Annotated in this window: 49 protein-coding genes and 5 tRNA genes (2 of these 54 cut by a window edge); 14 read left to right on the top strand and 40 right to left on the bottom strand. The window is 70.5% G+C overall.

Features of this window, described 5'->3' with window-relative positions:
* The 6 genes from ftsH to nsdA all read right to left on the bottom strand — a co-directional run.
* Window positions 1–1,302 carry the 5' portion of an ATP-dependent zinc metalloprotease FtsH gene (gene ftsH / locus ACQEV2_RS30450; RefSeq protein ID WP_433048419.1) on the bottom strand. Its footprint begins 636 nt before the window's first position, so the window shows 1,302 of its 1,938 coding nt (coding positions 1–1,302); it begins with the start codon at window positions 1,300–1,302; its stop codon lies off the left edge, out of view.
* A 110-nt stretch (window positions 1,303–1,412) separates the two neighbouring features.
* The gene (gene ffh, locus ACQEV2_RS30445) at window positions 1,413–2,966 is read right to left on the bottom strand and encodes a signal recognition particle protein (protein ID WP_433048416.1); all 1,554 of its coding nucleotides are present in this window, start codon (window positions 2,964–2,966) and stop codon (window positions 1,413–1,415) included.
* A gap of 84 nt (window positions 2,967–3,050) precedes the next feature.
* A complete protein-coding gene (locus ACQEV2_RS30440) occupies window positions 3,051–5,498 on the bottom strand; it encodes a [protein-PII] uridylyltransferase (protein WP_433048413.1) in 2,448 nt (815 codons plus the stop codon).
* A 23-nt stretch (window positions 5,499–5,521) separates the two neighbouring features.
* Window positions 5,522–5,860, bottom strand: a complete 339-nt coding sequence (locus ACQEV2_RS30435; protein ID WP_003997576.1) for a P-II family nitrogen regulator — start codon at window positions 5,858–5,860, stop codon at window positions 5,522–5,524.
* Window positions 5,857–7,200 carry an ammonium transporter gene (locus ACQEV2_RS30430; protein ID WP_433048410.1) on the bottom strand — a complete coding sequence of 448 codons (1,344 nt, stop codon included), beginning with the start codon at window positions 7,198–7,200 and terminating at the stop codon, window positions 5,857–5,859. Before ACQEV2_RS30430 ends, ACQEV2_RS30435 begins: the two co-directional genes overlap by 4 nt.
* A gap of 332 nt (window positions 7,201–7,532) precedes the next feature.
* Window positions 7,533–9,026 (bottom strand): transcriptional repressor NsdA, encoded by a 1,494-nt coding sequence (nsdA, locus tag ACQEV2_RS30425; RefSeq protein WP_433048407.1) that lies wholly within the window; start codon window positions 9,024–9,026, stop codon window positions 7,533–7,535.
* A gap of 456 nt (window positions 9,027–9,482) precedes the next feature.
* Between nsdA and ACQEV2_RS30420 the strand changes: the two genes are divergently transcribed.
* The gene (locus ACQEV2_RS30420) at window positions 9,483–10,139 is read left to right on the top strand and encodes a bifunctional DNA primase/polymerase (protein ID WP_433048404.1); all 657 of its coding nucleotides are present in this window, start codon (window positions 9,483–9,485) and stop codon (window positions 10,137–10,139) included.
* Between the two features lie 208 nt (window positions 10,140–10,347).
* Here ACQEV2_RS30420 and ftsY read toward each other — a convergent pair whose 3' ends face one another.
* Window positions 10,348–11,559 carry a signal recognition particle-docking protein FtsY gene (ftsY, locus tag ACQEV2_RS30415; RefSeq protein WP_433048401.1) on the bottom strand — a complete coding sequence of 404 codons (1,212 nt, stop codon included), beginning with the start codon at window positions 11,557–11,559 and terminating at the stop codon, window positions 10,348–10,350.
* Window positions 11,560–11,664: 105 nt separating this feature from the next.
* Here ftsY and ACQEV2_RS30410 point away from each other — a divergent pair, with 105 nt between their 5' ends.
* Window positions 11,665–12,636, top strand: a complete 972-nt coding sequence (locus tag ACQEV2_RS30410; protein ID WP_433048398.1) for an LLM class flavin-dependent oxidoreductase — start codon at window positions 11,665–11,667, stop codon at window positions 12,634–12,636.
* A 117-nt stretch (window positions 12,637–12,753) separates the two neighbouring features.
* Here the strand turns inward: ACQEV2_RS30410 and ACQEV2_RS30405 are convergent, their stop codons facing one another.
* The 4 genes from ACQEV2_RS30405 to ACQEV2_RS30390 form a co-directional block, all read right to left on the bottom strand.
* A complete protein-coding gene (locus ACQEV2_RS30405) occupies window positions 12,754–14,169 on the bottom strand; it encodes a sugar porter family MFS transporter (RefSeq protein ID WP_433048395.1) in 1,416 nt (471 codons plus the stop codon).
* A 214-nt stretch (window positions 14,170–14,383) separates the two neighbouring features.
* Entirely contained in the window at window positions 14,384–18,016 is a 3,633-nt protein-coding gene (smc, locus tag ACQEV2_RS30400; RefSeq protein ID WP_433048392.1) for a chromosome segregation protein SMC, read from the bottom strand.
* A 248-nt stretch (window positions 18,017–18,264) separates the two neighbouring features.
* Entirely contained in the window at window positions 18,265–18,468 is a 204-nt protein-coding gene (locus tag ACQEV2_RS30395; protein WP_031485142.1) for a hypothetical protein, read from the bottom strand.
* Between the two features lie 382 nt (window positions 18,469–18,850).
* Entirely contained in the window at window positions 18,851–19,132 is a 282-nt protein-coding gene (locus tag ACQEV2_RS30390; RefSeq protein WP_433048389.1) for an acylphosphatase, read from the bottom strand.
* A gap of 154 nt (window positions 19,133–19,286) precedes the next feature.
* Here ACQEV2_RS30390 and ACQEV2_RS30385 point away from each other — a divergent pair, with 154 nt between their 5' ends.
* Both ACQEV2_RS30385 and ACQEV2_RS30380 read left to right on the top strand, forming a co-directional pair.
* On the top strand, window positions 19,287–20,432 hold the full coding sequence (locus ACQEV2_RS30385) for a CAP domain-containing protein (RefSeq protein ID WP_433048386.1): 1,146 nt from the start codon (window positions 19,287–19,289) through the stop codon (window positions 20,430–20,432).
* A gap of 171 nt (window positions 20,433–20,603) precedes the next feature.
* Complete coding sequence (locus ACQEV2_RS30380; RefSeq protein ID WP_433048383.1) at window positions 20,604–21,005, top strand: winged helix-turn-helix transcriptional regulator; 402 nt, start codon at window positions 20,604–20,606, stop codon at window positions 21,003–21,005.
* On the opposite strand, the gene mutM is transcribed toward ACQEV2_RS30380, so the two are convergent.
* The 8 genes from mutM to recG form a co-directional block, all read right to left on the bottom strand.
* Window positions 20,978–21,838 carry a bifunctional DNA-formamidopyrimidine glycosylase/DNA-(apurinic or apyrimidinic site) lyase gene (gene mutM / locus ACQEV2_RS30375; protein WP_433048380.1) on the bottom strand — a complete coding sequence of 287 codons (861 nt, stop codon included), beginning with the start codon at window positions 21,836–21,838 and terminating at the stop codon, window positions 20,978–20,980. The genes ACQEV2_RS30380 and mutM overlap by 28 nt on opposite strands.
* A gap of 91 nt (window positions 21,839–21,929) precedes the next feature.
* Window positions 21,930–22,763, bottom strand: coding sequence for a ribonuclease III (rnc, locus tag ACQEV2_RS30370; protein ID WP_433048377.1), 834 nt, complete (start codon window positions 22,761–22,763; stop codon window positions 21,930–21,932).
* A 7-nt stretch (window positions 22,764–22,770) separates the two neighbouring features.
* Entirely contained in the window at window positions 22,771–22,944 is a 174-nt protein-coding gene (gene rpmF, locus ACQEV2_RS30365; RefSeq protein ID WP_003951102.1) for a 50S ribosomal protein L32, read from the bottom strand.
* A gap of 2 nt (window positions 22,945–22,946) precedes the next feature.
* Window positions 22,947–23,591 (bottom strand): YceD family protein, encoded by a 645-nt coding sequence (locus tag ACQEV2_RS30360; RefSeq protein ID WP_433048374.1) that lies wholly within the window; start codon window positions 23,589–23,591, stop codon window positions 22,947–22,949.
* Window positions 23,592–23,729: 138 nt separating this feature from the next.
* Complete coding sequence (locus ACQEV2_RS30355; RefSeq protein ID WP_433048371.1) at window positions 23,730–24,812, bottom strand: ATP synthase F0 subunit B; 1,083 nt, start codon at window positions 24,810–24,812, stop codon at window positions 23,730–23,732.
* A gap of 57 nt (window positions 24,813–24,869) precedes the next feature.
* On the bottom strand, window positions 24,870–25,349 hold the full coding sequence (gene coaD, locus ACQEV2_RS30350; RefSeq protein ID WP_433048368.1) for a pantetheine-phosphate adenylyltransferase: 480 nt from the start codon (window positions 25,347–25,349) through the stop codon (window positions 24,870–24,872).
* Between the two features lie 26 nt (window positions 25,350–25,375).
* Window positions 25,376–25,963, bottom strand: coding sequence for a 16S rRNA (guanine(966)-N(2))-methyltransferase RsmD (gene rsmD / locus ACQEV2_RS30345; protein ID WP_433048365.1), 588 nt, complete (start codon window positions 25,961–25,963; stop codon window positions 25,376–25,378).
* Window positions 25,964–26,069: 106 nt separating this feature from the next.
* Window positions 26,070–28,277 (bottom strand): ATP-dependent DNA helicase RecG, encoded by a 2,208-nt coding sequence (gene recG, locus ACQEV2_RS30340; protein ID WP_433048362.1) that lies wholly within the window; start codon window positions 28,275–28,277, stop codon window positions 26,070–26,072.
* Between the two features lie 191 nt (window positions 28,278–28,468).
* On the opposite strand from recG, the gene ACQEV2_RS30335 reads away from it, so the two are divergent.
* Together ACQEV2_RS30335 and ACQEV2_RS30330 are read left to right on the top strand one after the other, a co-directional pair.
* Window positions 28,469–30,307 (top strand): HSP90 family protein, encoded by a 1,839-nt coding sequence (locus ACQEV2_RS30335; RefSeq protein ID WP_433048359.1) that lies wholly within the window; start codon window positions 28,469–28,471, stop codon window positions 30,305–30,307.
* Window positions 30,304–33,438 carry a tetratricopeptide repeat protein gene (locus tag ACQEV2_RS30330; RefSeq protein ID WP_433048356.1) on the top strand — a complete coding sequence of 1,045 codons (3,135 nt, stop codon included), beginning with the start codon at window positions 30,304–30,306 and terminating at the stop codon, window positions 33,436–33,438. The genes ACQEV2_RS30335 and ACQEV2_RS30330 overlap by 4 nt, the downstream gene beginning before the upstream one ends.
* A 125-nt stretch (window positions 33,439–33,563) precedes the next feature.
* Here the strand turns inward: ACQEV2_RS30330 and ACQEV2_RS30325 are convergent, their stop codons facing one another.
* A complete protein-coding gene (locus ACQEV2_RS30325) occupies window positions 33,564–35,267 on the bottom strand; it encodes a DAK2 domain-containing protein (RefSeq protein ID WP_433048353.1) in 1,704 nt (567 codons plus the stop codon).
* A gap of 256 nt (window positions 35,268–35,523) precedes the next feature.
* Between ACQEV2_RS30325 and rpmB the strand changes: the two genes are divergently transcribed.
* On the top strand, window positions 35,524–35,709 hold the full coding sequence (gene rpmB, locus ACQEV2_RS30320) for a 50S ribosomal protein L28 (protein ID WP_003993230.1): 186 nt from the start codon (window positions 35,524–35,526) through the stop codon (window positions 35,707–35,709).
* 143 nt (window positions 35,710–35,852) lie between these two features.
* Here rpmB and thiD read toward each other — a convergent pair whose 3' ends face one another.
* Both thiD and ACQEV2_RS30310 read right to left on the bottom strand, forming a co-directional pair.
* On the bottom strand, window positions 35,853–36,656 hold the full coding sequence (gene thiD, locus ACQEV2_RS30315; RefSeq protein ID WP_433048350.1) for a bifunctional hydroxymethylpyrimidine kinase/phosphomethylpyrimidine kinase: 804 nt from the start codon (window positions 36,654–36,656) through the stop codon (window positions 35,853–35,855).
* Window positions 36,653–37,621 (bottom strand): thiamine-phosphate kinase, encoded by a 969-nt coding sequence (locus tag ACQEV2_RS30310; protein WP_093910064.1) that lies wholly within the window; start codon window positions 37,619–37,621, stop codon window positions 36,653–36,655. The genes thiD and ACQEV2_RS30310 overlap by 4 nt, the downstream gene beginning before the upstream one ends.
* 206 nt (window positions 37,622–37,827) lie before the next feature.
* Here ACQEV2_RS30310 and ACQEV2_RS30305 point away from each other — a divergent pair, with 206 nt between their 5' ends.
* Window positions 37,828–38,061 (top strand): Lrp/AsnC family transcriptional regulator, encoded by a 234-nt coding sequence (locus ACQEV2_RS30305; protein WP_003997603.1) that lies wholly within the window; start codon window positions 37,828–37,830, stop codon window positions 38,059–38,061.
* Between the two features lie 20 nt (window positions 38,062–38,081).
* A complete protein-coding gene (locus tag ACQEV2_RS30300) occupies window positions 38,082–38,591 on the top strand; it encodes a DUF3515 domain-containing protein (RefSeq protein ID WP_433048345.1) in 510 nt (169 codons plus the stop codon).
* A 26-nt stretch (window positions 38,592–38,617) separates the two neighbouring features.
* Here the strand turns inward: ACQEV2_RS30300 and ACQEV2_RS30295 are convergent, their stop codons facing one another.
* From ACQEV2_RS30295 to ACQEV2_RS30285, 3 genes are read right to left on the bottom strand one after another with little or no spacing between them, the layout of a single operon-like run.
* The gene (locus tag ACQEV2_RS30295) at window positions 38,618–39,775 is read right to left on the bottom strand and encodes a D-alanine--D-alanine ligase family protein (RefSeq protein WP_433048342.1); all 1,158 of its coding nucleotides are present in this window, start codon (window positions 39,773–39,775) and stop codon (window positions 38,618–38,620) included.
* Window positions 39,776–39,834: 59 nt separating this feature from the next.
* Window positions 39,835–40,845 (bottom strand): NAD(P)H-dependent glycerol-3-phosphate dehydrogenase, encoded by a 1,011-nt coding sequence (locus ACQEV2_RS30290; RefSeq protein WP_433048340.1) that lies wholly within the window; start codon window positions 40,843–40,845, stop codon window positions 39,835–39,837.
* On the bottom strand, window positions 40,842–41,630 hold the full coding sequence (locus tag ACQEV2_RS30285; RefSeq protein WP_433048337.1) for a lysophospholipid acyltransferase family protein: 789 nt from the start codon (window positions 41,628–41,630) through the stop codon (window positions 40,842–40,844). Before ACQEV2_RS30285 ends, ACQEV2_RS30290 begins: the two co-directional genes overlap by 4 nt.
* 169 nt (window positions 41,631–41,799) lie before the next feature.
* Between ACQEV2_RS30285 and cofC the strand changes: the two genes are divergently transcribed.
* Window positions 41,800–42,438: a 2-phospho-L-lactate guanylyltransferase gene (gene cofC, locus ACQEV2_RS30280; RefSeq protein ID WP_433048334.1), complete on the top strand. Its 639-nt coding sequence runs from the start codon at window positions 41,800–41,802 to the stop codon at window positions 42,436–42,438.
* A gap of 119 nt (window positions 42,439–42,557) precedes the next feature.
* Window positions 42,558–42,761, top strand: coding sequence for a hypothetical protein (locus ACQEV2_RS30275; RefSeq protein WP_433048331.1), 204 nt, complete (start codon window positions 42,558–42,560; stop codon window positions 42,759–42,761).
* Window positions 42,762–42,826: 65 nt separating this feature from the next.
* On the opposite strand, the gene ACQEV2_RS30270 is transcribed toward ACQEV2_RS30275, so the two are convergent.
* From ACQEV2_RS30270 to leuC, 4 genes are all read right to left on the bottom strand, one after another.
* On the bottom strand, window positions 42,827–43,471 hold the full coding sequence (locus ACQEV2_RS30270) for an HU family DNA-binding protein (protein ID WP_433048328.1): 645 nt from the start codon (window positions 43,469–43,471) through the stop codon (window positions 42,827–42,829).
* Between the two features lie 137 nt (window positions 43,472–43,608).
* On the bottom strand, window positions 43,609–43,839 hold the full coding sequence (locus ACQEV2_RS30265) for a hypothetical protein (protein ID WP_433048325.1): 231 nt from the start codon (window positions 43,837–43,839) through the stop codon (window positions 43,609–43,611).
* A gap of 265 nt (window positions 43,840–44,104) precedes the next feature.
* Window positions 44,105–44,698, bottom strand: coding sequence for a 3-isopropylmalate dehydratase small subunit (leuD, locus tag ACQEV2_RS30260; protein ID WP_433048323.1), 594 nt, complete (start codon window positions 44,696–44,698; stop codon window positions 44,105–44,107).
* A 6-nt stretch (window positions 44,699–44,704) separates the two neighbouring features.
* Entirely contained in the window at window positions 44,705–46,135 is a 1,431-nt protein-coding gene (gene leuC / locus ACQEV2_RS30255; RefSeq protein WP_433048320.1) for a 3-isopropylmalate dehydratase large subunit, read from the bottom strand.
* Between the two features lie 202 nt (window positions 46,136–46,337).
* Here leuC and ndgR point away from each other — a divergent pair, with 202 nt between their 5' ends.
* A complete protein-coding gene (ndgR, locus tag ACQEV2_RS30250) occupies window positions 46,338–47,054 on the top strand; it encodes an IclR family transcriptional regulator NdgR (protein WP_003997614.1) in 717 nt (238 codons plus the stop codon).
* A gap of 147 nt (window positions 47,055–47,201) precedes the next feature.
* On the opposite strand, the gene ACQEV2_RS30245 is transcribed toward ndgR, so the two are convergent.
* The 8 genes from ACQEV2_RS30245 to ACQEV2_RS30210 form a co-directional block, all read right to left on the bottom strand.
* Window positions 47,202–47,274: transfer RNA gene (locus ACQEV2_RS30245), tRNA-Glu, on the bottom strand.
* Between the two features lie 28 nt (window positions 47,275–47,302).
* A tRNA-Gln gene (locus tag ACQEV2_RS30240) sits at window positions 47,303–47,374 on the bottom strand.
* Window positions 47,375–47,394: 20 nt separating this feature from the next.
* Window positions 47,395–47,467, bottom strand: a tRNA-Glu gene (locus tag ACQEV2_RS30235).
* A 29-nt stretch (window positions 47,468–47,496) separates the two neighbouring features.
* Window positions 47,497–47,569, bottom strand: a tRNA-Glu gene (locus ACQEV2_RS30230).
* 21 nt (window positions 47,570–47,590) lie between these two features.
* Window positions 47,591–47,662 (bottom strand) — tRNA-Gln (locus ACQEV2_RS30225).
* Between the two features lie 93 nt (window positions 47,663–47,755).
* Window positions 47,756–48,499 (bottom strand): HAD family hydrolase, encoded by a 744-nt coding sequence (locus ACQEV2_RS30220; RefSeq protein ID WP_433048317.1) that lies wholly within the window; start codon window positions 48,497–48,499, stop codon window positions 47,756–47,758.
* Window positions 48,500–48,643: 144 nt separating this feature from the next.
* Complete coding sequence (locus tag ACQEV2_RS30215; RefSeq protein WP_433048314.1) at window positions 48,644–49,276, bottom strand: hypothetical protein; 633 nt, start codon at window positions 49,274–49,276, stop codon at window positions 48,644–48,646.
* Between the two features lie 112 nt (window positions 49,277–49,388).
* The gene (locus ACQEV2_RS30210) at window positions 49,389–50,459 is read right to left on the bottom strand and encodes a hypothetical protein (RefSeq protein WP_433048311.1); all 1,071 of its coding nucleotides are present in this window, start codon (window positions 50,457–50,459) and stop codon (window positions 49,389–49,391) included.
* A gap of 184 nt (window positions 50,460–50,643) precedes the next feature.
* On the opposite strand from ACQEV2_RS30210, the gene ACQEV2_RS30205 reads away from it, so the two are divergent.
* Window positions 50,644–50,928, top strand: coding sequence for a type II toxin-antitoxin system RelE family toxin (locus tag ACQEV2_RS30205; protein ID WP_433048308.1), 285 nt, complete (start codon window positions 50,644–50,646; stop codon window positions 50,926–50,928).
* Window positions 50,929–50,980: 52 nt separating this feature from the next.
* Here ACQEV2_RS30205 and gltX read toward each other — a convergent pair whose 3' ends face one another.
* From gltX to ACQEV2_RS30190, 3 genes are all read right to left on the bottom strand, one after another.
* Window positions 50,981–52,465 (bottom strand): glutamate--tRNA ligase, encoded by a 1,485-nt coding sequence (gene gltX / locus ACQEV2_RS30200; RefSeq protein WP_433048306.1) that lies wholly within the window; start codon window positions 52,463–52,465, stop codon window positions 50,981–50,983.
* The gene (locus ACQEV2_RS30195; protein ID WP_433048303.1) at window positions 52,449–53,234 is read right to left on the bottom strand and encodes a fumarylacetoacetate hydrolase family protein; all 786 of its coding nucleotides are present in this window, start codon (window positions 53,232–53,234) and stop codon (window positions 52,449–52,451) included. Before ACQEV2_RS30195 ends, gltX begins: the two co-directional genes overlap by 17 nt.
* Before the next feature lie 179 nt (window positions 53,235–53,413).
* Window positions 53,414–53,599, bottom strand: a complete 186-nt coding sequence (locus ACQEV2_RS30190; RefSeq protein ID WP_433048300.1) for a hypothetical protein — start codon at window positions 53,597–53,599, stop codon at window positions 53,414–53,416.
* Window positions 53,600–54,202: 603 nt separating this feature from the next.
* On the opposite strand from ACQEV2_RS30190, the gene ACQEV2_RS30185 reads away from it, so the two are divergent.
* On the top strand, window positions 54,203–56,866 hold the 5' portion of the coding sequence (locus ACQEV2_RS30185) for a nitrate- and nitrite sensing domain-containing protein (protein WP_433048297.1). The gene runs 1,035 nt beyond the window's last position; only the first 2,664 of its 3,699 coding nucleotides appear in the window; the start codon lies at window positions 54,203–54,205; its stop codon lies off the right edge, out of view.

The raw sequence follows: 56,866 nt of genomic DNA, 5'->3' as shown, positions 1-56,866 counted from the left end.
GTCCGAGTGCGTCACCTGCTCCTGCTTGCGCTTGACCGCGAGCAGAGCGGCCTCGTTGGCGAGGTTGGCCAGATCCGCACCCGTCATGCCCGGCGTCGTGCGCGCCAGCTGGGCGAGGTCCACGTCCGGGGCGAGCGGGATCCCGCGGGTGTGGATCCGAAGGATCGCCTCGCGTCCGCCGCGGTCCGGCGGGGCGACGTTGACCACCCGGTCGAAGCGGCCGGGCCGGGTCAGCGCCGGGTCCAGGATGTCGGCGCGGTTGGTCGCCGCGATGACGATCACGCCCTCCGAGCCGGAGAAGCCGTCCATCTCGGTGAGGATCTGGTTCAGCGTCTGCTCGCGCTCGTCGTGACCGCTCACCGAGGCGCCGCCGCCGCGCACCCGTCCGATGGTGTCGATCTCGTCGATGAAGATGATCGACGGCGCCACTTTGCGGGCCTCGGCGAACAGCTCACGCACGCGGGAGGCGCCGACACCGACGATCATCTCGATGAACTCGGAGGCGGAGGCGGAGAAGAACGGCACACCCGCTTCGCCCGCCACCGCACGCGCCAGCAGGGTCTTGCCGGTGCCGGGCGACCCCGCGAGCAGCACGCCACGCGGCATCTTCGCGCCCATCCTGCGGTAGGCGTCGGGGTGCTCCAGGAAGTCGACGACGTCGTCCAGTTCGCCCTTGACCTCGTCGATGCCGGCCACGTCGGCGAACGTCGTGCGCTCCTTGCCCGGCTGGAGCTCGACCGGCTTGGGCGGCGCCTTCCGGCCGAGCATGCCGCCCGCGCCGCCCAGGCCCGCGCCCATCCGCCGGGCGAAGAAGATCCAGACCGCGACCAGGAACGCGATCGGGATCAGGGAGAACAGGAGGTTGGACAGGACACCGCGCTCCCGTACGACCGGCTGCGCGGTTACCGTCACGTCGTTCCTGCTCAGTTCCTGCCAGAGGTCGTCGTCCGCGAAGGCGGGGCGCTGGGTCTTGAACCTGGTGTAGTCGCCGTCGCCCTCGGGGTTGTCCCGGGCGCTCTTGAGCTCGCCCTGGATCGCGTCGCCCTTGGAGTAGATCTTGTCGACATTGCCGGCGTCGACCTGCCGGCTGAACTCCGTGTAGGAGATCGTCGGCTCGTTGCCCCGGTCGAGGTACGTCAGTCCCACATAGGCGAGCAGGAACACGATCACCGCGGTGAGGAGCAGGCCCCACCATCGACCGCGGGACCGTCGATCACGCCGGCGCCCGGGCGGCTCCTCCGGCGTGCCCTCGGTGCGCCACGGCTGGTCAGGGGCCTTGCGTGGTGGCGCGGCATTGCTCATATCTGGACGTTACGGCAGATACCCGGCTACGGCACGCGCTGGGGGCGCCCCCCATCGAGAGGGGCGCCCCCAGTGACGTACGCGACGAGACGGCCGTAGGAAAGGAACCGTCAGCCCATGAACTTCTTGAACTCGTCCGGCAGCTCGAAGTCCTGCCCGGCCTGCTGGCCCGGCAGCCCGAGGGCGCCTCCGGCCTGAGCGGCGGCGGCGCGGCGGGCGGCCTCCTCCTGCTCCTGCTGCTTGCGCTTCATCGGGTTGCCGGAGCGCTGCTTGCCCTTGGCCTTCTTCGGCTGCTTCTTGGCGCGGCCGGGGCCGCCGCCCATGCCCGGGATCCCCGGCATGCCCGGCATGCCGCCGCCCTGGGCCATGCGGGACATCATCTTGCGGGCCTCGAAGAACCGCTCGACCAGGTTCTTGACCGCGCTGACCTCGACACCGGAACCGCGCGCGATACGGGCGCGCCGCGAGCCGTTGATGATCGTCGGGTCCTGGCGCTCGCCCGGCGTCATCGACTTGATGATCGCGGCCGTGCGGTCGACGTCACGCTCGTCGAGGTTGTTGATCTGGTCCTTGATCTGGCCCATGCCCGGGAGCATGCCGAGCAGCTTGGAGATGGAGCCCATCTTCCTGACCTGCTCCATCTGGGCCAGGAAGTCGTCGAGGGTGAAGTCTTGGCCCTTCTTGGAGGCCAGCTTCTCCGCCATCTTCTGGGCTTCGGCCTGGTCGAAGGTCTTCTCCGCCTGCTCGATCAGGGTGAGCAGGTCACCCAAGTCGAGGATGCGGGAGGCCATCCGGTCCGGGTGGAAGGCGTCGAAGTCGTCGAGCTTCTCGCCGTTCGACGCGAACATGATCGGCTTGCCGGTGATCTGCCGGATCGACAGGGCCGCACCACCGCGGGCGTCACCGTCGAGCTTGGAGAGCACCACGCCGTCGAAGCCGACGCCGTCGCGGAAGGCCTCGGCGGTGTTGACGGCGTCCTGACCGATCATCGCGTCGACGACGAACAGGATCTCGTCCGGGGAGACCGCGTCCCGGATGTCCGCGGCCTGCTGCATCATCTCCTGGTCGATGCCCAGGCGGCCGGCGGTGTCCACGATCACGATGTCGTGGACCTTGGCCTTCGCGTGCCCGATGGAGTCCTTGGCGACCTTGACCGGGTCACCGACGCCGTTGCCCGGCTCCGGCGCGTAGACCGCGACACCGGCCCGCTCGGCGACGACGCTGAGCTGGTTGACGGCGTTCGGGCGCTGGAGGTCGGCGGCGACGAGCAGCGGCGAGTGGCCCTGCTCCTTCAGCCAGCGGCCGAGCTTGCCCGCGAGGGTGGTCTTACCGGCACCCTGCAGACCCGCGAGCATGATCACGGTCGGCGGCTGCTTGGCGAAACGCAGGCGGCGGGTCTCGCCGCCGAGGATCGTGACGAGCTCGTCGTTGACGATCTTCAGGACCTGCTGGGCCGGGTTCAGCGCCCGGGACACCTCGGCGCCGAGGGCGCGCTCCTTGACGTTCTTGATGAACGTCCGGACGACGGGCAGCGCCACGTCCGCTTCGAGGAGGGCGATGCGGATCTCGCGCGCTGTGGCGTCGATGTCCGCCTCGGAGAGCCGTCCCTTGCCGCGCAGGTTCTTGAAAGTCGCTGAGAGGCGATCGGAAAGAGTATCGAACACGGCGCTCGCGGTCCTCGGGGTCGGTGGCTGCTGGCAATCGCCCTCCAGGGTATCCCGGCGGCGCAGGTTGCCGGGATCCCTGGTTCAGGCGCGCAATGTCTCTTCCAGCTTCCTGGCCACGGACGCCGCCTCCTCGCCGGGCAGCGGCGCTCCCTCGGGACCTGTGACATAGAACGCGTCGACGGCGTTGGCGCCCAGCGTGCTGACATGCGCACTGCGCATCCGCACGCCCGCGTCCTCCAGCGCCCGGCCGATCCGGAACAGCAGCCCCGGCGCATCCTGCGCGCGCACCTCGATCACCGTGGCCAGCCGTGAGGCGGCAGGGTGGACCGACACCCTCGGCGGCGGCGCCACGACGCCCCGGCGGCGCGGATACGCCGCGTCCCGCTCGGCCAGGCGCCCCGCGATGTCCAGGGAGCCGTCCAGGGCCCGTACGAGGTCGGCGCGCAGCCGGGTGGCCTGCGGCAGCGAGCCGTACTCCGCGGCGACCCGCCAGTTCAGCAGCAGGACGGAGCCGTCGACGCCGTCGGGCAGGTCCAGGGCGCTCAGTTCCGCGGTACGGACGGTCAGGCGGTGCATCGCCAGGACACCGGCCACCGCGGGCAGCACGCCCGGCTGGTCCGGTACGGCGATGAGGAGCTCCACGCCGAGCGGCTCGGGGTCGCCGGAGGGCTGCTCCTCCGTCGGCGGCTCGGTCTGCGCGCGCAGGGCCAGCACGGGGCTGCCCGTGGCGACCGCCTCGATGGCGAGCCGTTCCTGCTCGGCCGTGGGCGCGGCGGCCTCTGGCTCGTCCAGGTCGTCCCCGGCGAGCACGGCCGCGACCCGTTTCACCAGGTCGGCGACGAGCGAACCCCGCCACGACGACCAGGCCGCCGGACCGGTGGCCAGCGCGTCCGCCTCGGTCAGGGCGTGCAGCAGCTCCAGGGTGCCCTGCGAGCCGACCGCCTCGGCGACCGAGCGCACGGTGGCCGGGTCCTCCAGGTCACGCCGGGTGGCCGTCTCCACCAGCAGCAGGTGATGGCGTACGAGGGTGGAGAGCACCGTCACGTCGTCGCGGTCGAAGCCGATGCGCGCGGCCACGTCCTTGACGATGATCTCGCCGGCCACCGAGTGGTCGCCGGGCCAGCCCTTGCCGATGTCGTGCAGCAGCGCGGCGACCAGGAGCAGGTCGGGGCGGTGGACGCGGCGGGTGAACTCGGAGGCACGGACAGCCGTCTCGATGAGGTGCCGGTCGACGGTCCAGATGTGCACGGCGTTGCGCTGCGGACGGCAGCGCACCCGCTCCCAGTCGGGGAGGAAGCGGGTGATCAGCCCCTCGGCCTCCAGCGCCTCCCATACGTCGACCGTCGGCCGCCCGGAGCCCAGCAGGGTCACGAGCTGCTCGCGCGCCTCGGCGGGCCAGGGCGTGGGCAGAGGGCGCACGGTGGCCGCCATGCGCCGTACGGCGTGCAGGGAGAGCGGGAGTCCGGCCTGTGCGGCGGCGGCCGCGGCACGCAGAGGGAGCACGGGGTCGCGTTCGGGGCGCGCGGCGCGGGCGAGCACCACCTCGCCGTCCTGCTCCACCACGCCCTCGGCGAGAGGAGACCTTTCAGCTGTGGGCTTTCCGCCCCCCAGCATGGCGCGCAGCCGCGGCCGCACAGCGCGCGATCGCAGCACGCGCCCCACTTCACGCCACGTGACATCGCTGGCGTACGAGATGACGCGCGCCGCCTCGTACACCTGCCGCAGCAGTGTGTCGGCGTCGAGCAGCCCGAGGTCGGCCGCGACCTGGTCCTGCTCCTGCAGCGCCAGCCGGTCGGTGGCGCGCCCTGTGGTCAGGTGCAGCGCGTCGCGTACGTCGAGCAGCCGGCGCCGGGCGTCGGCGAGGCCCTCACGCGGGGCGTCGGCCAGCCAGGAGGCGGCGACGGCGCGCAGGATGGTGGCGTCCCGCAGACCGCCGCGCGCCTCCTTCAGATCGGGTTCCAGGAGGTACTGCAGCTCGCCCTGGCGCTCGGCGCGTTCGGCGGACAGCTCCTGGAGTTCGGGCAGGCGCTTGGGCGCCTGGTTGCGCCAGTCGGCCAGGACCGACGTCCGCAGTGCGGCCGTGAGGCCGAGGTCGCCCGCGATGTGCCGGGCGTCCAGCAGGCCGAGCTGGACCTTGAGGTCCTCGCCGGCCGTCTTGCGGGCCTCGGCGGGCGTGCGCACGGAGTGGTCGAGGGCGAGGCCGAGGTCCCACACGGGGTACCAGATGCGGTCGGCCAGGGCGGCCACCGCCTTGCTGTCGCCGCCGTCGTGCAGCAGGAGCAGGTCCAGATCGCTGCGCGGGGACAGCTCGCCACGGCCGTAGCCGCCGACGGCGACCAGGGAGACGCCGCGCATGCCCTCGGCACCGGCGGCGAACAGGCCGGTCAGCCAGTCGTCGGTCAGTTCCGCGAGGGCGGCACGGCGCGGCGGCCCGGACCGCGCCCCCTCGGTGAGGAGGCGCAGCCGGGCCGCCGCGTAGCCGCTGGGTCCCGAGTCCTCTGCTTCGTTGTGCACGTCCGTACTCGACACCCAGCAGCTCCTGTTCTTCTCTGTCAGAGCGCGTCGGGCCCGCGCTCGCCGGTCCGGACCCGTACGGCCGTCTCGACCGGCAGGGACCAGACCTTGCCGTCACCGATCTTGCCGGTGCGGGCGGCCTTGACGATGACGTCGATCAGCTGCTCGGCGTCGTCGTCCTCGGCCAGGACCTCGATACGGATCTTCGGGACCAGGTCGACGGTGTACTCGGCACCGCGGTAGACCTCGGTGTGGCCCCGCTGACGACCGTAGCCGCTCGCCTCGGTGACCGTCAGGCCGTGGACTCCGAAGGCCTGGAGGGCTTCCTTGATCTCGTCGAGCCGGTGAGGCTTGACGACTGCGGTGATGAGCTTCATGCGTCCACCTTCTTGCTCGCAGCGTCGGCGACCGGGGCCGGGGCGGCGGTCCGGGCGGCGGCACCGCCACCGGCGCCGCTGAAGTCGTATGCGGTCTCGGCGTGCTCGGCCTGGTCGATGCCGGCGACCTCCTCGTCCTCGGAGACCCGCATCCCGATCGTCTTGTCAAGGATGAAGGCGAGGAGCGCGGAGACGACCAGCGAGTAGGCCAGGACCGCGAAGACACCGGCGCACTGCTTCCAGAACTGGGTCAGGCCGCCGCCGTAGAAGAGGCCCGCGACATCGGACTGGCCCTTGCCGCTGGCGAAGAAGCCGATGAGCAGGGAGCCGACGACACCGCCGACCAGGTGGACGCCGACGACGTCGAGCGAGTCGTCGTAGCCGAGCTTGTACTTCAGGCCCACGGCCATGGCGCACAGCAGACCGGCGATGGCGCCGACGGCGATCGCGCCGACCGGGGAGACCGCACCACCGGCCGGGGTGATGGCGACCAGACCGGCGACCGCGCCCGAGGCGGCGCCCAGCGTGGTGAACGCGCCGTGGCGGATCTTCTCGTAGATGAGCCAGGCCAGCATGGCGGCGGCGGTGGCGATCTGCGTGTTGACGAACATCAGCGCGCCGACGCCGTCGTCGTTGCCGAGCCACGAACCGGCGTTGAAGCCGAACCAGCCGAACCACAGCAGACCGGCGCCGAGCATGACCAGCGGGAGGCTGTGCGGACGCATCGGGTCCTTCTTGAAGCCGACGCGCTTGCCGATGACCAGGATCACGCCGAGCGCCGCGGCGCCCGCGTTGATGTGGACCGCCGTACCACCGGCGAAGTCGATCACACCCAGCTCGAAGGCCCAGCCACCGGCACCCCAGACCCAGTGCGCGACCGGGAAGTAGACGACCGTGGCCCACAGGGCGACGAACAGCGCCCACGCGGAGAACTTCACGCGGTCCGCGAGAGCACCGCTTATCAGGGCGGGCGTGATGATCGCGAACATCAGCTGGAAGACCATGAACACGAAGATCGGGATGGTGTAGCCGTCCCACAGCTCCGTGAGGCCGATATTGCTGAGGCCGAGCCAGTCCGAGTTCCAGCCGATGATGCTGCCGGAGTCGGTGCCGAACGCCATGGAGAAGCCGTACAGCACCCACAGGATGGTGACGATCCCCAGGCTGATGAAGCTCATCATCAGCATGTTCAGGGTGCTCTTGACGCGGACCATGCCTCCGTAGAAGAAGGCCAGGCCCGGGGTCATGAGCATCACCAGGGCGGAACAGATGAGCATGAAACCTGTGTTGGCGGCGGACAGCTCGGGAGCGTCAGCCGCAAGCGTGATGGCTGGAGCCATCGGCGTCTCCTCGTCATTTGGTACGGCCCCGTGCGGGCGAAGCCTGAGCGGATTGAGGGGTGGGCCGGTTATGCGCCACGAGATTGGCGCAGCGCCGTTTCGGTGGAAGCCCCTCGTTGTTTCGCCGCCGTGACGAAGGCGCCCTGCGTGTTACGCGTTGATGAACTCCGAGATGTTGCGCTGCGCGATCGTTATCGTGGCGCAACCTTCGGTGAAGGAAAGAAACCGGCCGCGGTCGGCCTTCCGATGACTGGCATGGGGGAGCCGAGTCGGGCAGTTCGGGAGGGCCGGCCGCGGCCGGGGTTCTGGGGCTTTCCAGGATTCCGCCGGACTCAGACCGCCTCGACGGTCTCCGGCAGCTCCACCGCGAGCCGGTCGGTGAGGTCCACGACCTCGGCGAGATCTCCGAAGTCGCGTACGGCCGTGTCGACCGTCTTTCGAATACGAGTGTTGACGCGTTCGGAGCGCACCTTCTTGGCGACCTGCATGGCCTGCTCGGCGTAGACCGCGCTCTGCTCCGGCTCGCGCCGCAGCAGATGCACCGTGGCCATGCCGATGAGGTTCAGTGCGTACGACCGCTGGTGCTCGCCGTCCTTCGCGAACAGGTCCACGGCCTGCTGCATCACGGGTTCGGCCAGCGAGGCGTACGTCGGGCTGCGGCCGGCCACATAGGCGAGGTCGCGGTAGGAGTGGGAGTTCTCGCCGTAGAGCTCGGCCTCGGAGAAGAAGCGGATCCAGTCGGGGTCCGGCTCGTCCCACTCGTCGGCCTCGGCGAAGATGTCCTCCGCCATCCGGACGGCCCGCTTGCACTTGCCCGGCTGCCCCATGTTGGCGTACGCGCGGGCCTCCATCGCATACAGCATCGACTGGGTGCGCGGGCTCGCGCAGTCCCGGCTGCCGTACTGCGCGAGGTGGATCAGTTCCAGGGCGTCGTCGGGCCGGCCGAGGTGGATCATCTGGCGGCTCATGCTGGAGAGGATGTACGAGCCGAGCGGCCGGTCACCCGCCTCTTTGGCGGCGTGCAGGGCGAGGACGAAGTACTTCTGCGCGGTGGGCTGCAGCCCGACGTCGTAGGACATCCAGCCGGCCAGCTCCGCCAGCTCGGCGGCGACCTTGAACAGCTTCCTGGTGGTGGCCTCGGGCTGGGGTTCCTGGAGCAGGTCGGTCACCTCGTGCAGCTGGCCGACGACCGCCTTGCGGCGCAGGCCGCCGCCGCACTGGGCGTCCCACTGCCGGAACATCACGGTGGTGGACTCCAGGAGCTCCAGCTCGGGCTTGGACAGGCGGCCACGCGCGCGTGAGGACGGGATGGGCCGGGGCTCGTGGTGCGGGGCGGGCGGCGCGGGGACGAGCCAGCGCTGCATCGGTTCGATGAGGGCCGGGCCCGCGGACAGGGCCAGCGAGCTCCCGAGGAAGCCGCGCCGCGCCAGCATCAGGTCGCTGCGCGAGAACTCGCTGAGCAGGGCCACCGTCTGCGGGCCGGTCCAGGGCAGGTCGACACCCGACACGGAGGGTGACTGGCGCGCGGCGCGCAGGCCCAGGTCCTCGACGGAGACGACGCAGCCGAAGCGCTCGGAGAACAGCTCGGACAGGATCCGCGGGATCGGCTCGCGCGGGTTCTCGCCGTCCAGCCAGCGGCGTACGCGCGAGGTGTCGGTGGAGATGTGGTTGGCGCCCAACTGGCGGGCGCGGCGGTTCACTTGGCGGGCGAGCTCGCCCTTCGACCAGCCGCTGCGCACGAACCAGGAGGTGAGCAGCTCGTTCGGGCGCTTGTCAGCGTGCGATGCGCCACCAGCACTCGTACCGCTTCCGCTGTTGCCGCTCACTGGAACGCCCCCATCCCTTGGACCACTTTTCACCTAGTGCGCCAAGCCCTATCAGAATGCCGGTAAATACGGTCTCCCGTCCGGCGGTTCTCACCCTTCGAACGGAAAGCCGACTTGCCCCCGGCATACCCACGAGTGCATGTGCCCCAGGGGCCCGTGCACACACGGTAATCCTACGATCACGCCCCCAGCCATGGCGATCCCGGAAACGCCACCATTCGCCACCCCTTCGAATGAACCTACGGTGGCCTCCCCGCGATTCACTTGACATAGGACGGCCGTTAGTGGCGGAGCGAAGCACTCAGGGGCGCGCGTCGCCGAGTCCGCGACCCGGCGTGCTCCCGAGCGCCGCGTGGACCGAGCGGTGCCACGGGGTAACCGGCCGCCAGGAACACATAGGGTCACGACCCGCATCCGCGGCGTAACCACCGGCACGCTGGACCCGTTGGAGGGGGCATGGGCTTCACGATCGGCGGCATCCGGGAGATCCGATCCGCCTCGCGTCGACGCGGCCGCTCCTCGGAGTGCACCGCCGTCGCCGAGTACACCGGGTTGTGGGGCTGGGACGTGGTACCCGGCGCGCGGGCCGCGGCGGGCGCCTGTTCGTGCGGCCGTTCCGACTGCGACGCGCCCGGCGCACACCCCCTCGACTTCGCACCCGAGGTTCCGGCCGGAGCCACGCTCGACGAGGCCGGCAAGGCATGGGCGGAGGTCCCGGGCGCGGCGGTGATGCTGCCCGTCGGTCGCGCGTTCGACGTGATCGAGGTGGCCGAACCCGCCGGACGCCGCGCGCTGACCCGGCTCGAACGCATGGGCCTCCCCCTCGGCCCGGTCACCGCCACCCCCGAGGGCCGCGCCCACTTCTTCGTCGCCCCCGGCGCCGCCGCCGAGCTCCCCGAACTCCTCTACCGCATGGGCTGGGACGACCCGACCCACCTCGACCTGCGCGGCCTCGGCCCGGGTACGCACATCACGGCACCGCCGTCCTACCGGGGCGGGCTGGGTCCGGTGCGGTGGCTTCGGCCACCCCAGCTGGACACGGCGACGAGGCCACCGGCCGCGCGGCTGCTGCTGGGAACGCTGGCTTACGTGGCGCATCGGTCGCGGGCGTAGACCGTCCGGCGGCCTACAGCGGTGTGGCGAGGCCCTCTTTCTCCCACGCGGCGGGCGCAACCATCAATTGGGGAACCACGACGGCGAGCAACCACGTCCGCGAGAGCGGCGCCGGTTTAGGCACAAAAACAGCAGCGCCCGTCCCCCGACTGCGCCTTGGGGGGCGGGCGCTTCTTCGACCGACGTACCAGTTTTGGTAGGGCGGATCTCACTCCCCGATAAGGGCGTCAACGAACGCCTCCGGCTCGAACGGCGCCAGGTCGTCGGCCCCCTCGCCCAGCCCGACCAGCTTCACCGGCACGCCCAGCTCACGCTGCACCGCGACGACGATGCCGCCCTTGGCCGTGCCGTCCAGCTTGGTGAGCACGATGCCGGTGATGTCGACGACCTCGGCGAAGACGCGGGCCTGGACCAGGCCGTTCTGCCCCGTGGTCGCGTCCAGTACGAGCAGGATCTCGTCCAGCGGCGCGTGCTTCTCGACGACGCGCTTGACCTTGCCGAGCTCGTCCATGAGGCCGGTCTTGGTGTGCAGGCGCCCGGCGGTGTCGATCAGGACGACGTCGGAGCCCATCTCCTTGCCCTCCTTCACCGCGTCGAAGGCGACGGAGGCGGGGTCGCCGCCCTCCGGCCCGCGTACGGTGTAGGCGCCGACGCGCTCGCCCCAGGTCTGGAGCTGGTCGGCGGCGGCGGCACGGAAGGTGTCGGCGGCGCCCAGGACGACGCTGCGGCCGTCGGCCACGAGGACGCGGGCGAGCTTGCCGGTGGTGGTGGTCTTGCCGGTGCCGTTGACGCCGACGACCATCACGATGCCGGGCTTGCTGGTCTCCGGCTCGGTGCGGACCGTGCGGTCCATGTCCGTGCCGACCAGCTTGAGCAGCTCCTCGCGCAGCAGGCCGCGCAGCTCCTCGGGGGTGCGGGTGCCGAGGACCTTCACGCGCTCGCGCAGGCCCTCGACCAGCTCCTGGGTGGGGGCCACGCCGACGTCGGCGGTGAGGAGGGTGTCCTCGATCTCCTCCCAGGTGTCCTCGTCGAGGTGCTCGCGCGACAGGAGCGTCAGCAGCCCCTTGCCGAGGGCGTTCTGCGAGCGGGAGAGCCGGGCGCGCAGCCGGATCAGGCGGCCGGCCGTGGGCTCCGGGACCTCGATCTCGACGGGCGGGAGCTCTTCGACGACGGGCGGTTCCTCGACGGCGGTCGGTGCCCCGCCGCCCGGAAGATCCACCTCCTCTATGGTCCGGCGCGGTTCGTCGCGCGGCGTCTCGGCCTCGTCGCCGACGTGCGGCTCGGCCGGAGGGGCGGTGATGTCGGGGGCGGCGGGCGGCGGCGGGGGCAGCTGCTTCTTGCGGCGGGTGCCGACAATGAGCCCGCCGAGCGCGCCGAGCACGACCACGGCGATGACTACAGCAAGGATGACGATGTCCATAACGCGTCCAGTATCGGCCATGGAGTCCCGCGACACCCCTATGGATGTCTGACGCACCGTCAGCTAAGGTCCGCCTTCACACCCGCCCGGTGAAGGGGGACCCCCATGCCCGTCACGGTCGTACGCTTCAACCTCGTCGAGCCCGGCGCGACCCCCGCCTCGCTCGCCGCCCGCTATCAGGCGGCCCTGGAGATGGCCGGGTACGCCGACGAGCACGGCATCACCACCGTGCAGACCGAGGAGCACCACGGCGCCGACAACAACTGGCTCCCCTCCCCCTTCGCCTTCGCGGCCGCGGTCTTCGGTGCGACGCAGCGGATTGCCGTCACCGTCTCGGCGATCATCGGCCCGCTGCACGACCCGCTGCGGCTCGCCGAGGAGATCGCCGTACTGGATCTGCTGAGCGGCGGCCGGCTGGTGACGGTCGCCGGGATCGGGTACCGGCCCGAGGAGTACGCCCTGTTCGACGTGGACTGGAAGCGGCGCGGCAGGCTCCAGGACGAGTTGCTGGAGACGCTGCTGAAGGCCTGGACCGGCGAGCCCTTCGAGTACCGGGGCCGTACCGTACGGGTCACCCCGCGCCCGTACACCGACCCGCACCCCCTGCTCCTGGTCGGCGGCTCCTCGAAGGCGGCCGCCCGCCGGGCCGCCCGGCTCGGCCTGCCGTTCTTCCCCAGCGCGCATCTGCCGGAGCTGGAGGCGTACTACAAGGAGCGGCTGGTCGAGTACGGCACCGAGGGCTGGACCATGATGCCGGCCGCCGAGACGCCGCTGCTGCACGTGGCGGAGGACCCCGACCGGGCCTGGGCCGAGTACGGCGGTCACTTCCTGCACGAGGCGCGGACGTACGCCTCCTGGCAGTCCGGTGACATCCGCTCGGCGGTGAAGTCGGCGGCCACGACGGTGGAGGAGCTGCGCGCCGAGGGCGTGTACCGGATCGTGACACCTGAGGAGTGTGTGGCGCTGGGCCACGACAACTACGTACTGCACCCGTTGTCCGGCGGGATGCCGGTGGAGGAGGGGTGGCGGAGCCTCAAGCTGTTCTGCGAGCGGGTGCTGCCCGGGCTCGGTGACTGATCGCTCGTACACGAAACCGCCGCCCCGGCTCGGGCAGTGGCCGAGCCGGGGCGGCGGCGGGGTTACGGGGAGAGGGGCAGCGGGGACTTGGCCCTTCTCCCCGAGCTCGGGGGCCGGTCAGCCCATCTCCTCCAGCTTCTTGCCCTTGGTCTCGGGCACGAACTTGAGGATGAAGGGGATGGAGAGGAAGGCGAACACCGCGTACATGACGTACGTCAGGGACAGGTTCCAGTCCGACAGGTCCGGGAAGGTGATCGTGATCGCCCAGTTGGCGATCCACTGGGCCGAGGCGGCCACGCCCAGCGCGGCGGCGCGGATCTTGTTCGGGAAGACCTCGCCGAGCATGACCCAGACGACCACGCCCCAGGACAGGGCGAAGAAGAGAACGAACGCGTTGGCGGCGATCAGCGCCACGTAGCCCTGCGCGGTCGGCAGCGGGTCGTTGCCGTTCTGGAAGGAGAAGGCCCAGGCGGCGGCCGCGAGCGAGAGGCCCATGCCGATGGAGCCGATGAGGGCGAGCGGCTTGCGGCCGATGCGGTCGACGAAGATCATCGCGATCACGGTGCCGATGATGTTGATGATCGAGGTCTCGAACGAGTAGAAGAACGAGCTCGACGGGTCGACGCCCACGGACTGCCACAGCAGGTTCGAGTAGTAGAAGATGACGTTGATGCCGACCAGCTGCTGGAAGACGGAGAGGCCGATACCGATCCACACGATCGGCAGCAGACCGAACCGGCCGCCCAGCAGGTCCTTGAACGTGGACTTGTGGTCGCTGCGCATGGCCTGGTCGATCTCGGCGACCCGGGCGTCCAGGTCGATGTTGCCCTCGACGTCGGCGAGGACCTTCTTCGCGTCGTCGATGCGGCCGACGCTGATCAGGTAGCGCGGGGACTCGGGGATGGCGAAGGACAGCAGGCCGTAGATGACGGCGGGCACGAACATCACGCCGAGCATCCACTGCCAGGCCTCCAGGCCCGCGACCGTGCCGCGCTCCTCGCCGTCGGCCATGTTCAGGATGGCCCAGTTGACCAGCTGCGACACGGCGATGCCGATGACGATGGCGGCCTGCTGGAACGAGGCGAGACGGCCGCGGTACGCGGGCGGGGCGACCTCGGCGATGTAGGCCGGGCCAATGACGGACGCCATGCCGATGGCGATGCCGCCGAGGACACGCCAGGCGGCGAGGTCCCACGCTGCGAACGGGAGACCGGAGCCGACGGCGCTCAGAGCGAACAGCACCGCCGCGATCTGCATGACGCGGATGCGGCCGATGCGGTCGGCTATGCGGCCGGCGACCGCGGCACCCACGGCGCTGCCGAGCAGGGCGCTGGCGGCGACGGTACCGGTGACGCCGGAGCTGAGGTCGAACCGGGCCTGGATGCCGCCGTTGGCTCCGTTGATCACGGAGCTGTCGTAGCCGAAGAGGAAGCCGCCCATGGCGGCCGCCGCGGTGATGAAGACGACGTGCCCGAGATGTTCGGGGTGAGCCGTCCTGGCTCCTGACGTGGGTGCCTGCGCTGTGCTGGTCACGTGTACTCCTCGGGCACCGGCAACGCTGCCGGGTGGGGGTCAGCCGCTCCAAGTAGTGATACCTGAAGGTAAAAGCAACGTTGCAGAGACTATGCCTTCAAGTTTCGAAGTCAATAGTCGGGGAGCTGTGACTTTCGAGACGGGAGGAGGTGAGTCGTGTTCACTACTTGAAATAAAAGGTGACTCCGTGGAGTGATCGGCCCGGCGACCGGCGTCAACGCAGCCGCTGGCTGATGACCTTCGACACGCCGTCACCCTGCATGGAGACGCCGTACAGCGCGTCGGCGACCTCCATCGTGCGCTTCTGGTGGGTGATGACGATCAGCTGCGACGCCTCCTGCAGCTCCTGCATGATGCGGATGAGCCGCTGCAGGTTGGTGTCGTCGAGGGCGGCCTCGACCTCGTCCATCACATAGAACGGGCTGGGCCGGGCCTTGAAGATCGACACCAGCATGGCGACGGCGGTCAGCGAGCGCTCGCCACCGGACAGCAGGCTGAGCCGCTTGACCTTCTTGCCGGGCGGGCGGGCCTCGACGTCGACACCCGTGGTGAGCATGTTGTCGGGATCGGTCAGGATCAGCCGCCCCTCACCCCCCGGGAACAGCCGGCTGAACACGCCTTCGAACTCCCGGGCTGTGTCCCGGTAGGCCTCCGTGAAGACCTGCTCGACGCGCTCGTCGACCTCCTTGACGACCTGGAGCAGGTCGGCGCGGGTCTTCTTCAGGTCCTCCAGCTGCTCGCTGAGGAACTTGTGCCGTTCCTCCAGCGCGGCGAACTCCTCCAGCGCGAGCGGATTGACCTTGCCCAGCTGCTGGTAGGCCCGCTCGGCCGCCTTGAGCCGCTTCTCCTGCTCGGCCCGGACGAAGGGCTTGGGCTGGTTGCGGGGGTGCTCGGGGTCGTCCGGAAGCTGCTCGCCCTCGGCGGCCAGGGAGGGCGGTACGAGCTGGTGGGGGCCGTACTCGGAGACGAGCCCGGCGGGCTCCACGCCCAGCTCCTCCAGCGCCTTGGTCTCCAGCTGCTCGATCCGCAGCCGCTTCTCGGCGCCGAGGACCTCGCCACGGTGCACGGAGTCGGTGAGCTTGTCGAGCTCTGCCTTGAGGTCGCGGCCCTGGTTCCGGGCGACGGTGAGTTCCTGCTCGCGGCGGGCCTTGGCGGCCTCGGCGGCGGTGCGCTCCTCGTCGGCGCGGGCGAGGGAGACCTCGACGTGCGCGAGGAGCTGGCGTGCACCGGAGGCCACGGCTTCCGCGACGGCCGCCTCGTGCCGCAGCCGCGCCCGCCGCTGCTCGGCACGCGCGCGTGCGTCTCGCTCCGCTCGGGCGGCGCGGTCGAGGGAGTCGGCGCGGCCGGCGAGTCCCTTGACGCGTTCTTCGTGCGTACGGACCTGGAGGCGGGCCTCCATCTCGGTCTGGCGGGCGTTGGCCCCGTCGGCCGCGAGACGGTCCCGTACCGACGTGTCCGGCTCCTCCTCGATCGGCATCTCCTCGGCCACGGCGAGCCGCTCTGCCAGCTCCTCGACCTCCTGGAGGGCCTTGTCCAGCGCCTCCTGCGCGCGTGCGGCGGCGGCGACGGAGCGCTCCGCTTCACCCGCCGCGCCCCTTGCCTGGCCTGCGAGCCGCCCGAGCTGCTGGGCCACGGCGGACTTCTCCCGGTCGGCGGAGCGGCGACGCTCCCCCAGCTCCTCGACCAGCGCGGCAGATGCCTTGCGGCGCTCGGCAGCCGCGTGCTGGGCCTCGGTGAGTTCTTCGCAGCGGACGGCCAGCTCTTCCAGCTCGGCGGCGGCCTCGTCCACGGAGGCCTGTACTTCGAGGAGGCTGGGGGCGCCTGCGGAGCCGCCGTGGGCGAAGTGGGCGCCGAGGAGGTCACCTTCGGCGGTCACGGCGGTGAGGTCGGGGTGGGCGTAGACGAGGTCCTCGGCGTCTTCGAGAGTGCCTACGACGACGATGCCGTGGAGGAGGCGGCGAACGGCAGGCATGAGGTCGGAGGGGCCGCGAACCAAGTCGGCTGCGAGGCGCCCACTGGGGGGTGCCGCGCCAGCCAGTCGGGCGTCTGCGTGTTCGTCGTGGCTGGTCGCGCCCACGCGGCGGCAGCCGCACGTCAGACACAGCCCCGCGCCGCTTGGGGACGTGTCCTCGCCGGCGAGGAGCAGTGCCGCTCGGCCGGCGTCCTGCTTGCGCAGCAGCCTGATCGCGTCCGCCGCGGCGGACGGCGACGTCACCGCGATCGCGTCCGCCGCCGCACCGAAGGCGGCAGCCAGCGGAACCTCGTAGCCCGGAGTGACGGTCAGCAGCTCCGCCGCCGGACCCAGCAGCCCCGTGAGGCGGTCCTTCGCACCGAGCAGCGCCCCGGTGCCGTCCTTGCGGCGCAGGCCCAGCGCCAGCGTCTCGTGGCGGGCCTGGGTCGCGGCGCGTTTGCGTTCCGCCGCGGTGGCCGCCTCACGGGCAGCCGTCAGCGCGGCCTCCGCCTCGGACAGCGCGGCCTTCGCCGCCTCGTGCTGCTCGGCCAGTTCCGCGTCACCGGCGTCCAGGCCGTCCACCTCGGCCTTCAGGGCCTCGTACTCCTCCTGCGCGGCGAAGGCCCGCTCCTGGGCCTCGTCCCGCGCGGCGGCCAGGCGCTCTATCTCGGACTGGGCGGCAGCCGCACGCGAGCGGGCCGCGTTGACCTGGCCGTTCAGCCGGGCGAGCCCCTCGCGGCGGTCGGCGATGGCACGGGCCACGTCCTTCAGGCGGCGCTCCTCCTGGGCGAGCTCCCGCTCCAGTTCGGCACGGTGGGCGACCGTGTCCTCAAGAGCCCGCTCGGCCGCTTCCAGGGCCGCTTCCAGCTCGGCCTCCTGCTCGCGGATCCGGGCGGCCTCGCGCTCCATGTCCTCGGGGTCGCGGCCCCGGCGCTCCTCGGGCGGCGCGGAGGTCGCACTCTTCACGCGTGCGTCGGCCAGCGAGATCGTGCCGCGCACCCGCTCGGCGAGCTGGGACAGCTCGTACCAGGTCTGCTGGGCGCGCTGGAGGCGCGGCGTGAGCTGCCGTACCTCGTCCTCCAGGAGCGCCTCGCGCTGCAGGGCCTTCTTCAGCTCCTGCTCGGCGGCTTCCTTGCGTTCCTTCAGCGCGGCCTCGTCGGCGATCTCGGCCTGGAGCGCCTCCCGGAGCCGTACGAGATCGTCGGCGAGGAGGCGCAGCCGGGCGTCGCGCAGGTCGGCCTGGATGACGGCGGCCCTGCGCGCCACGGCCGCCTGGCGGCCCAGCGGCTTCAGCTGTCTGCGCAGTTCGTCCGTCAGGTCTTGCACGCGCGCGAGGTTGGCCTGCATCGCGTCCAGTTTGCGGAGGGCCTTCTCCTTGCGCTTGCGGTGCTTGAGGACGCCCGCGGCCTCCTCGATGAAGGCGCGGCGGCCCATGGGGTCGGCGTGCAGGACGGAGTCGAGCTGGCCCTGGCCGACGATGACGTGCATCTCGCGGCCGATGCCGGAGTCGGACAGGAGCTCCTGGATGTCGAGCAGGCGGCAGGTGTCGCCGTTGATCTGGTACTCGCTGCCGCCGTTGCGGAACATGATCCGCGTGATGGTGACCTCGGAGTACTCGATGGGCAGCGCGCCATCGGAGTTGTCGATGGTCAGCGACACCTCGGCGCGGCCCAGCGGCGGGCGGCCGGTGGTGCCGGCGAAGATGACGTCCTCCATCTTGCCGCCGCGCAGCGACTTCGCGCCCTGCTCACCCATGACCCAGCTGAGCGCGTCCACGACATTGGACTTGCCCGAGCCGTTCGGGCCGACGACACACGTGATCCCCGGCTCGAACCGGAGCGTGGTCGCCGAGGCGAACGACTTGAACCCTCGGAGGGTCAGGGCCTTGAGGTGCACGCCGCTGGACTCTACCTTCCGGGGGTGTCTCGCTCCATGAACCCACGGTTTCACCAGTGAACGTGCAGGGCACACCAGACGTTAAAGAGGGTGAAAGGATGCGCGGGGCATTAAGCCGGGGGCAAGAAAGAAGGGACGCCGAAGCGTCCCTTGCAACTTCCGACGGCTGACTGGCCAGCCGTTGACAACTTAGCGGTTGATACGGGCAGCCCAACCACTGCTTGTGCTGTCGTGGAGCGATGCAGCGATCAGGTGAGCGCAGGCTCCGCCTGGTGTGCGTCGATGCTCTCCATGATCCTGTCGTGAGAAGCGGCAGCCTGCAGGGCGTCCTTCTCCGCCTGGATCCGTACGAGCTCGGATTCCAGGTCCTGGACACGCTGCTGGAGCCGTCGCATCTCGGCGAGGAGTCGAGGGTCGGAGCCGCCGACGTAACCGAGAAGCGCCTTTGCCATGATGGATGGTCCTCCACACTGAGTGACCGACCGATGCGGTGTGGGTCGTGAGGGATTCGCACCCGCGGTTGCTTGGCAGGCCTGGAGTTGTGCTGCCGTTCAGCCATGCCAAACAGCTAAGGTGCGCGGGGCTTTCAGCGTCTCACCAAAAAGTTTGACGGTCAACACGATCACGCCCCGTATTGGCGGGCAACCCGGGGGCGCGCGGCCGAAAAGCGGCGGCGCTGCGACTCCTGCGGGCCCTCGGGGCGTGGCGATCATCCTTTCGCCCGGAGCCTGCCACTGCAACCGGGTTCTTGGCAACCACCTGCTCATTTCTGCTGGGGGCAGTTGCCGGTGGCAGATCCCCGCGCTTGCGCCAGGGCCGTTTTACAGAACCGGCTCAGCGGATGGCGAAGCCGTCGTAACCCCCGCGAGGTGTGTCCCAGATCTCGGTGACACCGTCCACGTGCCCGGGCGTGTCGTCCCCCTGAAGCCAGTCCAGAAGTCCCTCACAGCCCTCCCGCGGGCCCTCCGCGACCACCTGGACCCGGCCGTCGGCCAAATTGAGAGCAAAACCACTCAGGTCGCCGATCTCGAGCGCCTTGGCCCGCGTGAACCAGCGAAAACCCACACCTTGGACGCGTCCACGCACCCAGGCGACCAGCCGTACATCCTCGCTCATGAGTGCAACCTAACGGGCCAATGTCTCTCGGGGCACTTCCTCCCCTGGCGCCATGCGGTACCGTCCCCACCCAATGAATCTCATATGAAACTCACTCGATCGTGTGAGTTCTGTGAGGACGTTGAGACCACGCACGGACGAGGAAGGCCAGAACATGGGACGCCACCGACGCTCCGCCGCCGGCCGCGCCGCCAGGGGCCGCGCCACGGGGGTCACACATACGGACGGCTCCTATACGGAGGGCCACGACCCGCTGCACTCGTACACGGGCGAGCGCCCCACCATGGGCATCGCCCCCTATCTGAACCCCGAGGCGTACGCCGAGGCCTACGCGAGGAGTGACGCCTACCTCTTCGCTACGGACGACGACTACGACTCGTTCACCGATCCCACGACGTTTCCGCCCGACGCCGACTTCGACTTCCGCGGCGACACCGCGGCCTTCGCGAGCGACGGCTTCACTCCGGACGCCGGCTCCCGGCGCCCCGGGAACGGCTCGCACCGCCGCCGCAAGAAGAAGGCCGTGGCGCCGGTGAAGACCGGGCTGCTCGGTGTCTCCGCGGCGGTCGCCCTGGGTACGGTCGCGGTGGCCGCGGGCGTGGTGCCCGGCATCGACAACTACCAGCTCGGCGGGGGCAGCGGCACGGACAAGGTGCAGGCCGCCGACACCCCGACGAACTCACCCAGCGAGCAGGGCGGCACGTCCGGCAGCGCCGAGAGCCATGACGACGGCTCCGCGACGAGCCGCGATGTCGACCGGCCCGCTTCGCCGTCCCCGTCGACGTCGTCCGCCGCGCCGACGAAGACCCCGTCGAAGAAGCCGTCGGCCACGCCCAGCAAGAAGCCGAAGGAGACCCCTTCGCGTACGGCCACGAAGGCGCCGGAGAAGGAGAAGACCAGCGCTCCCGTGGTGGTGTCCGCGGAGGCCGCCGCCGCGGCCGAGGTGCTGAAGCTGGTCAACGACGAGCGCGCCCAGGTGGGCTGCAGCCCGGTCTCCGCCAACAGCGCGCTGGCCGACCTGGCCCAGGACTTCAGCGAGGACATGGCCGAGCGGGGCTTCTTCGACCACACCGACCCGACCGGGGCGTCCCCGTGGGACCGGGCCGCGAAGGCCGGCATCACCGACCTCGGCGGCGAGAACATAGCCCGCGGCCAGGCCGACGCGGCCGCGGTGATGGAGGCCTGGATGAACAGCCCGGGCCACAAGGCCAACATCCTGAACTGCGACTTCAAGACGCTGGGCGTCGGTGTGCACTTCGGCGCCGGCGGGCCCTGGTGGACGCAGGACTTCGGGTACTAGACGCACGCAACGGCGAGGGGCTCCCATCCGGTGACCGGGTGGGAGCCCCTCGCCGTTCATCTGCCCCTCCGCGGCGACCGCTTTCGTACTTCGTCTTTCGCAGCCATCCGATGGCTAACGATAAGTTAGCGCCAACTACCAGTTAGCGCTGTGCTGGAGTACGCTTGAGGTATGGACACCATGCAGGAGCGCACGGAGGCGCAGGACCTCCCGTACAACGTGTTCGCCAAGGCCTGCCCCTCGCGCGGCACGCTGGAGCACGTCACGGGCCGCTGGGGCGGACTGACGCTCGGCGCCCTGTACGAGGGCTCGCTGCGCTTCAACGAGCTGCGCCGTCGCGTCGACGGCGTCAGCGAGAAGATGCTGTCCCAGACGCTGCACGCCCTGGAGCGCGACGGCCTGGTGCACCGCGACGCACAGCCGACCAATCCGCCCCGCGTGGACTACGAGCTGACGCCACTGGGGCGTGGGGTCGCCGAGCGGCTGCTGAACCTCATCCACTTCGTGGAGGGGCAGATGGACGACGTACTGGAAGCACGCCGGCGCTACGACGAGACGCGCGGCGCCCTCTGACACTTCGGGCAGAAGTAGCTGGACCGGTTCATCCAGGGCCGGCGGCGCATCGGCGTGCCGCAGCGCTTGCACGGCAGGCCTTCACGGCCGTACGCGTCCAGTGACCGGTCGAAGTACCCCGACTCGCCGTTGACGTTGACGTACAGGCTGTCGAAGCTGGTGCCGCCCACCGCGAGGGCTGCGTTCATCACGTCCCTTGTGTGGCCCAGGAGTTCGAGGGTGCGCGGGCGGGTGAAGGTCGCGGTCGGGCGGTCGTAGTGGAGGCGGGCGCGCCAAAGGGCCTCGTCCGCGTAGATGTTGCCGACGCCGCTGATCAACGACTGGTCGAGCAGGGCCCGTTTGATGGTCGTGCGCTTGCGGCGCAGGGCCTGGTGGAAGGCCTCGTCGTCGAAGAGCTCGTCGAGGGGGTCGCGGGCGATGTGCGCGATGACGTCGGGCAGGCCGTCCGGGGTGTTGTCGTGCAACGACAGGCCGCCGAAGGTGCGTTGGTCGACGAAGCGCAGTTCGGTGCCGAGGGCGTCCGCGAAGCGCACCCGGATCCTGAGGTGCTTCTCGTCGGGCGCGGTGTGCGGCTGCACCAGCAGCTGGCCGCTCATGCCGAGGTGGGCCAGGATCGACTGGTTCGTGTCCTCCAGGGGCAGCCACAGGTACTTGCCGCGGCGGCTCGGCGTGCCGATGCGGTGGCCCTTGAGGCGGTGCGCGAAGTCGTCCGCGCCCGCGATGTGACGACGCACGGCACGCGGGTGCAGCACCTCGGCGTCGGCGACCGTGCGGTGGGCGACCCACCGCTCCAGACCGCGCCGGACGACCTCGACCTCGGGCAACTCGGGCATGGCTCCCCCGTACTCCCCGTGCTCTCACTGTTGAGGGTATGAGCCGAGCGCCCGCCCCCGGAGGGACGGGCGCTCGGATCGCGCTGTTCGGTCAGGCGGAGGCCGACGACGTGTCGGCGTCGGACTCGGCGGCATCGGCTGCCGCCTTCTTGGCGCGCTCGTCCGCCGCGGCCCGGATGGACCGCCATGCGGACTCGGCGGCCTGCTGCTCCGCCTCCTTCTTGCTGCGGCCGGTGCCGGTGCCGTACGAGACGCCTCCGACGCGGGCAGCAGCAGTGAAGGTCTTCTCGTGGTCGGGGCCGGTCTCCGTGACCAGGTACTCGGGGACACCGAGGCCTTCGGTCGCGGTGAGCTCCTGGAGACTGGTCTTCCAGTCCAGGCCGGCTCCGAGGTTCGAGGACTTCTCGATCAAGGGGTCGAACAGGCGGTGCACCAGCTCCGCCGCCGAGTCCAGGCCCTGGTCGAGATAGACCGCGCCGATCACCGCTTCCAGGGTGTCGGCAAGGATGGACGCCTTGTCCCGGCCGCCCGTGCCCTCTTCACCGCGGCCGAGCCGGATGAAGGAGCCCAGGTCGAGCCCACGGCCGACCTCCGCCAGCGCACGCGAGTTGACCACCGCGGCCCGCAGCTTGGCCAGCTGGCCTTCGGGCAGGTCGGGGTGGGTGCGGTACAGCGTGTCCGTGACCACGAGGCCGAGGACGGAGTCCCCGAGGAACTCCAGGCGCTCGTTGGTCGGCAGGCCGCCGTTCTCGTATGCGTAAGAGCGGTGCGTCAGCGCACGCACCAGAAGGGCGGACTCGAGCTTGTACCCGAGCCGCCCTTCCAACAGCGTGTGGGACGAGGCCTGGTTGTCCGCCTTCTTCCTGGCGTTTGGGTCCGCCTTGGCGTCATCCGCCTTCTTCGGGGTGGACACAGTGCCTCTCACCAGCCGCTCAGACCTCGAGGACCTGGCGCTTGTTGTAGGTGCCGCACGACGGGCACGCGATGTGCTGCTGCTTGGGCTCGTGGCAGCGCTCGCACGCAACCAGGGTGGGGACCGCAGCCTTCCACTGCGACCGGCGGTGGCGCGTGTTGCTGCGCGACATCTTCCGCTTCGGAACAGCCACGGCTACTTCTCCTGCTTCTCGTCGACGCCCGCTTCGGCGCCGCTCATCTCGTCCTTATCGCCGGGTTCGAGCGAACCGGCGAGTCCCTGCAGTGCCGCCCAACGGATGTCGACGGCGTCATGGTGGTGGTCCGGGTCGTCCGCAAGGCGTGCCCCGCACTCGGCGCACAGACCTGGGCAGTCTTCCTGGCACACCGGCTGCATCGGCAGTGCGAGCACTACCGCATCGCGCAGCACGGGTTCGAGGTCGAACAGGCCGTCCTCGAGAAAGAGCCTGTCCTCGTCGTCCTCGGCGTCGTCGCCGGGTTCCGCACCGTGGTGGTGACGGCCCCGATCGTCGGCGTCAGGGTACGAGAACATCTCCTGGAAGTCCGCTTCGACGTCGAGCTGAAGCGGCTCCAGACACCTTACGCACTCCCCCTCGGCCTGTGCACGGGCGGTGCCTGTGACAAGCACCCCTTCCATGACCGACTCGAGCCGGAGTTCGAGCTCCACCGGGGCGCCTTCCGGCACTCCGACGACTCCCTGGATACCGAGGTCCTTGGGAGCGTCGACCTCGCGGGTCAGGCGCTGCAGCGCACCGGGCCGCCGGCCCAGCTCGTGCGTGTCGAACACGAGAGGGTTGCGGTGGTCGAGGCGGGCTGTCACGCCATTCCTGCTTTCGATCTGCTGAGCTCAGGGGGTCACTGCCCTTCGGTGTTCCCGGGCAGCGTTGATCGCGGACGTACGCGCGACCGAAGAGCCAGGATACTGGACCTTTCGCTCACGGCCCAATCCGGTGGCTCTCTACTGGCCCCGCCCCTGTTCGTAGGCCCGCAGCTGCTCGGCACTGATCATGCTGGTGTCGAAGAGGCTGGTCTCGTCGAGGGCGTAGCCCTGGGTGGGCTGCTGGGGCTGCTGAGCCTGGTGGGCCGCCTGGTTGGGTTCGTAGGCGGCCTGCTGGGGGTCGTAGCCCTGGTAGGCATATGGGTCGGCCTGCTGGTAGCCGTACGGGTCCTGCTGGCCGCCGTAGGTCTGCTGGTAGCCGCCGTACGGATCGGCGGTCTGCTGCTGGTAGCCGTACGCCGGCTGCACGGTCTGCGGGTCGTACTGCGGCTGTGCCGGTACGGCCGCTGCCGGCTCGGCCGGGGCGGCTGCGGGGGCGTCCTGCTCCGCGAGTGCGGCGAGGTCGGCGAGGTAGTCGGCGTCGCTGGAGTGCTGGACGGTGCTGGTGTCGTCGGCGAGGGCGCCGAGATCGTCGGTGGCGATGCGGCCGTGCAGCTTCTGGCGGCCGCGGCCGACGGCCTCCAGGGTCTTGGCCAGGACCGCCTCGAAGGCGCCGAGCTTGACGTCGACGTACTCGTCGGCGGTGCGGCGCAGGGTCTCGGGGTCGTGGCTGCGCTCGGGGGCGTCCTCGTCCTCGTAGCCCTGCTCGTCGGTGCCGGGGCCGGTGCCGAGGAGCTTCTCGCGGCCGCGGCCGACGGAGCCGAGGGTCTTGGTGAGGACGACCTCGAAGTTGGCGAGCTTGGAGTCGACGTAGTCGTCGGCCTCCGCGCGGATCTCCTCGGCCTCCTTGCGGGCCTCGGCGAGGATGCGGTCGGCCTCGGCCTGGGAGCGGCGGGCGACCTCGGTGTCGGAGATCAGGGAGCCGCGCTCGGCGTGCGCGGACTGGATGATGCGCTCGGCCTCCTGGCGGGCCTGCTCGACCATCTGCTCACGGTCGCCGATCAGCTCCTGGGCCTGGGCGAGGGAGCCGGGCAGGGCCGCGCGGACCTCTTCCAGCATCGAGAGCAGTTCGGCGCGGTTGACCACGCACGAGGCCGACATGGGCATCGACCGGGCACCGGAGACCGCGGCCACGATCTCGTCGAGCTTCTTCTGCACGTCCACCTGTGCTCGCCACTCTCTACAGCTGTATTGGAGACGGACGGGACGACTGTAGCCCCATCAGTCCTTGCGCAGGCGTTTGTTGAGGGCCTCGAGGACCGCCGGGGGCACCAGGTGGGAGACGTCGCCGCCCCAGGTGGCGACCTCCTTGACCAGGGAGGAGGACAGGAAGCTGTAGGTGGGGTTGGTCGGCACGAAGAGCGTCTCCACACCCGACAGGCCGTTGTTCATCTGAGCCATCTGCAGCTCGTAGTCGAAGTCGCTGACCGCGCGCAGGCCCTTGACGATGGCCGGGATGTCGCGCTGCTTGCAGAAGTCGACAAGGAGGCCGTGGAAGGCCTCGACCCGGACGTTCCCGTACTCGGCCGTGACCTGGCGGATCAGGTCGAGCCGCTCGTCGACCTCGAACAGGCCCTTCTTGGCCTTGTTGATCATGACGGCGACATAGACCTCGTCATACAGCCTGGAGGCTCGGGAAATGATGTCGAGATGTCCGTTGGTGATCGGGTCGAACGACCCGGGACAGACGGCGCGGCGCACTTGTGATCCCTCGCTCTCCGGTCCGGTCATCGTGCGTCTTCGCACGTAGAGGCGGCGCGACCGTACCAAAACGTTCCCTCGCCATAACGACGGGCCCGGATCGCCTCGAAGCCGTCCGGCCATCTGAATTCGCCGCCTCTGGTGCTGCGCTCCACGGTGACGATCGCCTCCGGCGCGAGCCAGCCCCCTGAGCGGAGTGTGAGCAGAATCTCGCGAAGATCGTGATCTGTGACTCGGTACGGCGGGTCGAGGAAGACGAGGTCGTACGGCTCGGCCGGCGGCGGTGACTGGATGATCTGTTCGGCTTTGCCCGCCCTCACCTCGGCGCCGGGGAGGCCGAGAGCCTTGACGTTCTCGCGGACGACGCGGGCCGCTCGCGCGTCGGCTTCGACGAGGAGGGTGTGGCCGGCGCCGCGGGACAGGGCCTCCAGGCCGACGGCGCCTGATCCCGCGTACAGGTCGAGGACCCGTTCGCCGTCCAGAGGGCCTCCGAGGAGGGACTGCCAGGTGGAGAACAGCCCTTCTCGGGCGCGGTCGGAGGTAGGGCGGGTTCCGTGTCCCGGGGGGACGGCCAGGCGGCGTCCGCCGGCTGCGCCGGCGATCACGCGGGTCATCTTCGGTCCTTGGTTGTGGGCGTCTACAGGTTCAGTGTGGCTGGTCGTGCCCGCGCGACGGTAGCCGCATATGGATTGCAGCCCCGCGCCCCTGAGGGAGTCTCCCTCACCCCTTCTCCAAGTACTGCTCCCTTTCCTCGTCCAAGAGGGCGTCCAAGGCTGTCCGTAGGCCGGGAAATCCCGTCAGCTCCGGATCTGCCGCCACCAACGCCGCCGCCTCCTCCCTCGCCTCGGCGATGATCTCCTCGTCCTCGATGACGGCCAGGACCCGCAAACTGGATCGCGCCCCCGACTGGGCCTGGCCCAGGACGTCACCCTCGCGGCGCTGCTCCAGGTCGATGCGGGACAGTTCGAAGCCGTCGAGGGTGGAGGCGACCGCGTTCAGGCGCTGACGGGCCGCGCTGGCCTCCGGCATCTCGGTGACCAGGAGGCAGAGGCCGGGCGCCGAGCCCCGGCCCACGCGGCCGCGCAGCTGGTGGAGCTGGGAGACGCCGAAGCGGTCGGCGTCCATGATCACCATTGCCGTGGCGTTGGGTACGTTCACGCCGACCTCGATGACCGTCGTGGCGACCAGGACGTCGGTCTCGCCGGCGGCGAAGCGGCGCATGACGGCGTCCTTGTCGTCGGGGTGCATCCGGCCGTGCAGCACCTCGACCTTGAGGCCGCTCAGCGGGCCCTTGGAGAGCTGGTCCGCCACGTCCAGGACCGCGAGCGGTGGGCGCTTCTCGGCCTCGTCCTCGGGGGACTTCTGCTTGCCGGCCTTCTTGGGGTCGTCCTCCTCGTCGCCGATGCGGGGGCAGACGACATACGCCTGATGGCCGTTTCCGACCTCCTCGCGCACCCGCTCCCAGGCGCGGGCCAGGAAGTGGGGCTTGTCGGCGGCCGGGACGACATGGCTGGCGATCGGCGAGCGGCCCGCCGGGAGCTGGTCGAGGACCGAGGTCTCCAGGTCGCCGAAGACGGTCATGGCGACGGTGCGCGGGATGGGGGTCGCGGTCATGACGAGCAGATGCGGGGGCTGCTTGCCCTTGCCGCGCAGGGCGTCGCGCTGTTCGACGCCGAAGCGGTGCTGCTCGTCCACGACGACCAGGCCGAGGTCGTGGAACTGAACCTTGTCCTCGATCAGCGCGTGTGTGCCGATCACGATCCCGGCTTCTCCGGTGACCAGGTCGAGCAGCGCCTGGCGGCGGGCGGCGGCTCCCATGGAGCCGGTCAGCAGGACCACCTTGGTGGCCTGGTCGGCGCCGCCCAGCATCCCGCCCTCGGCCAGCTCGCCCATCATCTCGACGATGGAGCGGTGGTGCTGCTGGGCCAGGACCTCGGTGGGCGCGAGCATGGCGGCCTGCCCGCCCGCGTCGACCACGGCGAGCATGGCGCGCAGGGCCACCATGGTTTTTCCACTGCCGACCTCTCCCTGGAGCAGCCGGTGCATCGGATGCTCCGTCGCCAGGTCGTCGAAGATCTCCTTCGAGACCTTCTGCTGGCCTTCTGTGAGAGTGAAGGGCAGGCGGTCGTCGAAGGCCGTCAGGAGGCCGTCCGGCTTCGGTTTGCGGGCGACCGCCGGGAGTTGGGCGTCCGCGTGGCGACGGCGGGCGAGGGCGACCTGGAGTACGAAGGCCTCGTCCCACTTGAGGCGGTCCCGGGCATCGGCGATGTCCGCCTTGGTGTGCGGGCGGTGGATCTTGAGGAGCGCCTCGGGGAGGGAGACCAGGCCCCGGCCCTCGCGGAGGGAGTCCGGGAGGGGGTCGACGGCCTCCTGGGCGCTGGGGAGGACCGTCTGGATCGCCTTGCCGATCTTCCAGGACTCCAGCTTGGCGGTGGCCGGGTAGATGGGGATCAGGGCGCCCGCCCAGGTCTCCACGGTTTCGTCCGACTCGCCGCGCAGCAACTCGTACGCCGGATGCGCCAGTTGCAGGCGGCGGTTGAAGACGGAGACCTTGCCCGCGAACATCGCGCGTGTGCCCGGCAGGAGCTCCTTGTGGGGCTTGTGAACGCCGTTGCCGAAGAAGACCAGTTGGAGGCGGCCGCTGCCGTCCGTGATCGTGACTTCGAGGCGCTGGCCCTTGCCTCGGGGAGCCTTGGTGGAGGCGAAGGTGTGCAGGCGGGCGTCGGCGACCTGGGCGACCACCGTGACGTGTTCGTCCATGGGAAGGTCGGCGAGGTGGGTGAGCTGCCCGCGCTCCTCGTATCTGCGCGGGTAGTGGTGCAGCAGGTCGCCGACGGTGTGCAGGCCGAGGTGCTCGGCCATCACCTTCGCGGTGGGAGGGCCGAGCACTTTCTTCAGTGGTTCTTCCAGTGCGGGCACGAGATCCATTCCACACCACGGCACTGACAATGCCGTACAGCTTGCGGTGGCCGCGCTGGTAAACGTCCCGGAAACCCCTGGTCAGACGGCTCGTTCCGGCCCTAGGATGGCGCGCTCCGGCCATCCTTTCCGCGGTCACCGCCTCACCGGGGCCGCCCGACCCCGCGCCGTCGCGAAGTCCCCCCAACGGCGCTGCGACGATGGACTCCCAGACCTCACAGTCATCCCAGGCACCTCAGCCGCCCCAGTCACCTCATACGTTCCAGGTCGACCTGCGCGGCCTGGTGGACCTGCTGTCCCATCACCTCTACTCCAGCCCGAAGGTCTATCTGCGCGAGCTGCTGCAGAACGCCGTCGACGCCATCACCGCCAGACGCGCCGAGGAGCCGGGCGCGCCGGCCGTGGTCCGGCTGTACGCCGAGTCGGGCGCCCTGCGGGTCGAGGACTCCGGGGTCGGGCTCACCGAAGCGGATGTGCACAACCTCCTCGCGACCATCGGGCGCAGCTCCAAGCGTGCCGAGGGGCTGCAGGAGGCCCGGTCCGACTTCCTGGGGCAGTTCGGCATCGGTCTGCTGGCCTGTTTCGTGGTCGCCGAGCGGATCCGGGTGGTCAGCCGCAGCGCCCGTACGCCGGACGCGGCGCCCGTGGAGTGGACGGCGACGGACGACGGCTCGTACACCGTGCGGACGCTGCCGGACGACGCCCGACCCGAGCCGGGCACCACCGTGCACCTGGTGGCGCGGGCCGGTGCCGCCGAGTGGCTGGCCGAGGACCGGGTCCTGGCGCTGGCGCGGGACTTCGGCTCGCTGCTGCCGTACGACGTGCGGGTCGGCGGCGAGGAGGTCACCGACCTGCCGGCGCCCTGGGACCGGTCGTACCCCTCCCCCGCCACCCGGAGGGTGGCCCTGGCCCGGCACTGTCACGACCTGTTCGGCTTCACTCCGCTGGACTCGATCGCGCTGGACGTGCCGCTCGCGGGGATCCGGGGCATGGCGTACGTCCTTCCCTCGGCGGTCAGCCCGGCCCAGCGGGCGGGTCACCGCGTCCACCTCAAGGGCATGCTGCTGACCGAGCGGGCCGAACAGCTGCTGCCCGACTGGGCGTTCTTCGTGCGGTGCGTGCTCGACACGGACAGTCTGCGGCCCACGGCCTCGCGCGAGGCGCTGTACGAGGACGAGACCCTGGCGGCCGTACGGGAAGCGCTGGGCGAAAGGATTCGGTCCTGGCTGACGGGTCTGGCTGCCGGTGATCCGGAACGGCTGGCGGCCTTCCTGAACGTGCACCACCTGGGCGTGAAGTCCCTCGCGCGGCACGACAAGGAGATGCTGCGCACGATGCTGCCGTGGCTGCCCTTCGAGACGACCGACGGGCGGCTGTCCCTGGAGGAGTTCGCGCAGCGGCACCCGGTGGTGCACTTCACGCGGACCGTCGAGGAATACCGGCAGGTCGCGCCGATCGCGTCCGCGCAGGGCGTCGGGGTGATCAACGGCGGTTACACGTACGACAGCGAGCTCATCGAGGCGCTGCCTTCGGTACGGCCCGGGACGGTCGTCGCCGAGCTGGACACAGACACCGTGACCGCGCACCTGGACTCCGTCGATCCTGCCGAGGAGCTGGCCCTGTCCGGCTTCCTGGCGGCCGCGCGGGCGAAGCTCGACCCGCTGGGCTGTGACGTCGTACTGCGCGCCTTCCATCCCCTGTCCGTGCCCGCGCTGCACCTCGACGACCGGGCGGCTCGGCACGAGCAGGCCCGTGCGGAGGCGGAGGAGCAGGCCGACGATCTGTGGGCGGGCATCCTCGGCTCGCTGCGCGGCAGCGCTCCACGCGCGCGTCTCGTGCTCAACCACCTGAACCCACTGATCCGGAGGATCAGTTCCCTGGGTGATCCGGAGCTGATCGGCACGGCCACCGAGTCCCTCTACGGGCAGGCGCTGCTGATGGCGCAGCGCCCGATCGGGCCCGCCGACTCGGCGCTGCTGAACCGGGCCTTCATCGGTCTGCTGGAGTGGGCCACGAACGGCGAGGAGGGCCGCCGATGAGCGGGATCACGGACTTCGACTCGCTGCGCCGGGCGCTGGCGGAGAACTCCGACGAACCGGAGGGTCCCGCCCGCAACGCGCGCGCGGAGCAGCTGCTCGCCGAGGCGGAGAAGCTGAACATCCCGCTCGCCGTGATCGAGGCGCTCGGACACCAGCTGAAGGTTTACAACTACAGCTCCGAGAAGGACAAGATGTTCGTCCCCTTCGCGCGTCTGCTGCGCATGTGGGACGAGCGCCCCGAGGACTTCGACGAGTACGAGACGCACTCGCTGCACTGGGTCTTCAAGTGGATGTCGTCCGGCATGCTCGACCAGCCGCACATCCCGCTCACGTCGATCGAGAAGTGGCTCGGCGAGATGGAGCACCGCTACCGGCTCGCCGGGCACTCCGAACGGGCGGTGCGCAGCGCCGAGTTCAGTGTGGCCGCGCATGTCGGGGACGTGGTGCGGGCCGAGCGGGCGTACGGCGCCTGGCTGGCCGCCGACCGGGACAGCATGGCCGACTGCCCCGCCTGCGAGCTGCACGGGCAGGGCTGGTGGCAGGCGGAGCGGGGCCGTCACGCGGAGGCGCTCCAGCTGTGGCGGCCGGTCCTGGAGGGCGAGTTCACGTGCGCCCACGAGCCGCACACGGTTCTCGCCTCCTCCCTGGTGCCGCTGCTGCGCCTGGGTCGCGTGGACGAGGCCCGAGCCAACCATCTGCGGGGCTTCCGGCTCGTGCGGCCCATGGAGAGCATGCGCGGCGCGTACGCCGACCACGTGGAGTTCTGCGCGCTGACCGGCAACGAGGCGCGGGGCCTGGAGCTGCTCGCGGAGCGGCCGGCGTACTTCACGGACGACGGGCATCCGCGCAGCAAGCTGGAGTTCATGACGGTCGTGGCCCTGCTCATGGAGCGCCTGGCCGCGCTCGGGCTGGGTGATCAGCAGGTGCCCGGTCCGGCGGGCCGTGCCTGGACCGCTCTCGAACTCGCCGCCCACGCGCGCGGGGAGGCCCTGGCGCTGGCGGCGCGCTTCGACGAGCGCAACGGCACGGCGCACATCAGCGAGCGGGCACGCGCGCGGATGGAACAGCGGCCGCTGGTGGAGCGGCTGCCGCTGGGGGTGCGTACGGCGGCACGGCCCACGGTTGTGGCGGCGCCTGCTGCGGCTCCGGCCGGTGTGCCCGAGAACTCCGAGGCGGACCTGCCCACGCTGCTCGCCGAGGCACGGCGGCTGTCGGACACCCTGCAGCCGAACGCCGTCGAGGCCTGGGCGGCCGTCTCCCGGGCCGCCGAGGGCGTCGAGCTGGCCGCCCTCGACCGCGCCGAGATCGCCGACCACCGGGCGATGGACCTGGGCCCCGAGGGCATCCCCCTGTTCGAGGAAGCCGCCGAGCTGTACGCGGAGGCGGGCGACCCCGGGGAGTCCGTGGCGGCACGCGCGCGTGGAGCGTACGTACGCGCGCTCACGGGCGAGGTGGCGGAGGCCCTCACTGCGATCGCCGGCCTGTACGACCAGGTCCTCGCGCTGTACGCCGAGGACGGCACCGGTGTGCGGCAGACGGCGGCCGTGCTGATGAGCCGGGCGCGGATCCTGATGCGGCGGGTGCATGAGGCGGCGGAGGCGGCCGAGGACGCGGGCCCGGGCGACGGCACCTCCGAGGACGCGGGGTGGGCCGACGGTCCGTCCCAGGACGCGATGCCGGACGACGGCCCCTCCGCGGGGGACGTGCCGCCCGGCGGCGGCTCCGGCGCGCTGCCGAGCGGCGACGGGCAGGCGCTCCCCGCCGGTCGCTCCCCCTCATCCGCGCTCCCGGCCCACGGTCCCTCCCGAAGCACCGTCCTCGCCGACGCCGAGGCCGCCGCCCGTGAGGTGCTCGCGCTCGTCGACGGGCGCGTCGGGGACGACGTACGGCTCGCCTCGCGGGCCGCGGAGGCGCAGGCGATGCTCGCGGAGCTGGCGGCGCTCACCGGGGACGTGGAGGGGGCCGCGGAGCTGTTCGCGCGGGCCTCGGCGGCGTTCGTCGGGGCGGGGCTGCCGTGGTTCGCGGTGGAGTACGAGGCCCGGCTGGCCGGGCTCGCCCACCATCTCGGCGACACGGCGGAGGCCGAGCGGGCGCTGCGGGCGGCCCTGGAGCACGGCGGGCCGCATCTGGAGGCCCCGGGGCGGGCCCAGCTGCACCTCCAGCTGGCCGAGGTGCTCGGTGGCAGGGGGCTGGCCGAGGAGGCCGCCGAACACGCTCTTCAGGCGGCGCACTGGGCCGACGAGGCGGGCGAGAGCCGCACGCTGGGCGCCTGGGCGCGGCAGCAGCTCGGCGGGTTCCTGCTGCGGCAGGGCCGGTTCGCCGAGGCCGCCGAGGTGCTGGAGTCGGCGCTGCCGGACCTGGCCGCCGAGACGCACGGCGACGGGGCGGTCGTCCAGACGCAGTGGTGGCTCGGGGACTGCCTGAGCGAGCTCGGCGAACACCGCGCGGCGGCCGAACGCCGGCTGCAGGCCGCCGAGATCGCCTGGCACTGGCCCGAGCAGCACGACCACGCCACGCTCGCCCACCTCGCCGCCGAGTCCCTCGGCCACGCCGGTCTGCTCGCCGAGGCGGACCGGGCCTACACGCGCGCGGGCACCCTGTGGCGCGAGCTCGGCAACGTCCACGGCCTCGTCCGCTCCTTGCGCGCCCGCGCGTGGCTTGCGTTGCGGGTGGAGGACCGGGACGACAGGGCGTGCGAGTTGATGGCGAGCGCGGTCCGGGAGTGCGCCGCGGCACTCGACGCGGCGGCCGACGAGGAGGCCCGGCAGCGGCTCACCGCCGAACTCGGTCACACTCACCGGCAGTTCGGCGACCTGCTCGCCCGTTCCGCCGCGGAGGACGCCGAGGACGAGTCGATCCGGGCCGCCCTGGAGGAGGCGCTGTCCCAGATGACGGAAGCCGTCACGGTGTTCGCCTCCCTCGGCGACGACGCCCTGCACAGCCGTACCGGAGCCGAACTCGCGGCAGGCTGGCTGGAGGCCGACCTGAGCCGCCCGGACAGGGCAGCGGCACACGCGCGTGCGGTGCTGGCGGTGTACGACGGCGCCGACGAGGGCGACGAGGCGGCTCAGGAGCGGCGGGCGGAGGCCGGGCAGATGCTTCAGGTGGTGGAGGAGCAGGACGTGGAGTGAGGCCCGCCCAGGGCCCGTGCCAGGCGCTCAAGCCCCGCGGCTCACTCGACGGCACGCAAGCCCCGCGGCTCACTCCACGGCACTCACGCGGCGCGGCTCACTCGACGGCACTCACGCCCCGCGGCTCACTCCACGCCGATCAGCAGCAGCGCCCCTTGCCGCCCGCCCCGGTACACCACCGTGTCGACGGCGAGATACGACTCACGCACGCGTGCCTCCAGGTGCTCGGCGATCGCCTCGGGCGCATCGTCGCCTAGGACGAGGGTGACGAGTTCGCCGCCGGCCGCGAGCATGCGGTCGAGCACGGCCTCCGCGGTGGCCGTGACGTCCGAGCCGATCACGGCCACGTCGCCGTCGACGAGGCCGAGGACATCACCGGCCTGGCAGATGCCGGCCATGGTCCAGGACTGGCGCTCGGCGACGGCGACCTCGGCGTAGCGGGTCGCGCCGGCCGCCGAGGTCATCGACACGACGTCCTCGTCGAAGCGCCGCTCGGGCTCGTGCACGGCGAGCGCCGCGATGCCCTGGACCGCCGAGCGGGTCGGGATCAGTGCCACGCGGATGCCCTCCGCGCGGGCCTGCTCGGCCGCCGCGGCCGCGGTGTGTCGCAGCTCGGCGTCGTTGGGCAGCAGCACGACCTCGCGCGCGTGGGCACGCCGTACGGCGTCGACGAGTTCCCCACTCGCGGGCGGCTCCCCGGGGCGCGCGAGGACGGTGGTCGCGCCGGCCTCGCGGTACAGCCCGTCCAGCCCCTCACCGGGCACGACGGCCACGACGGCACGCTGAGCCCGCTCCCGGGGCGGCCGCTCGCCACCGGTGGTGTGCACATCACCGGCGCCGAAGTGGGTGATCCGGATCCGGTACGGCCGCCCGGCCTCGACCCCGGCTTCCACGGCGGCCCCGGCGTCATCGACGTGCACGTGCACGTTCCACAGCCCGTCGCCGCCGACGATCACCAGCGAGTCCCCGAGGCCGTCGAGCCGCTCCCGCAGCCGCGCCACGGCCGCGTCCTCGGCCTCCAGCAGGTAGATCACCTCGAAGGCGGGGCCACCCGCCTGCAGCACGTCGGTGCACTCCTCGACGTCGGCGAGGGAGTCGCTGTCACCGGCAACAGGGGCCGTGTGCGAACCACCCTCCACGCGCGCGTGCACCCCAGAAACGGCGGAGACCGCGGAGACCGCCTCCCCCGTGAACGTCTCCACCAGCGCGCCCAGCACCGCCACCAGCCCCCGCCCACCGGCGTCGACCACTCCCGCGCGCTGAAGGACCGCCAGTTGCCCGGGCGTCGCGGCCAGCGCCGCCCGCGCCCCCTCGTAGGCCGCCCGCGCGACGGCCCCGCAGTCGTCGCCCTCGGCCCCACCGGCCGCGTCCGCGGCGGCCGAGGCGACCGTAAGGACTGTGCCCTCGACGGGATGGGCCACGGCCTGGCGGGCCGAGTCGGCCGCGTTCCGCAGGGCGAGGCGGAGGCCGGAGCCGTCGGTGTGAGCCGTCTCACCGTCCGTGGCGAGCACCTGAGCCATGCCGCGCAGCAACTGGGCGAGGATCGTCCCGGAGTTCCCCCTGGCGCCAATCAGCGCCCCGTGCGCCATAGCGCGGGCGGCGTCCGCCAGGGTGGGCCGGCCCGCGTCGTACGCGGTGAACACGGCCTCCACCGCCGCAACCGCCGACTCCACCGTCAGATACAGGTTCGTCCCGGTGTCCCCGTCGGCCACGGGATAGACGTTGATCGCGTCGATCTCCTCACGCGCGCGACCGAGGGACTTCAGCGCGAGGCCGCACCAGGTGCGCACCGCGAGAGCATCGAAGAATGTCTGCGGCACCTGCGCCACCTGCGCCTCCTCGGACTGCTGGACGTGGGACGCAGCGTAGACCCAGGACCGGTGCCCGCCGGAAGAGGGCCGGGAGCGGGCCCCTGAGCAGCCATGGTAGTTTCGTACTGCTGGCGCAGTCGTTGTATGCTGCTCCGGTTGCCCGATGCAGATCGGGCCGTTCCCCTGGCAACGCCACTCAGATCTCTGATCCTAGATCTCGATCCCGGCATGCCGGGATTAACCGTAAGTGCATCTGAAGTCTTTGGAGTGACCCGTGGCTGCCAACTGCGACGTCTGCGGCAAGGGGCCGGGCTTCGGCAACAACATCTCGCACTCGCACCGCCGTACGTCCCGCCGCTGGAACCCGAACATCCAGCGTGTGCGTACCGTGGTCGGCGGGACGCCGAAGCGCGTGAACGCTTGCACCTCGTGCATCAAGGCCGGCAAGGTCTCGCGCTGACGCTCAGCTGAGCGCGCGGCCACTGCCGGTTCGCTGCATTGAGCCGGTCCACCTCGGTGGACCGGCTTTTTGCTGTACTCCCGGCTTGTTGCTGTACTCCCGGCTTGTTGCTGTCCTACCGGCTTGTTGCTGGACGCAAAGGATCAATCGAGCCCAAGCTCAGGCGTCCTGAACCGCCACCCGTGGTCCACCGGCCCGATCCCCTCGCCGAGCGCGAACCCGGCCTTGATCGCCCCGGTGACGTACTCCTTGGCCGCGGCCACCGCCTCGGGCACCGACAGCCCCTTCGCGAGCCCGGAGGCGATCGCGGAGGCGAGCGTGCATCCGGTCCCGTGCGTGTGCCGGTTGTCGTGGCGGGGCGCCCGCAGCCAGTGCTCCTCAGCGCCGTCCGTGAGGAGATCCACGGCGTCCCCGGGCAGATGACCGCCCTTGATCAGCACCCACCGCGGCCCGTACGCCAGAACGGCCGCCGCGGCCTCCCGCAGCTGCTCCTCCGCCTCGACGTGTACGCCCGTCAGCTGCGCCACCTCGTCCAGGTTCGGTGTCGCCACGGTCGCCACGGGCAGCAGCTTCGTACGCACCGAGTCGAGCGCGGAAGCCGCGAGCAGCGGATCCCCGTGCTTGGAGACCCCCACCGGGTCGATCACCGCCGGTGCGTCCGTCCCGCCGATCAACTCGGCGACCGTCTCGACCAGTTCGGCCGAGGCGAGCATCCCCGTCTTGATCGCCTGTACGCCGATGTCGTCGACGACACTGCGGTACTGCGCCCGCACGGCCTCCACCGGGAGCTCCCAGGCTCCCTGCACGCCAAGGGAGTTCTGGGCCGTGACCGCGGTGACGACGCTCATGCCGTGCACGCCGAGCGCCAGCATCGTCTTCAGGTCGGCCTGAATGCCCGCACCCCCGCCGGAGTCGGAGCCCGCCACCGTAAGGACATTGGGGATCATGACTCGATGTCCCCGCCGAAGTGGTCCCAGCCGCCCTTCTTGGTCCACGGCGCCCCGTCCACCGTCACCTGGGGCAGCGCCGAGGGGTTGAGGACCTCACCGATGACCTTCCAGCGGGCCGGGAGCTTCACGTCCGGCGGGAAGGTCGCCACGATCGCGTGGTCCTCTCCCCCGGTCAGCACCCACTGCATGGGGTCGACGCCGACGGCCTGCCCGATGTCGTTCATCTGGGTCGGGATGTCGATCGCGCCGGAGCGGATGTCGATGCGCACCTTGCTGGCCTCGGCGATGTGTCCGAGGTCGGCGATCAGTCCGTCGCTCACGTCGCACATCGCGGTCGCGCCGAGCCCCGCGGCGGCCGGGCCCGCGTGATACGGCGGCTCGGGGCGCCGGTGCGCCTCCACGAAGGCCCGCGGCGAGCGGAAACCGCGGGCGAGCACGGCGTATCCGGCCGCGGACCAGCCCAGCCAGCCGGTCACGGCGACGAGGTCACCGGGCTGCGCGCCCGCCCGCGTCACGGGCTCCTGGTTGCGCAGATCGCCGAGCGCGGTGATCGACACCATGATCGTGTCGCCCCGTACGACGTCACCGCCGACCACCGAGGCACCGGCGACCTGGCACTCGTCGCGCAGGCCGTCCATGAGTTCGCTCGGCCAGGTCACCGGGAGTTCGGCCGGCACGACCAGGCCGAGCAGCAACGCGGTCGGTACGGCGCCCATGGCGGCGATGTCCGCGAGGTTCTGCGCGGCTGCCTTGCGGCCGACGTCGTAGGCCGTGGACCAGTCGCGGCGGAAGTGCCGCCCCTCCAGCAGGATGTCGGTGCTGGCGACCACCCTGCGGTCGGGCGCGGCCACCACCGCGGCGTCGTCGCCGGGGCCGACCCGAACCGCCGGGGTGGTGGTGAGACGGGAGGTGAGCTCCCTGATGAGCCCGAACTCACCGAGCTCACCAACAGTGCCCTTCATTGCCCTTACGCCCCTTCTGTCCCTGGTCGCACCCGGTCGCGCGTCACTACTGTCCTCGCTACGGTCGAGGTGTACGTCAACTTCTGTCGTGCCTGCACCCCGGCGCGCAAGCCCCGGCCACCGCAGGTCTCCCCGCGGCGAGCGGCGACGCGATACCGTGGCGTTCCTTTTCCCCACATGATCCTCGTGGCCGCCCTGGAGGTTCCGTGGTACAGGCGTACATCCTGATCCAGACGGAGGTCGGCAAGGCGTCGACCGTCGCCGAGACGATCAGCAAGATCCCTGGAGTCATCCAGGCCGAGGACGTGACGGGACCGTACGACGTCATCGTGCGCGCCCAGGCCGACACAGTCGACGACCTGGGTCGCATGGTGGTCGCGAAGGTCCAGCAAGTGGACGGCATCACCCGCACCCTGACCTGCCCGGTCGTGCATCTGTAGCCCCCGTCTACCCTTGGCCGGTGAACGTTTTCCGTCACCGGCACACTTCTGTCCTCGGGCTGCCCGCGCTCGTCCTGCTGATCACCGCCGCGGGCTGCTCATCAGCAGACGACAGCGCGTCGACGGCGGTTCCCAGCCCCGACGCGAAGGCCGGGCAACTGTGCCGGAACCTCGACAAGGTACTGCCGGCCAAGGTGGACGGTGAGAGCCGTGAGGACCCCTCGCCCGCGTCCGCGCTGACCGCGGGCTGGGGGGACCCGGCGATCATACTGCGGTGCGGTGTCGTACGGCCGCCGAAGATGCTCGACCCCAAGGTGGCCGAGGGCCGGGACGCGGACGCGGTGGCCGGTGGCGTGAACGGCGTCCGGTGGCTGATGGAGAGGCAGGACGACGGGGCTCACCGGTTCACCACCGCGTTGCGCCGCGCGTATGTCGAGGTCACCGTGCCGGAGGGCCGGGACAGTTCGGGTGTGCTGATCGACCTGGCGTCGGCCATCAAGAAGGCGATCCCCGAAGGGATCGCCAACTGAACGGTACGAACTGAACGGTACGGCCCCTACCTGAGCCCGGTGGACCGCCGCAACGCCGCCTGGATCAGCCGGTCCACCAGATCCGGGTAGCTGATCCCGCTCGCTTGCCACATCTGCGGGTACATCGAGATCGGTGTGAAGCCGGGCATCGTGTTGATCTCGTTGATCACGAACTCCCCGTCCTCGGTGAGGAAGAAGTCCGCGCGCACCAGGCCCTCGCACGAGGCCGCCTCGAAGGCGTCCACGGCCAGCTGCTGGACCTCGGCAGTCTGCTCGTCCGTCAGCGGCGCCGGCACGATCCCGGGGGTCGAGTCGATGTACTTGGCCTCGAAGTCGTAGTACGCGTGCGTGTCCGGCGGCGGGATCTCCGCCGGTACGGAGGCGCGCGGGCCGTCCTCGAACTCCAGCACGCCGCACTCGATCTCCCGGCCGCGCAGCGCCGCCTCGACCAGGATCTTCGGGTCGTGCCGCCGGGCCTCGGCGATCGCCTCGTCCAGGCCGGACAGGTCCTCGACCTTGGTGATGCCGATCGACGAACCCGCGCGCGCGGGCTTCACGAAGAGCGGCCAGCCGTGGTCGCCGGCGAGGTCGATGATCTTCTTGCGGGCGGCGGACTCGTCCTGCTCCCACTCGCGCGGCCGGATCACCACGTACGGGCCCACCTTGAGCCCGAACGAGGTGAACACCCGCTTCATGTACTCCTTGTCCTGGCCGACGGCCGAGGCGAGCACGCCGGAGCCGACGTACGGCACTCCGGAGAGCTCCAGGAGGCCCTGGAGGGTGCCGTCCTCGCCGTACGGGCCGTGGAGCACCGGGAAGACGACGTCGATCTCGCCCAGCGCCTTGGGCACCGATCCGGGCTCGCTGTAGACGACTTCGCGGTTGGCCGGGTCGACGGGGAGCACCACGCCGCCCTCGCCGGAGTCGGTGAGATCCTCGACGTCGGGCGTACGGCGATCGGTGATCGCCATCCGTTCCGGTTCGTCCGCGGTGAGCACCCAGCGGCCTTCCCGTGTGATGCCGATCGGCAGGACGTCGTACTTCGTCCGGTCGATCGCGCGCAGTACGGCGCCGGCGGTGACCATGGAGATCCCGTGCTCGGAGCTGCGACCGCCGAACACGACGGCCACCCGCGGCTTGCGGGGCGGCTGGTCAGGGCTCTGGGGGAGGTTCTCGGTGCTCATATCGCGATGAGCGTACCCGCCCGTAGGGTCCGAGTCAGCGTCCGGAGGGGGCCGTTAGCTCAGCGTCGCTCCGGCTTCGCGCTCCGCGACATCAGCTCCTTGAGAGCCACCACGGGTGGCTTGCCCTCATGGACGATTCCCACGACCGTCTCCGTGATGGGCATGTCGACACCGTGCCGACGGGCCAGATCCAGCACGGACTCGCAGGACTTGACGCCCTCGGCGGTCTGCTTGGTGACCGCGATGGTCTCCTCCAGGGTCATGCCCTTGCCGAGGTTCGTGCCGAAGGTGTGGTTGCGGGACAGCGGCGAGGAGCAGGTCGCCACCAGGTCGCCGAGGCCCGCGAGACCGGCGAACGTCAGCGGGTTGGCGCCGAGCGCGACCCCGAGCCGGGCGGTCTCCGCCAGGCCGCGGGTGATGAGCGAGCCCTTGGCGTTGTCGCCGAGCCCCATGCCGTCCGCGATGCCGACGGCGAGGCCGATGACGTTCTTCACGGCACCGCCCAGCTCGCAGCCGACCACGTCGGTCTCGGTGTACGGCCGGAAGTACGGCGTGTGGCAAGCGGACTGAAGCCGCTGGGCGACGGCCTCGTCCGTGCAGGCGACCACCGCGGCGGCCGGCATACGGGCCGCGATCTCACGCGCGAGGTTGGGCCCGGTGACCACGGCGATGCGGTCCTGGCCGACCTTGGCGACGTCCTCGATGACCTCGCTCATCCGCATCGCGGAGCCGAGTTCGACGCCCTTCATCAGCGAGACGAGGACCGTGCCGGGTGCGAGCAGCGGGGTCCATTCGGCGAGGTTGCCGCGCAGCGTCTGCGAGGGGATCGCGAGGACGGTGAAGTCGGCGCCGTGCGTGGCCTCGGCGGCGTCCGGCGTCGCACGCAGGTTCTCCGGGAGTTCGACGCCGGGGAGGTAGTCGGGGTTCGTACGGGTGGAGTTGACCGCTTCCGCGAGGTCGGCGCGGCGGGCCCACAGGGTCACCTCGCAGCCGGCGTCGGCGAGGACCATGCCGAAGGCGGTCCCCCACGATCCCGTGCCCATGACGGCCGCCTTGACGGGCTTGCTCACGTGCCCTGCCCCTCTTCCTGCTCGGCCTTCACCTGCTGCGCCCGCCGGTTCTGCGCGGCGGTCCTGCGCCGCTGCTCGATGCGCTCCTGGCGCGGGTCGTACGGCGTCTCGGGCGCCTTCTCGCCGCGGATCTCCTCCAGCTGGCGGGTGATCGCGGCCATGATGACCTCGGTCGCCTCCTTCAGCAGATCCGGGGTCATCTCCTTGTCGTAGAAGCGCGAGAGGTCCACGGGAGGGCCGGCGAGCACCCGGTGGGTCTTGCGCGGAAGGAGGTTGGGCTTCTTGGCGTACGGCGGCAGCAGTTCGTTGGCGCCCCACTGCGCGACCGGGATCACCGGGCACTTGGTCTGCAGGGCGACGCGGGCGGCGCCGGTCTTGGCGGTCATGGGCCACTGGTTCGGGTCGCGGGTGATGGTGCCCTCGGGGTAGAACGCGACGCACTCGCCACGCTCCACGGCCTCGATCGCGGCCCGGAAGGCGCTCAGCGCGTCCGTGGTCTCCCGGTAGACGGGGATCTGCCCGGTGCCGCGCATCGCGGCGCCGACGAATCCCTTCTTGAAAAGCCCGCTCTTCGCCAGGAATCGCGGGACCCGGCCGGTGTTGTACTGAAAGTGCGCGTACGCGAAGGGATCGATGTGCGAATTGTGGTTCACCGCGGTGATAAATCCGCCCTCGGCCGGAATGTGCTCCATTCCACGCCAGTCCCGCTTGATCAGAACCACCAGCGGCGGTTTGCAGATCACCGCGGCGAAGCGGTACCAGAAGCCGATTCTGCGGCGGGGCACGCGGACACCTTCCTCTAGGGATCAAGGACATCGGGCCGGGGGGCCGCACAAGTGTCGCCCCAGGCCGCCGGTCTGTCGAGAACACCGTACGCCTCGCCGCCGTAACCGCCAGATGCCCCTGGTGACGGCTGAGTGACAATGGCCGCGACAAGAGAGGGACGTAACGCTCGTGCAGTGGACCTTGGTCATACCCCTGAAGCCCTTGGCGCGGGCGAAGAGCAGGCTCTCGGACACCGCGGCGGACGGGCTGCGCCCGGGCCTGGCCCTCGCGTTCGCCCAGGACACGGTGACGGCGGCCCTGGCCTGCCCGGCGGTGAAGGATGTGGCCGTCGTCACGGACGACACCGTGGCCGGCCGCGAGCTGGGCGCACTCGGCGCGCACATCGTCCCCGACGAGCCGGGCGACGGCCTGAACGCGGCACTGACCCACGGGGCGGCGTTCGTACGTTCCTCCCGCCCCGAAAGCGCCGTAGCAGCCCTGAACGCCGATCTCCCCGCCCTGCGCCCCCTGGAATTGGCCCGCGTCCTCGACTCAGCAGCGGAATTCCCCCGCGCATTTCTCCCCGACGCCGCAGCAATCGGCACGACGTTGCTGGCCGCGACCCCTGGACATGAATTGCTCCCCGCATTCGGCGAGGATTCCCGGGCCCGCCATCGCGCGTCGGGAGCGATGGAACTCCACCTCGCCGAGGTGGACTCCGTACGCCAGGACGTGGACACCGGAGACGACCTGCGTGCCGCCCTGGCCCTGGGCGTGGGCCCACGCACGGCAGCCATGGCGGCACGCCTGCTGATCAAGGAGCAGTAGCTGCCACGCCCCAAGGGGCGCGGGGAACTGCGCGACCAGCCACAACGCACCCGCACCCGGCAACGAGCCGCAAGCCCCACGGCGCGCCCCCACACCCGGCGGACATTAGGGTGACCGTTATGCAGGCCACCGCTTACACCTACGACGCCGACACCCGATCCGGCAGCGTACTGCTGGACGACGGCACCCCCGTCCCCTTCGACGCCCCGGCCTTCGACGCGGGCGGTCTCCGGCTGCTCCGCCCAGGTCAGCGCGTACGCATCGAGACGGAGGGCAAAGGCGAGTCCCTGCGGATCACGCTGGTGACGCTGCAGACCCTCTGAACACGCCGCGGGCCGGGCTCCCTACGGAGTCCGGCCCGGCGCGTGAGTGCCCTTTGCGGTCGGTTCTACCTGCTACGGGTGCTGGCCCTCTTGGCGGTCGACTTGCGCGCAGTCGACTTCTTGGCGGGCGCCTTCTTGGCGGTCGCCTTCTTCGCCGGGGCCTTCTTGGCCGTCGCCTTCTTGGCGGTGGTCTTCTTCGCCGCGGTGGTCTTGGCCGCCGTCGTGGTCTTCTTCGCCGGCGCCTTCTTCGCGGTGGTCTTCTTGGCGGCGGCCGTGGTCTTCTTGGCCGTCGTCTTCTTCGCGGTCGTCTTCTTCGCCGCGGCCGCCTTGGTGGTCTTCTTCGCGGCGGCCTTCTTGACCGTCGCCGCGGCACCACCGGTCAGGCTGCCCTTGGGCGCCTTCTTGACAGCGACCTCGCCGCCCCGCGGGAGCTTCTTCGAGCCGCTCACCAGGTCCTTGAAGCCCTGACCCGCACGGAAGCGCGGAACGGAGGTCTTCTTGACCCGAACCCGCTCGCCCGTCTGGGGGTTACGGGCGTAACGAGCCGGACGGTCGACCTTCTCGAACGAACCGAAGCCGGTGACCGAGACCCGCTCACCCGCGACGACCGCGCGGACGATCGCGTCCAGTACGTGGTCGACAGCCTCGGCGGCCTGCTGGCGGCCGCCCATCTTGTCGGCAATCGCTTCTACGAGCTGCGCCTTGTTCACGTCTTCCCCTTCGGAGACATCGCCAGAACGAAAGTGTTCAAGCTTTTTCGCACGTTAGGCAGATATATACCGCAAATCAAACACGAAACGGGCTAATCACCCTTGTGCCGCAACAGACTCGGCGATCTCGAAGGTGTTCAGCGTTCCTCTTCGGGGAATCGCCCCTCGTCGAGGTCCGCGATGAACCGCTCCAGACGCCTTGTCGCTTCGGCGACGTCGTGCTTGGCCGCGGCCGTAATGACCAGCAGCTTCCGGGTCAGCGCCATCCGTACGCCCTCCGGGACTTGCAGTGCGCGCACCCTTGCGTGCGCTTCCTTGAGTTGGTCCGCGACTGCCGCATAGAGCTCGAGTTGGCCGTCGTGTTCCATGCACAGATTGTGCCATCTGGGGCGAGTTGTCGCCTGCCAGGGGTGCAACTCCGGCCTCAAATGGCCTTCCGGGCACTTGCGGAAGCCACGGCTACATCACTCGCGTACCCCAGCAACCCCCTTCGTAACGTGGGAAGTTGAGCGCGGCGCCGAACGGCGCAGGGCCGTTCGGGTGCAGACATGGCAGTACCCCCGATCGGGGCTGATCGGGGGTACTGAGGGGGTGTTGCGGTGTCCGAAAGTCGCCTTGCGCGCGGGCCTCGGGTCAGACCTCGAGCGTGCGCGGCTTGAACGAGGGCCGCTTCGCCTCGTAGGCGGCGATGTCGGCCTCGTTCTGCAGGGTGATCGAGATGTCGTCGAGGCCGTTCAGCAGTCGCCAGCGGGAGTTCTCGTCCAGCTCGAAGGAGGCGGTGATGCCCTCGGCCCGCACCTCACGAGCCTCAAGGTCCACAGTGACCTCAGCAGTCGCGTCCTTCTCGGTGAGCTCCCACAGCGCATCCACGATCTTCTGCTCCAGAACCACCGTGAGCAGGCCGTTCTTGAGCGAGTTGCCGCGGAAGATGTCCGCGAACCGCGAGGAGATGACGGCCTTGAAGCCGTAGTTCTGCAGCGCCCACACGGCGTGCTCGCGGGAGGAACCGGTGCCGAAGTCGGGACCGGCGACCAGCACCGTGGCGCCTTCGCGCTCGGGCCGGTTGAGCACGAACTCCGGGTCCTTGCGCCAGGCCTCGAACAGCCCGTCCTCGAACCCGTCCCGGGTCACCTTCTTAAGCCAGTGAGCAGGGATGATCTGGTCGGTGTCGACGTTGGAGCGGCGCAGCGGGACGGCCCGGCCGGTGTGCGTGGTGAATGCTTCCATGACTGATCAGACTCCAGCGGGCGTACGGGTCTCGGCGTCGGACAGGTCGGCCGGGGAGGCCAGGTGGCCCAGCACCGCGGTGGCCGCCGCGACCTGCGGCGACACCAGGTGCGTACGACCGCCCTTGCCCTGCCGGCCCTCGAAGTTGCGGTTGGAGGTGGACGCGGAGCGCTCACCCGGGGCCAGCTGGTCGGGGTTCATGCCCAGGCACATCGAGCAGCCCGCGTGCCGCCACTCGGCGCCGGCCTCCTTGAAGACGACGTCCAGACCCTCGGAAACGGCCTGCAGACCGACCCGCGCGGAGCCCGGGACGACCAGCATCCGTACGTCGTCGGCGACTTTGCGGCCCTTCAGGAGCTCGGCGGCGGCGCGCAGGTCCTCGATGCGGCCGTTGGTGCAGGAGCCTACGAAGACGGTGTCCACCTTGATGGAGCGCAGCGGCTGGCCGGCCTCCAACCCCATGTATTCCAGGGCCTTTTCGGCGGCGAGGCGCTCCGAAGCGTCTTCGTACGAAGCAGGGTCGGGGACGGACGCCGAAAGCGGCGCGCCCTGGCCCGGGTTGGTGCCCCAGGTGACGAACGGGGACAGCTCGGCGGCCTCGATGACGACCTCGGCGTCGAACTCGGCGTCCTCGTCCGTCTTCAGCGTCTTCCAGTACGCGACGGCCGCGTCCCAGTCCTCGCCCTTGGGGGCGTGCGGGCGGCCCTTGAGGTACTCGAAGGTGGTCTCGTCGGGGGCGATCATGCCCGCGCGGGCGCCGGCCTCGATCGACATGTTGCAGATGGTCATCCGGGCCTCCATCGAGAGCTTCTCGATGGCGGAGCCGCGGTACTCCAGGACGTAGCCCTGGCCGCCACCCGTACCGATCTTGGCGATGATCGCCAGGATCAGGTCCTTGGCGGTGACGCCGTCGGGCAGCTCGCCGTTGACGGTGATGGCCATGGTCTTCGGGCGGACCAGCGGCAGCGTCTGGGTGGCCAGCACGTGCTCGACCTGGGAGGTGCCGATGCCGAACGCCAGACCGCCGAAGGCGCCGTGCGTGGAGGTGTGGGAGTCGCCGCAGACGACGGTCATGCCCGGCTGGGTCAGACCCAGCTGCGGGCCGACGACGTGGACGACGCCCTGCTCGACGTCACCGAGCGGGTGCAGGCGCACGCCGAACTCGGCGGCGTTCTTGCGCAGCGTCTCCAGCTGGACCCGGGAGACCGGGTCGGCGATGGGCTTGTCGATGTCGAGGGTCGGGGTGTTGTGGTCCTCGGTGGCGATGGTCAGGTCGAGCCGGCGCACCTTGCGACCGCTCTTGCGGAGGCCGTCGAAGGCCTGCGGGCTGGTCACCTCGTGCAGCAGGTGGAGATCGATGAAGAGGAGGTCGGGCTCGCCCTCGGCGCGCCGGACGACATGGTCGTCCCAGACCTTCTCCGCGAGTGTCCTACCCATCGCTTTCCCTCCGGCCGGCTTACGGTCCACCGGCCCAACTAGAGATCTTGAGAAGGCGGCCACCGCCCGCGCCCCTGCTTCCGGGCGTCCGCCGCCAGGCCCGTTCTGGTTTACGGGCCGCTCTGCCTTCGTTCTTCCAGAGTGGCGTGTTCCACGGAAAATTGAACTTGCGTTTCACAGAGTGAGACGCAAGTATCGTTTCATGGACAACAGTAGCGGCGTCGGCGTTCTGGACAAGGCAGCCCTTGTCCTGAGCGCCCTGGAGTCCGGTCCGGCCACCCTCGCAGGGCTCGTCTCGGCCACCGGACTGGCACGACCCACGGCCCATCGACTGGCCGTGGCTCTGGAACACCACCGCATGGTGGCGCGTGACATGCAGGGCCGTTTCATTCTCGGCCCTCGCCTCGCAGAACTGGCCGCGGCCGCGGGTGAAGACCGTCTCCTCGCCACCGCCGGCCCGGTCCTCACCCACCTCCGGGACGTCACCGGCGAGAGCGCGCAGCTCTACCGCCGCCAGGGCGACATGCGCATCTGCGTCGCCGCGGCGGAGCGTCTGTCCGGCCTGCGGGACACGGTCCCGGTCGGCTCGACGCTCACGATGAAGGCGGGCTCCTCGGCCCAGATCCTCATGGCCTGGGAGGAGCCGGAGCGTCTGCACCGGGGCCTGCAGGGCGCCCGCTTCACGGCCACCGCGCTCTCGGGCGTACGCCGCCGGGGCTGGGCCCAGTCGATCGGCGAGCGCGAGCCGGGCGTCGCGTCCGTCTCCGCGCCCGTACGCGGCCCGTCGAACCGTGTGGTGGCCGCCGTATCGGTCTCCGGCCCCATCGAGCGCCTCACCCGCCACCCGGGCCGTATGCACGCCCAGGCGGTCATCGACGCGGCAGCCCGTCTCTCCGAGGCTCTGCGCCGCTCGGGCTGATCGAAGAGCATCAGGGCCGGCCTCAACGCCGCGGCCGGCCCTGACAGTTCACGGGGGCGACAAGCCCCCACGACCCGCACCCGCCCGAACAACAGAAACGGCCCCCCACCTCACGCGCATCCGCTGAGGTGGAGAGCCATCGTTCTGTACCCCCGACCGGATTCGAACCGGCGCTACCGCCTTGAGAGGGCGGCGTGCTAGGCCGCTACACAACGGGGGCGTGGACTCTGCGTTTCCGCAGGTCCGAGCTGGTCTACCTGGACTCGAACCAAGACTAACTGAACCAGAATCAGTCGTGCTGCCAATTACACCATAGACCAATGTGGTTTAGACCAGTCAGTACCCCCGACCGGATTCGAACCGGCGCTACCGCCTTGAGAGGGCGGCGTGCTAGGCCGCTACACAACGGGGGCCCTAGCGATCCCGAGTTGATCGAGATCAGTACCCCCGACCGGATTCGAACCGGCGCTACTGCCTTGAGAGGGCAGCGTGCTAGGCCGCTACACAACGGGGGCTTTGCAGATGAGCTCTGCGAGCTGGCCTACCTGGACTCGAACCAAGACTAACTGAACCAGAATCAGTCGTGCTGCCAATTACACCATAGGCCACTGGAACGCAAGCCCCTGCGGGGGATCTTGTTCTAGTTCGCTCCTCCGGGTTTCCGGCCTTTCGGCCCGCTCCCCGGCGGCGCAGGAAGAACATTACCCGAAGGTGGACGGCGCTCCAAAACGGGTATCCGCGCCAAGGAGCGCGGGGAGTTCGGCGAGCGAGGCGATCCGGTGCGGTCTGCCGTTCGCCGGGGCGGACGGGTCATCGCTGGTGTACACGCCGTCACGGTCGATCCACACCGACACCAGCCCGGCGTCCGCGGCACCGCGCCCGTCGATCTCCGGGTGATCGCCGACGTAGGCGACCTGGTGCGGAGCGAGCTCCAAAGCTGCGCAGGCCGCGTGGAAAGCGCCGGCCTCCGGCTTGGAGACGCCCAGCTCGGCCGCGCACAGGATGGCCTCGAAGCGGTCGTACACGCCGAGGGCGCGCAGCTTGCGGTCCTGGACGTGGATGCTGGAGTTGGACAGCACGGCGTGCCGGTGGCTGGCGGCGAGGGCGTCCAGGACGGGCAGGACGTCCGGGAAGAGGCTCCATACGGTCTCGTAGTGCGCGATGTACCGCTGGAACCACGCGTCGGCCTCGGCGTCGCTCAGCTCCTCGCCCAGAAAGACCCGCACGCGGTCCCGGCGCTGCCCCTCGAAGGACACCTCGCCCGCCGAGAACCGCGCCCACTGCACGTCGGTGATCTCCCGCCAGCGCACGATGGCCTGCTCGACGCTGTCGTACGCGTCCAGCAGGCCCTCGGCCGCCAGATGCAGGCGCATTCCGGCACGGTCGGCACTTGTGTAGTCGAAGAGGGTGTCGTCGACGTCCCAGACCACGGCTTTGATCGGCATGACACCGACGGTACTGCCGGACGGCTGGGGGCTCGGGGGTTATCCCCCGAAGAATGCAGCGTCGAAGAGCGTGTCGTCGACGTCCCAGACCACGGCCCGAATGCTCATGATCCGACGGTAACCCGGACGGCAGGAGCGTGTCCGTCAGTTGACCGTCGTCGTGCCGGTCGCCGTGAGGGCGGGACCCTCGTTGTCGCGCGGCTCCGCGGTCAGCTTCCAGGTGTACGTGCCGGCGACCCGGCGGCCGTCGTCCCAGGAGCCGTCCCAGGCGGCGCGGACGGCGGCGCCCTTCGTGCTGCCGGTGAGGGTGCGTACGGGCGTGCCGGTGCTGTTGCTCAGGGTGAGCGTCCAGGTGGCGGGCTTGTTGAGCTGCCAGACGGGCCGCCAGGGGGCCAGGTTCGTCGGGCCGCCCGGCGCGAGGTCGGTCTGGGCCTCCATCCGCGCGAGCGCCGAGGCGGGGACCCCGCTGGGGACGATCGACACCTCGCCGTAGGTGCCGTTGAGGTAGGCGATGTGGCCGCCGAAGCGGTCGACGGCCCAGCGGCCGTTGCTGCCCCCCTGTTCTGGTCCGTCGTGGGCAGCTTGACCACGGTGCGGGTGGCCGCCGTGCCGGTGTGGAAGTCGGTGAGCAGCAGTTCGTGCGTGGTGCGGTTCTCGCGGAGCAGGAAGCCGTCGGCGAGGCGGGCCGTTGTCGGCCGGGACCGTGATCTTGCGGTTGGTCGCCCGGTCGTACACCCCCGCGGTGGTGCCGCAGGACCAGTACAGCCAGGTGTTCACGGCTGGATGTCGGTGGGGGTGCAGGGGGCGCCGGTGGCGACCGTGGCCACCGTCTGGCCGGTCTTGAGGTGCTTGCCGACGACCGCGCCCTGGGTGCTGCCGGGCGTCCACATCACCTGGCCCCAGACGGCGGCGGCGGTACGGGCGCGGCTGAGGGTGGTCTCGCCGCCGGTGGTGCCGTTCGGGAAGTCGACGACCTTCTGGGTGCCTGAGCCGCCGTTGTAGAGCACATAGCGGCCGCTGCCGCCGGGGATGCGGCCGCCGGCGTCGCCCATGGGCTCGTTGCGGCTGGTCGTGGTGTCGAGGCCGACGCTGATGACGGATCCCTGGCCCTCGGCGCTGGTCCACAGGTAGGCGACCCGGCCGTCGCCCAGGGCCTCCAGCTGGGGGCAGGCGGCGTCGCCGGTGAGGCAGGTGGTGTCAGTGAGCGCCGGGCTGCGGGGGTCTGCTGACCGGTGGGCCTGCCCGTGGCGTCCAGCTGGAAGCTGCTGAACCGGTTGGCGGCGCCGGGTGTCGCGCCGTACAGGAACAACTCGCCGCCGGCGAGCGCCAGTCCTTGCACACCGACCGCGTAGGGCTGGATCTGGGCCACCTTCTCGGTGGCGACCCCGCCGTCCTGGGTCGGAGTGATCCGGTGGACGTTCCAGTCGAGGCCGGTGGGCCCGGCGGTGGCGAGGGCGCCGCCGTCCAGGGTCGGGCCGATCCCGCCGAAGGACGGGCTGAGCACGGTGCTCGCGGCACCGGTCACGAGGGAGCGGGCGCTGAGTGCGGGGTGGGTGCCGCCTTGGACGAAGTCCGGGTTTCCGGCGAGGACTTGGCCGCCCACGACGGCTTGGAGATGGCCGGGCAGCCCGGCGACCGCGCTGGGCTGCGTGCCGGGCTCGGCGTCGACGCGGACCGCTTTCCAATCGGCGACGAGCCGGCGGTCGTTGAAGACGGCCTCCGAGTCCGCGCGCACGCCGGAGACGTACGAACGGAAGGCGCCGTCCGCGAGGTCGACGAGGCCGACGGACCTCGTACCGTCCAGCGTGTGGACGACCGCGATACGGCGGACCGAGCCACTGGTGACGTAGGCGTTGATCTGGGCGCCCGCGGGGAGCCCGGTGACCGGGATGTCCGTGGTGGTCCCGTCGACGGCGGCGCGCAGCACGTGCGGGGCGCCGTCGGTGTCCTGGGTCAGCACGCTCCAGCCGACGGCGGCCTTGTAGGTCTGGCCGGACGGGATCGTGACGGTGGCGGTCGCGCCGGTGGAGCGGTGCGCAGCCGCTGCCGCGGAGGTGCGGCTCGGGTTGCGGCGAAGCGGAACTGCGCAAACTGCGGATGTCGTAACGTGGTGGGACCGACGAGCGAGAGACCGAGCCACAACCATGACCGAGTACCGCGTCCAGTTCACCGTCGAGGCCCGAGCGACGTACGACGCCCTGCCCGGAGAGCGCCGAGCCCAGTTGGACAGGGCCGTGCGGATACTGGCTCGTGACCCGTTCCGCAAGACCTCAACCGCGCAACTGGGCCCGGACGAGCACCTGCGCAAGGCGTACGTGGCTCCCGGAGTGGTGCTGGAGTACATGGTGGCCGGCGCGATCATGGTCATCGTGGTGCTGGAGATCTTCGACGAGAGCCACTACCTGATCGACGAGAACGACGCCTCCTGACCGACACCACGAGGGCGGCGCCCGAACCGGACGCCGCCCCGCTGTGAACGTGCTATGCGGCCAGCTTCGCCAGTGCCGCGTCGATCCGGGCCAGCGTCTTGTCCTTGCCCAGGACCTCCAGGGACTCGAAGAGCGGCAGGCCGACCGTGCGGCCGGTGACGGCGACGCGGACCGGGGCCTGGGCCTTGCCGAGCTTGAGACCGTGGGCCTCGCCGGCGGCCAGGACGGCCTCCTTCAGGGAGTCCGGGGAGGTCCAGTCGGCGGCATCCAGCTTCTCGCGGGCGGTGCGCAGGAGGGCGTCGCTGCCCTCCTTCATCGCCTTCGTCCAGGACGGCTCGTCGAAGACCGGCTCCGGCAGGAACAGGAAGTCGACGTTGTCCGTGATCTCCGACAGGACCTTCAGGCGGGTCTGCGCGTGCGGGGCGATCGCCTGCCACTTCACCTCGTCGAAGGCCTCCGGGGCCCAGGGGGCGAACGGGGCCTGGAGCCACGGGCGGCAGCGCTCGGTGAAGTCCTTCACATCGAGCAGGCGGATGTGGTCGCCGTTGATCGACTCGCACTTCTTCAGGTCGAAGCGGGCCGGGTTGGGGTTCACGTCCGCGATGTCGAAGGCCGCGACCATCTCGTCCATGGTGAAGATGTCCTGGTCGGCGGAGAGCGACCAGCCAAGGAGGGAGAGGTAGTTGAGGAGGCCCTCGGGGAGGAAGCCGCGCTCGCGGTAGAGGTTCAGCGACGACTGCGGGTCACGCTTGGAGAGCTTCTTGTTGCCCTCGCCCATCACGTACGGCAGGTGGCCGAACTCGGGGACGGCCTTGGCGATGCCCAGCTCCATCAGCGCCTTGTACAGGGCGATCTGACGGGGCGTCGACGAGAGCAGGTCCTCGCCGCGCAGGACGTGGGTGATCTCCATGAGGGCATCGTCGACCGGGTTGACGAGGGTGTAGAGCGGGGCGCCGTTCGCGCGGACGATGCCGTAGTCGGGGACGTTCTCCGGGGTGAACGTCAGCTCGCCGCGGACCAGGTCCGTGAAGGTGATCGTCTCGTCGGGCATACGGAAGCGGACGATCGGCTCGCGGCCCTGGGCCTTGTACTCCTCGACCTGCTCGGCCGTGAGGTCGCGGCAGTGGCCGTCGTAGCCGGACGGCTTGCCGGCCGCGCGGGCGGCCTCGCGGCGGGTGTCCAGCTCCTCCTGGGAGCAGTAGCAGTGGTAGGCGTAGCCGCCGTCGAGCAGCTTCTGCGCGACCTCCTTGTAGAGGTCCATGCGCTGCGACTGGCGGTACGGCGCGTGCGGGCCGCCGATCTCGGGGCCCTCGTCCCAGTCGAAGCCCAGCCAGCGCATCGAGTCGAGCAGCTGGTTGTAGGACTCCTCGGAGTCGCGGGCCGCGTCGGTGTCCTCGATGCGGAAGACCAGGGTGCCCTGGTGGTGCCGGGCGAACGCCCAGTTGAACAGGGCGGTGCGGACCAGGCCCACATGGGGGTTACCGGTGGGCGAGGGGCAGAAACGTACGCGGACGGGTGCGCTAGCCACGCTTGACAACCTTGTTGGTGAGAGTGCCGATGCCTTCAATGGTGACGGCGACCTCGTCGCCGACGGTGAGCGGCCCGACGCCTGCCGGGGTGCCCGTGAGGATCACGTCGCCGGGGAGCAGCGTCATGGCCTCGGAGATGTTGACGATCAGGTCCTCGATGGGGTGGATCATCTCGCTGGTGCGGCCGAGCTGGCGCTGTTCGCCGTTGACCGTGAGCTGGATCGTCAGGTCGGACGCCGTCTCGAGGTCGAGGTCCGTCTCCACCCAGGGGCCCAGCGGGCAGGAGGTGTCGAAGCCCTTGGCCCGGGCCCACTGCTTCTCGCGCCGCTGGACGTCACGCGCGGTGACGTCGATCGCGCAGGTGTAGCCGAAGATCACGTCCTTGACGCGCTCGCGCGGGACCTCGCGGCACATGCGGCCGATGACGACGGCCAGCTCGGCCTCGTGCTGGAGGTCCGCGGTGAAGGACGGGTACTGGATCTCGTCGCCGGGGCCGATCACCGCGGTGGACGGCTTGAAGAAGGCGAACGGGGCGTCGGGGACCTCGTTGCCGAGTTCGCGGGCGTGCTCGGCGTAGTTGCGGCCGAAGGCCACGACCTTGTTGGGGAGCACCGGCGGCAGCAGCCTGACCTTGCTCAACGGCACCTTCGTACCGGAGAGCTCGAAGTCCGCGAACGGGATGCCCTTGATGATGTCGAGGACGAGCTCGTCCGGCTTGTCACCCTCGACCGCGCCGAAGGCGACGTTCCCGTCGATGGAGAATCTGGCGATGCGCACGGGATCCTTGCGCCCCTCACTGAGCTGGCTGGAGTCTGACGCTCCAGGCTAGCGCGGGGAAGGGCGGGCGCCTCGCGCATTACCGCGGGCGCCCTGAGCCTCGTACGGACGGAGTCCGCCGTGCACCACGTGACCGCTCTGTTCGTACGTGATTGAACAACCGGTCGTCCGGCCGCGTACTACTGGGCGGTGGCGGTGACGGGGAGCTCCTGGAGGATGGTGCGCTTGGGATTGGCGGTCTGAGCGGGAAGGTCGACCGAGTGCTCCGGCTGCTGCGGAATCTGCAGTTCGTCGGCGTCGTCGAGGTGCGCCAGCGTCGTGCGCCGCGGGTTGGCTATCGTGCGGAACATCGTCGTCGTCTTCACGGTTGTACTGAGTCCTGTCGTGACGAAGCGCCGGGGCGGGCCTCATGCGGGCCTGCCGACCGACGCGGGTGGGCAGAAACAACGCTCTTGTAAAGCGTCAGGCTAAACATGCGATCCCCACGAGAAGTCACCGGGTCCCCCTGATCCGCGTGTGAGTTTGCTCACGAGTCTGCGGATAAACCGGTCAATTCAGGCCTGCAATCCACCCTAACGAAACGGGCATTGCCCCCCTGAAGCTCTCATTCCGCTCCTGATCATGGCGACTGGGACACCCCCGGCACCTGAGCGGCTCGCGGGCATAAGTCCGTTATGGGCGGGATAAGTTTCTACGGCAGGTAATCCCACACTCACTTGGTGTCACGTATGTCACGGCTCGACCTACGGGCCTTGTTGCAGATCCTGCACTGTGCTGGAATTCCACGGACCGCCGCGGGATCGAGCCGGCGCACAGGGGGCGCACCGAGCGCCTGGTGGCGGCGAGAAGGGGGAGCCAGCGCCGGTCACTCGACCATCGGGGAGCGTGTTCAGGACGCTCCCTACTACGCCGACACCGTGTCCGTCCGTTCACGCGGAAGGGCGCCTGGTCCAGAGGTTGCGACGCTAGTGCAGGGACGTTTCAAGAGGGATGGCAGCGCTTCGGCGGAGCCGGAGCACGGCGGGACCGACCGAGGTCCCTCGCCCCAGCACGCCCAGAACCCGGGCCCGGCCCCGTCCGTCGAAGGCGGTGAGCGCTCCGGGCGCCCGGCCGTGTCGGCGTCCTCGGGGGCGGCGACCCCGCCATCACCGCCGGCCGCCAAGCCGTCCAAGGGCTCCACGGGCCCCGGCTCACGAATAGCCCTGCGCAACTGGCGTATCTCCACGCGTCTGGTGGCGCTGCTGACGCTCCCCGTGGTCGCGGCCACCTCGCTGGGCGCGCTGCGCATCAGCGACAACATGGACGACATCCAGCAGCTCGAGAACATGAAGCTGCTGACGGACATGACCAAGCGGGCCACCGAACTCGCCACCGCGCTCCAGGAGGAGCGCGACCAGTCCGCCGGTCCGCTCGCGCACGGCGCCAAGGCGAGCGACTACACGGTCAAGGGCTACCGGGACAAGACGGACCGGGCTTCGGACAGCTTCAGGGAAGCCGCCGAGGAGATCGACAACGCCAGCAAGGACGGCACCCTCAAGGGCGTCCGCGACAACATCGTCCAGCTGGTCCGGGAACTCAACACCGTCTCCGAGATCCGCAACGGCGCCTACCAGGCCGACGGCAACTCCACACAGACCGTGGAGGCCTACCACCGGCTGATCAGCCACCTGCTCGACCTCTCGCAGGACATGGCCGAGGCGACCAGCAACCCGGAGATGATCCAGAGCACGCGTGCCCTGGCCGCCTTCTCCTCGGCCAAGGAGTACTCGTCCATCCAGCGCGCGGTCCTCGCCGCGGCGCTGCCGGCCAACACCACCTCCGACAGCGACCTGTCGGAGAACGACCGGCTGTACGCCGACTCGGCGCTGAAGAGCCAGAAGTCCGAGATCAGCAGCTTCAAGAACATCTACGGCACGGAAGCCGCCGAGGAACTGCTGAAGCCGATCGGCGACGGCAACCCGACGATCAAGGCCAGCGACACCTACGCCAACCGTGCCCTCACCACCTCGACCGGTCTGCAGTCGCTGGACAAGCGGTCGTACCGGGACTGGGTGGACGACAGCACCACCAAGATCCAGGGCATGCGCGCCATCGAGACCACGCTGCTCGAGCAGATGGAGCAGAAGGCCCGCGAGCTGCGCAACGAGTCCGAGCGCGAAGCGATCATCTCCGGTGCGCTGATCCTGCTCGTGCTCGGTGTCTCGCTGGTCGGCGCCTTCGTCGTGGCCCGCTCCATGATCCGCTCGCTGCGCCGCCTCGAGGAGACCGCCACCAAGGTCGCCCAGGACCGGCTGCCCGAGCTGGTCAAGCAGCTGTCCGAGTCCGACCCGCAGGACGTCGACACCTCCGTCGAGTCGGTCGGTGTGCACTCCCGGGACGAGATCGGCCAGGTGGCCGCGGCCTTCGACGACGTGCACCGCGAGGCGGTCCGCCTCGCCGCCGAGCAGGCCCTGCTGCGGGGCAACGTCAACGCGATGTTCACCAACCTCTCGCGCCGCTCCCAGGGTCTGATCCAGCGCCAGCTGTCGCTGATCTCCGAGCTGGAGTCCCGCGAGGCCGACCCGGACCAGCTGTCCTCGCTGTTCAAGCTCGACCACCTCGCGACCCGCATGCGCCGTAACGGTGAGAACCTCCTCGTCCTCGCCGGTGAGGAGCCCGGCCGTCGCTGGACCCGCCCGGTCCCGCTGGTCGACGTGCTCCGCGCCGCCGCGTCCGAGGTGGAGCAGTACGAGCGCATCGAGCTGGCCTCCGTGCCGACCACCGAAGTGGCCGGCCGCGTGGTCAACGACCTCGTGCACCTGCTCGCCGAGCTGCTGGAGAACGCGACCTCGTTCTCCTCGCCGCAGACCAAGGTCAAGGTCACCGGTCACGCGCTGCCCGACGGCCGCGTCCTGATCGAGATCCACGACACCGGTATCGGCCTCTCCCCCGAGGACCTCGCGGCGATCAACGAGCGGCTCGCCTCGCCGCCCACCGTGGACGTCTCCGTCTCCCGCCGCATGGGCCTGTTCGTGGTCGGCCGGCTGTCGCAGCGGCACGGCATCCGCATCCAGCTGCGCCCGTCCGACTCCGGCGGTACGACCGCGCTGGTCATGCTCCCCGTCGATGTCGCCCAGGGCGGCAAGAAGCCCGCTCCGGGCAAGCCCGGCCCGAACGGTCCCGGTGCCTCCGGTGGTCCGGCCGCCGCACAGGCCGCCGCCGGTGCCGCGGCCGCCCGTCGCCAGGCCCAGGCCGGCGGCGGCTCCCTCGGCGCGGGTGCGCCGGGTGGTGCGCTCGGTGCCGGTGCGTCCGGCGGGGGCCGGCTCGGTGCCGGTCAGGGTCCACGGGCCGCGCTGCCCGGACGTGACGGTGGCGGGCTTCCTGGTGGACCGGGCGCGCCGCGCGGGCCGCAGGGTCCGGGTGCTCCTTCGCAGGGCCGGCCGCCGGCCGGTGCGGGTGCCGGGTTCGGTGGCCAGGCTCCGGGTGCTCCGCAGGGGCTGCAGGCCGCGGGTACGGGTCAGGATCTGTTCGGCTCGGGCCAGGACGCCTTCGGCGGCTCCGCCGGCCGCGAGCAGTCCCGGCCGCAGGGACCCGCGTCGCAGCCGTCCGCGTCCCCGTCCGCCGGTGCTGAGCAGGGCGGCGGCCGTCGCGGC

Origin of the sequence: Streptomyces sp. CA-251387 (assembly GCF_050936625.1) — a bacterium.
Lineage (GTDB): Bacteria > Actinomycetota > Actinomycetes > Streptomycetales > Streptomycetaceae > Streptomyces.
The sequence above is the reverse complement of the archived record's forward strand: the minus strand, read 5'-3'. Positions and strand labels throughout refer to the sequence as shown.

Bases quoted from the DNA above. Each gene is read 5' to 3' on its own strand.
- ACQEV2_RS30330 (WP_433048356.1), top strand. From the start codon at position 30,304: ATGAGCGGGATCACGGACTTCGACTCGCTGCGCCGGGCGCTGGCGGAG.
- ACQEV2_RS30205 (WP_433048308.1), top strand. From the start codon at position 50,644: ATGACCGAGTACCGCGTCCAGTTCACCGTCGAGGCCCGAGCGACGTAC.
- ACQEV2_RS30295 (WP_433048342.1), bottom strand. From the start codon at position 39,775: ATGAGCACCGAGAACCTCCCCCAGAGCCCTGACCAGCCGCCCCGCAAG.
- rsmD (WP_433048365.1), bottom strand. From the start codon at position 25,963: ATGACCCGCGTGATCGCCGGCGCAGCCGGCGGACGCCGCCTGGCCGTC.
- leuD (WP_433048323.1), bottom strand. From the start codon at position 44,698: ATGGAAGCATTCACCACGCACACCGGCCGGGCCGTCCCGCTGCGCCGC.
- ACQEV2_RS30385 (WP_433048386.1), top strand. From the start codon at position 19,287: ATGGGACGCCACCGACGCTCCGCCGCCGGCCGCGCCGCCAGGGGCCGC.
- ftsY (WP_433048401.1), bottom strand. From the start codon at position 11,559: ATGGACATCGTCATCCTTGCTGTAGTCATCGCCGTGGTCGTGCTCGGC.
- ACQEV2_RS30435 (WP_003997576.1), bottom strand. From the start codon at position 5,860: ATGAAGCTCATCACCGCAGTCGTCAAGCCTCACCGGCTCGACGAGATC.
- recG (WP_433048362.1), bottom strand. From the start codon at position 28,277: ATGGATCTCGTGCCCGCACTGGAAGAACCACTGAAGAAAGTGCTCGGC.
- ACQEV2_RS30430 (WP_433048410.1), bottom strand. From the start codon at position 7,200: ATGGCTCCAGCCATCACGCTTGCGGCTGACGCTCCCGAGCTGTCCGCC.
- ACQEV2_RS30310 (WP_093910064.1), bottom strand. From the start codon at position 37,621: ATGAAGGGCACTGTTGGTGAGCTCGGTGAGTTCGGGCTCATCAGGGAG.
- ACQEV2_RS30335 (WP_433048359.1), top strand. From the start codon at position 28,469: ATGGACTCCCAGACCTCACAGTCATCCCAGGCACCTCAGCCGCCCCAG.
- ACQEV2_RS30390 (WP_433048389.1), bottom strand. From the start codon at position 19,132: ATGAGCGAGGATGTACGGCTGGTCGCCTGGGTGCGTGGACGCGTCCAA.
- ndgR (WP_003997614.1), top strand. From the start codon at position 46,338: ATGGACAACAGTAGCGGCGTCGGCGTTCTGGACAAGGCAGCCCTTGTC.
- ACQEV2_RS30275 (WP_433048331.1), top strand. From the start codon at position 42,558: ATGCAGGCCACCGCTTACACCTACGACGCCGACACCCGATCCGGCAGC.
- ACQEV2_RS30220 (WP_433048317.1), bottom strand. From the start codon at position 48,499: ATGCCGATCAAAGCCGTGGTCTGGGACGTCGACGACACCCTCTTCGAC.
- ACQEV2_RS30410 (WP_433048398.1), top strand. From the start codon at position 11,665: ATGCCCGTCACGGTCGTACGCTTCAACCTCGTCGAGCCCGGCGCGACC.
- mutM (WP_433048380.1), bottom strand. From the start codon at position 21,838: ATGCCCGAGTTGCCCGAGGTCGAGGTCGTCCGGCGCGGTCTGGAGCGG.
- ACQEV2_RS30420 (WP_433048404.1), top strand. From the start codon at position 9,483: ATGGGCTTCACGATCGGCGGCATCCGGGAGATCCGATCCGCCTCGCGT.
- ACQEV2_RS30380 (WP_433048383.1), top strand. From the start codon at position 20,604: ATGGACACCATGCAGGAGCGCACGGAGGCGCAGGACCTCCCGTACAAC.
- ACQEV2_RS30265 (WP_433048325.1), bottom strand. From the start codon at position 43,839: ATGGAACACGACGGCCAACTCGAGCTCTATGCGGCAGTCGCGGACCAA.
- thiD (WP_433048350.1), bottom strand. From the start codon at position 36,656: ATGATCCCCAATGTCCTTACGGTGGCGGGCTCCGACTCCGGCGGGGGT.
- ACQEV2_RS30395 (WP_031485142.1), bottom strand. From the start codon at position 18,468: ATGGCAAAGGCGCTTCTCGGTTACGTCGGCGGCTCCGACCCTCGACTC.
- leuC (WP_433048320.1), bottom strand. From the start codon at position 46,135: ATGGGTAGGACACTCGCGGAGAAGGTCTGGGACGACCATGTCGTCCGG.